The following is a 57,671-nucleotide window of genomic DNA, read 5'->3' as shown; positions in this document are numbered from 1 at the left end:
TTATCAGCGGCCATTGAACGTTCACCTTGCAAAACGTGAATATCAACAGCTGGCTGGTTGTCTTCTGCAGTTGAGAAGACTTGCGACTTTGAAGTTGGAATGGTCGTGTTACGATCAATCAACTTCGTGAAGACGCCGCCCATGGTTTCAATACCAAGTGACAAAGGCGTAACATCCAACAAAACAACGTCCTTAACATCCCCAGTAATCACACCACCTTGAACAGCAGCACCCAAGGCAACGGCTTCATCAGGATTGATTGAGTGGTTTGGTTCCTTACCAGTCATCTTCTTCACTGATTCTTGGACAGCAGGGATACGAGTTGAACCACCATTCAAGATTACTTCATCAATGTCATTAAATGACAAGCCAGCATCCTTCAAGGCGTTCATTACGGGTGCTTCGGCCTTCTTAACCAAATCAGCTGTCAATTCGTTGAACTTTGCTCGAGTCAAAGAAGTTTGCAAGTGCAAAGGTCCTTGGTCGCCAGAAGCGATAAATGGCAAATCGATTTGTGCTTCAGTTGCTGAAGACAAAGTCTTCTTAGCACTTTCAGCGGCATCCTTCAAACGTTGCAAAGCCAACTTATCTTGCTTCAAGTCGATGCCGTTTTCCTTCTTGAATTCATCAGCCAAGTAGTCGATAATCTTAGCATCGAAGTCATCACCGCCAAGGTGTGTGTCACCATTTGTTGACAAAACTTCAAAGACACCATCACCTAATTCAAGGACAGAAACATCAAATGTTCCTCCACCAAGGTCATAAACCAAAATCTTTTCATCCTTGTCCAACTTGTCCATTCCATAAGCCAAAGCAGCAGCCGTTGGTTCGTTGATGATTCGTTCGACTTCCAAACCGGCAATCTTACCGGCATCCTTGGTAGCTTGACGTTGAGCATCGTTAAAGTATGCAGGAACCGTGATAACGGCCTTGTCTACCTTTTCACCCAAGTAGTCTTCTGCATAGCCCTTGATGTACTGCAAAACCATGGCTGAGATTTCTTGTGGTGTGTAATCTTTACCATCAACGGTTACCTTGTAACCTGCTTCACCCATGTGAGACTTGATTGATGAAATCGTGTCTGGGTTTGTGATTGCTTGACGCTTAGCAACGTCACCAACCTGGGTCTCCCCATTCTTAAATGACACAACTGAAGGTGTCGTACGACCACCATCAGGGTTTGTAATAATCTTTGGCTTACCACCTTCCAAAACGGCAACAGCTGAGTTAGTAGTTCCTAAATCAATTCCGATAATCTTTGACATAGTATATCGACCCTTCCTATTTTTTAAATCATATTCTTAAGCTTTTTAAGGTGTGGTGCCAAAGGGCTGAGTCACCAAATATTTGCTATTTCGCAAATGTTATTTTGCCACTGCGACCATCGCTGGACGAATGACGCGATCTTGAAGGACATAACCCTTTTGCAAGACCGTCGCCACTTGATCGGCCTTAATTTTGCCTTCTGCCGGCACAGATTGAACACCTTGCATGGTATTTGGATCAAAGGCATCACCAACTTGGCCGACTTCTTGAATACCATTGGTTGTCAACGCCTGCTTCAAAGTCTTCAACGTGATTTCAACACCCTTATGAATTTGAGCCACCTTGTCGTCATCCCCCACTTCAACTGCAAGGGCGCGTTCCAAGTTATCAACCACCGGTAAAATGGCTTCGGCTAATTTCTGGCCATCATACTTGCGAATATTTTGAATCTCACGAGCATTACGGCTTTGGATGTTTTGAATTTCAGCCTGAGCACGAAGTAATTCATCATCCTTCTTCTCAAGCGCTGCTTGCAAATCAGCTATTGGATCCACTGCTGGCTCCTCTATTGATTCTGCTTGCGTTTCTTCTGATTTGTCTTTTGCTTCTTCTTGAGTTTGGTCCGCATCAGCAAATTCCTTTGCCTCTGTTTCTTCCTCAATATCAGCTTGCTTCAAATCTTTTTCATCTTCAGACTTCGCCACGGGCGTTCCTCCTTTTGGTTAAACATATTCGAATAATTTTGTATCTAGTGCTTTGGCAAAGGTTGATAGCAACCTAGCAATCTTGGCATATGGCATCCGAATGGGACCCACTAATGCGATCACACCGCCATCATCACCACCGACCGAAAACGGTGCAGCAAGAATGGCGTAATCCTGCAAAAGCGGCGTTGGTAACTCCTGACCCAAGCGAATCATCACCGACTGTTTTTGTGTCACAGCCAATTGGCGAACCGCCTCAGGCGAGTCAAACAATTCCAAGACTGACCGTGCTTCCTTCAGGTTTAAGTAAGCGTCGTCAGCCACTTCTAAGAGGTTGAGGCGGCCACCAATGTGGACCTGTTCTTCAACCGACCGAGCCAAGACCTCCCCAAAGAGCTGCAGGAAAGCTGCCGGGCTTTCAACATTGCGTGAAAGCGTGACGGGCAACTCTTCTGAGTTCATCAGTGAAAGGACTTCTTGAACCGGTCTGCCAACCATCTGTGCATTGATATAGGCCACCATGTCCGTTAAGGACGAGACGGTCATTTCCTTTGGCAGACGGAAAGTTTGCGAAGTTACTTTGCCATCAGACGTTGCTAAGACAGCCAAAACCTGTTGCCGTTCCAGCTGAATCAGTTGGAAAGACGAGATTTTTAGGTTAACGGCTTTTGGCTTCAACACCAAGGCCGTTAATCCCGTCATGTCTGCCAATTGCCGGGCTGTTTGGCCAAGCAAATCATCCAATTCATGGAAGTTACCACGAATTTGTTGGGCAATCAGCGCAACATCTTGGTCAGAAACCTGGTCAGCCACCATTAAATGGTCAAGGTAGTAGCGGTAACCAGTTTTTGAAGGAATTCGACCAGCGGAGGTATGGAGCTTTTTAATCAGCTCAGCTTCCTCCAAGAAACTCATCTCATTGCGAATCGTTGCCGGTGAAAATTCCAAATTCAACTGATCATGTAAGGTCTTTGACCCGACCGCTCGGGCAGTCTGGGTATATTCATAAATAATCGCCGCCAAAATTAATTGCTGTCGATCAGTTAGCATCAACCCAAACCCCCTTTAATTTTGTTTAGCACTCAAAACTCTTAACTGCTAACAACTATATTATACAAAAGATTCAGAAAAATGCAAACTATTTTTAGCACTCTTTATAAACGAGTGCTAATTTTATGAAAAAATACCCATCTATCAACCTTAATAGCGATTATGTCATGGCAAAGAAAAAAGCAGATTAAAATTAATCTACTTTTTCTTGAAAGTATTCACGTGTTTTTTGTTGGTCAATCAGCAACTGGTCAACCAAGGCTTCTGCGGAATCAAACTTCACTTCATTGCGCAACTTCGCATACCACTGGACTTTCACCGGTTCCCCATAAACTTCATCGGCGAAATCAAAAAGGTTAATTTCAACTGTCACCGGTCGGTTCGCTTCAAAAGTCACATTGCGACCAATCGAGGCCATGCCATCGACCCAGCGGCCATCAACATAGGCGCTCACAGCGTAAACACCGATACCAGGCAGGAACTCAACTTCCGGCGTCCAAATATTAATCGTTGGGAAACCCAACGTCCGGCCCCGAGCATCCCCATGGACAATCAGACCGGTGGTCTCGTGAACGCGACCAAGGCTCTCTGTTACGGCAGCCAAGTTACCAGCGGCTAGGTCTTGACGGATCTGCCTTGAAGCCACCTTGACAGCTGATTTACCAAGGGCCTTCTTAGCAACCGTCAGGACATCAAAGCGACCAGCAGCATATTCAGGCAGGTGAGCCATGTCAGCTTGGTACTCCTTCTTGCCGTAACGGTGGTCAAAGCCCGCAACAACGGTATGAACCTGGAGAGGCAAAAGAATTTCCTTAATAAATTCTTCCGGATGCAAGGCCGAAAGGTGTGACGTCAATTGAAGGCAGTACACCCGATCAACGCCCAGCTTCCCTAGCAGCTGAACCTTCTGGTCCAGGGGTGTTAAATCATGCCAGGGTTGAGGCAGCTTTTTAAATACTAGGCCCGGGTAAGGGTTATAAGTCAAAACGGCCAGCGGCAATCCATTTTCGTGCGCCACCCGCGCCGCTTCCTGGATTACCTTCTGATGGCCCAAATGGACCCCGTCAAAAAAGCCCATTGCCAGCACTTGCTTACTAGTCAATTGGGGCAATTCTTTTAATGGATAATGCAAAGATATTAATTCAGTCATGGGCATATTATAGCAGAGTTTTTACTCATTCAATCACTTAGCTTGTTTCAATTTTGGGCAAAGAAATACCGCGACCGCCAGAGATCCTGGTCGGCATCAAAGGCGTAGACTGCCAGCAACCGGTCTCGGTCATACACTTGGTAGTAACCGGCATCATTTTGTGGCCAGGTACTAACTGGAATCTTTTGCCCGTTCTTGACCGCAAAGACCTCATCTTGGGTTAAGACCTTCTTTGGCCAAGCCAACACGGACTCAATGGAATGCACGTGCGTTAAGATTTTGGGATAGTCCATCGTCAACAAGTCATCGAGTGGGACGGCTTGATCGATTGTAAAACCAGAGCCAGCTATTCGCTTCAAAGCCGTCATCGTCGCGGGTAGCCCTAATTTTTGGCCAAGATCGTAAGCCAGAGTCCGAATATAAGTTCCCTTGGAAACTTGGGCCAAGAAGTCCATTTGCTGGTAAGGTTGACCTTCAACCCAGGTTAATGGGCTGGTCTGGTCGAAACGATAAATAGTCGCCTCTCGCTTGGGGAGTTCAACCTCTTCCCCCGCTCGCGCATATTCATAGAGGCGCTTGCCGTTGACCTTAACGGCCGAATAGATTGGTGGAATCTGGATAATGTCACCGGTCAAATCAGCTCGAGCTGCGTCGAGCTGCTCCTGGTCAATGGCTGCTCTCAAAGGCTGTTCTTCAACAACCGCCCCATCAGCATCCTGACTTTCCGTTGCATAACCAAAGGTCACCGTCCCCGTGTAGGTTTTTGGCCGACTTTGCAAAAGGTCAATTAACTTAGTCGCCTTCCCCAAGGCGACAACCAAAACGCCCTCCACGTTTGGATCGAGCGTCCCTGCGTGGCCAATCTTCTTCTGTCCGGTTACCCGCCGTAGTCGCGCAACCACGCCAAATGAAGTCATTTCCTTAGGCTTATTTACGACCAGCAGGCCGGATAGTTCGGGGTGCTTTTTTGTTGCCATCATTGGCCTCCATCTGTGCAATTAAAAAAACCGACCAAAGTGCGAAATGATTTCAGCCCCAAAATTTGTCCAAATTTCAGGGTTGATAGTCAAAAGCGTCTTTTTGGTCGGTTCTTATTTTACCGATTTGCACGGGCCTTTTCAATGTAGTCCCGCAATTTTGCAAAGCCGATTTCTAATTGATCTTGAGCGGTTGCATAAGAAATGCGGATATAAGCGTTCGCCTCTTTAAAGTGGGAGAAAGCTGCCCCAGGAATGACTGCAACCTTGCCCTCTTCTGCTAATTTCTCAGCAAAAGTCCAGCCATCCGTGCCAAAATCAGCCGGAATCTTGGCAAAGAGGTAAAAGGCCCCTTCGGGATCAACAACGTCAAAGCCAAGGTCTTCTAAGGCCTGCTTAGCAAAGTCTCGTCGATCTTGGTAGCTTTCCTTCATGTAGTCCAGCTCTGCTCGCGTCATCTGCAAGGCCGTCTCTGCCCCGTCTTCGATAAAGGTTGGGACGGAGTAAGTCAAAGAGCCGTGAACCTTTTGAATGTACTGCATCACACTTGCTGGGCCCAAGATAAAGCCAAGGCGGTAACCCGTCATGGCATGAGACTTTGAAAGACCATTAACAACCAATGTCTGTTCTGGCAACAACTTGCCAATTGAATAGTGGTCATGGGCATAAGTCAATTCGGAATAAATTTCATCTGAGATGACCCAAATTTGGTGTTTCTTAAAGCAAGCAGCCAGTTCTTCCAACTCCTCCTTTGAGTAAGTCACCCCTGTTGGGTTATTTGGATAGTTCAAGAGAATGGCGCGAACCGGTACCGTTGCTTGGGCCAAAGCTTCGTCAACGAGTGCCGGGGTCAACTTAAATTTATTCTTCGCCGTATCGATTGGCACCGCAACGCCATCGGCCAAGCTCAGTGAAGCAAAGTAAGAACCATAAGCAGGCTCTGGGATCAAAAGTCCCTCACCCTTCGCAATCAAGGTCTTAAAGATTGACTGCATAGCTTCCGTCACACCAACGGTCACGACAACGTTATCAATACTTGGATAATCAAGGTCGTAACGGTCCTTCATATAACCCAAAATGGCCTTACGGACGCCCGGCTCTCCCTGGGAATTTCCATAATGAGAGCGGTTGTTGTTAATGGCAGCAATCGTCGCCTCCTTGACAACGGCTGGCGTATCAAAGCCCGGCTCCCCAAAGGTCAAAAAGGTTAAGTCCTCAATTCCTGAAACTTGTCGTTGGAAGCCCAACAACTTGTCGGGGGCGATTGAAACAACCGCCTGGTTAACTGGTAAAAGTGGTTCTGTCATTTTCCTGGTTCCTTTCGTCTTGCTGGTGAAAGCAGCCATTCTCATGGCATCCATCGCACAATCCAGTCTACACGAAAATGAACTTTTTTAAAAGGATTTATGGCATTTTTATGAGATTTGCCCTCATTTATTTTTTATCTTTTGCAAATCAGCGCAAAAAAAGAACCCGCTCAATGACATGTCCCAATTTAGGGGGGCATATCGCAAATGGATTCCTTTTGTTGTACGTCGTCATGGTCGCTGTAGCCACCCATGGCAAGGCTGATTTTTTAATGAAAGCCAAGAACTAGTCAGCCAAGGCTGTCATATCTTCTGACAGTGCCTCAGCAGTCTCTTGGGCTGCACGTTGTTCGTCTACGTATGTTTTCAAGCGCTTCAGACCTTCTTGCAATTGTGCCATATCGGCTGCATAAGAAATCCTGATAAACTTCTTTGCTTCATCAAAGAAGGAGAAGCCGGCCCCGGGAATCACCGACACCTTGGCCTGCTGAGCCAAGGCTGTGGCAAATGCCCAGCCATCTTCGCCTAAATCAGCTGGTAACTTGGCAAAGAGGTAAAAGGCCCCCTTTGGCGAAACCAGTTCAAAGCCCAAGTCTGCCAAAAACTTCTTAGCATAATCACGCCTCTTTTGGTACTCAACCCTCATAAAGGCTAAGTCTTCCTTTGGAATCTTCAAAGCAGCGACTGCCCCATCTTGGATAAAGGTTGGCACCGCAAAGACCAAGGGACCATGCACCTTTTGAATTTGCTGGATCAATGCGGTTGGTCCAAGGATAAAGCCGAGGCGGTAGCCCGTCATGGCGTGCGACTTTGACAAACCGTTGACCACCACCGTTTGGTCAGGCAAGAGCTTACCCATTGAATAGTGGTTGCCCTCATAAGTCAATTCAGAATAAATTTCGTCTGAAATCACCCAAAGGTCATGACGCTTAAAGGTCTCTGCTAATTCTTCAAGCTCTTCCTTCGTGTAAGTAACACCAGTTGGGTTATTGGGATAGTTAAAGAGAATGGCATGCACGTCTTCTGTCGTTTCGGCTATCGTCTCGTCAATCAAGGCGGGCGTCAGCTTATAAGCTGTCTTGCCCGTATCAATTGGAACAGCCGTGCCTCCAGCCAAACTCAAAGCTGAGAAATAAGAACCATAGGCTGGGTCTGGGATTAAGAGGCCCTGACCAGGTGCGAGCAAGGTCTTAAAAATTGATTGCATTGCTTCTGTGACCCCAACAGTTACAATAACGTTATCAATACTTGGATACTGAAGGTCATAACGGTCGGCCATATAGTCTAAGATGGCTGAGCGGAGCTTTGGTTCTCCTTGAGAGTCACCATAGTGGGACCGATCTTCCTCGATTGCTTGAATCGTCGCTTTTTTCACCGGCGCGGGCGTCGCAAAACCAGGTTCTCCAAAGGTCAATGAAACCAGCCCTTCAATGTTGGCAACGGAGTGTTGGAAGTCTAATAGCTTGTCAGGTGTCAAGCTGACAACTGCACTGTTTAATGGTTTTGACATGATGAAATCCTTTCGACTGATTCGGTCTGTAAGTGGACCAACAACGGCCCTTCTTCTTAGTTTCTTAGTCTACACAAAGTGTTTGGCTTTTCATAGGTGATAAACATGAAACTATTGTAAGTTATCATGATTTTTAATCACTTTACTACCATCAATCATAACAAAATGGGATAAAAGGAAAATAAAAGCGACGCTATTCGATTGCAATCAACATTGTGGCGGTGCCTGGATGCCTTGTTGAAGCTGATTTTTCAAGGGAAACAAAAAGGGACCTGCTCATCGCAAGTCCCTTTTTCAGTTAAGTTTTCTTAACCTTAATCCTTCTTGTGCAAACCGCGGATCAATTCTTCAATATGGTCACCATACTGAATTGAATTATCCAAGACGAAATGCAATTCCGGAATCTTATAAACAGTTAACCGTGCCCCTAATTCACGACGAATCAAGCCTGAAGCGGCTTCTAGGCCGGCTTGAGCCTTCTTCCGATCAGAAGCATAGTCTGACAAAATCGAGTAGTAAATCGTAGCGATTTGCAGGTCACCAGAAACTTCCACAGAAGTCACCGTAACGTCCTGAACTCGCGGATCATTTACTCGCTTTAAAATCAGGTCAGTCACGTCTTTTTGAATTTCCTGGGCCAAACGCCCAGCGCGTTGTGCATTTGCCATCAAGACCTCCCATCAGTAAAACTTACTTAGGCTTTACTTCTTCCATGATGTAAGCTTCGACTGCATCACCTGGTTGAATATCGTTGAACTTGTTAACAGTGAAACCAAACTCGTAACCAAACTTCACTTCGTTAACCGCATCCTTACCACGTTGCAAGGAAGCTAATTGACCATCATAAATGACCGTACCATTGCGGATAATACGAACCTTTGAATCCTTGGTAATCTTACCTTCTTCAACGCTGGCACCAGCAATGGTTCCAACCTTAGAGAACTTGAAGAGTTCCTTAACAACGATTTGGCCAATAACCTTTTCTTCATAGACAGGTTCAAGTTGCCCCTTCATTGCGGCTGTCACATCATCAATCGCGTCATAGATGACTGAGTAGAAGCGCATGTCAATCTTGTCGTTATTAGCTTGTGACTTGGCAAATGGTGTTGGGCGAACGTTGAAGCCTAAGATAATCGCACCAGAAGCTTCCGCCAAAGAAACATCCGATTCGTTAATGGCACCAACAGCAGAGTGAACAACATCTACTCGAACACCATCAACTTCAATCTTCTTCAATGAACCAGTCAGGGCTTCAACAGACCCCTGAACATCGGCCTTGACAATAACTGGCACTGTCTTCATGGCCTTTTCAGCCATTGTGTTGAACAAAGTATCCAATGTCACAACAGAACCGGCGTTACGAACTTCTTCACGAGCACGCTTTGCACGCTCTTCGCCAGCTGCACGAGCAGTCTTTTCGTCTGCCATGACGATAAAGCGATCACCAGCCAAAGGCACTTCGTTCAAACCAGTGATTTGAACAGGTGTAGCTGGCTTAGCTGCAGCGATATCTTGTCCCTTTTCGTTGGTCATCGTCCGGACACGACCATAAGTGTTTCCAACAACGATTGGATCACCAACATGGAGCGTTCCCTGTTGAATCAAAACAGTTGAGACAGGACCGCGGCCCTTATCCAAACGAGCTTCGATAACAGAACCACGAGCAGGTTGTGTTGGATCAGCCTTCAATTCCAAAACATCAGCTTCCAACAAAATCATTTCCAGCAATTGGTCAACGTTTTGGCCAAACTTAGCTGAAATCTGAACGAAGATGGTATCACCACCATACTCTTCAGGAACCAAATCATAGGCCATCAACTCGTTCATGACTTGTTCAGGGTTAGCCCCTTCCTTATCAATCTTGTTAACAGCAACGATGACTGGCGTACCAGCGGCTTTAGCATGGTTAATCGCTTCGATTGTCTGTGGTTGCACACCATCATCGGCAGCAACAACCAAAACCGTGATATCCGTCACGTTGGCACCACGGGCACGCATTTCCGTAAAGGCCGCGTGACCAGGAGTATCCAAGAAAGTAATCAACTTATCGTTCAAACGTGCTTGATAGGCACCAATATGCTGTGTGATTCCACCAGCTTCGCCAGCGGTCACGTTCGTCTTACGCAAGTAATCCAACAGCGTCGTCTTACCGTGGTCGACGTGTCCCATGATAGTCACAACAGGGGCACGTGGTTCCAAGGCCTCTTCGTTAATCGTTTCATCATCGAAGAAGCGGTCGATATCGGCCACATCTTCTTCTTCTTTTTGCTTTGCTTCAATGCCGTAATCAGCTGCCAAAACTTCAATGGTATCTTCATCCAATGATTGGTTTTGGTTCGTTACAACACCAAGTAAGAACAACTTCTTAATGATTTCGGTGGCATCACGGTGCAAAAGTTTAGCCAAGTCCTGCACGTTCATGCCGACCTTGTATTCCAAAACTTCTGGCAATGGCTGTTCCTTACGGACTGTCACTGGCTTCTTTGGTGCTTGCTTAGCTGCAATGCGACGAGCCTTCTTTGAGCCGTGTGGCTTATCGTTACGGCGTGGTGTTTGCTGACCAGTACCGTTGGTATTGCGCTTACGAGTGTTATTCCGAGCAGAATTGTTACCTGAAGCAAGGGAACCACCAAAGCGGCCTTGACCTGAATTAGCTTCCGTCTTGGCCCCCGAAGCAGCTGGCTTAGCAGCTGGCTTCTTAGCAGCTGGCTTCTTCTTTGCCTGTTGCTTTGCTTCTTGGGCCTTCTTGTTTTCAGAAACGTATTCCTTCAAACTGTCATCTTTTTGAGCAGAGTAGTTAATCTGCCCTTCCCGTGGCTTTGTTGACCATGACTTCTTTTCGCGAATCATTGGTCGACCGGCATTGTTACTCCGGTTGTTGTTATTGTTGCGACGGTTCCTGCCTTGACCCTGTTGGCCATTACCTGGGCGGTTGTTATTGTTGCTGCGGCGATTTTGTTGACCACCTTCTTGTGTCTTTGGACGAGGCCGGCTTGAATTTTGTGGCTTGGCTTCATCTGATAATTTAGCGGCGTGTCGACGCTGAGAAGCAGGCAATTCTTTTCGTTCTGGTACTGCCTGCTTGCGGGTTGGCCGGTTGGAACCTGAAAACTTTTTTTCTTCTGCCATTAATTCCGCTCCTTTTCTTCGAGTAATTGTTTAATTTTTTTCGCAAAGCCATTATTGGTGATGGCCATAATCGACCGGTTTAAGCCAATTGCTTGACTTAATTCATCCTTGGTAAAATCTTCAACCAAGGTCACCTGATAAAAGCTGGTTTTGTCCCGAAATTTCTTTTGCTGGCTGGCACCACCATCTTTTGGGAAAAAGGCAACTTTCGCCTTTTGGCCTTGAATAGCAGTTAACGTGTCGTTAGTCCCGTAAACGAGGCTTCTAGACATGCGCGCCAAACCAAGTAAGTGTAAGATTTGTTCTTCTTCACTTTTCATTTTCAAATAACTCTTTTCGGGCTTGCTGATGGTCAACATAAGCAAAGAGTTCTTCATAAAAAGCCGGATCAATTGGCATTGAAAAGGCCTTTTCAAAGACGCGCTTTTCCTTTGCTTCCTTAGCAACCTCACGGTTTAAGGAAATATAGGCACCGCGACCGTTTTGTTTACCAGAGGGATCTAAGAAGACCTCCCCTTCCTTATTTTTAACGACCCGGACCAGGTCCTTTTTGGCAAACATTTCGCCAGTCACGATATCTTTTCTTAAGGGAACCTTCCGTGTTTTCATGAAAGAACCTCCTCTAATACTTAGTCTTCTTGGTCTGTTGCTGCTTGGTTGTCATCTGCTGGTTCAACAGGTGCCTGAGTTTCCTCAACCACTACTTGGTCAGCAGTATCAGCCGTTTCGTTTGCTTCAGCCTTTTCAACCGCTAAGTCGCGGGCTTCGCTTTCGGCCTTGATATCAATCTTAAAGCCGGTCAAACGAGCTGCCAAACGGGCGTTTTGCCCCTTCTTACCAATTGCCAATGACAATTGGTCGTCCGGTACAATCACAGTGACAGATTGCTCGTTATTGGCATCAAAAATCACGTCCGTTACTTCGGCTGGGTTCAATGCATTGGCGATATACTGGGCCTCATCTTCCACCCATTCCACGATATCCATATGCTCGCCACCCAATTCCGTCACAACAGCTTGAACACGGGCACCACGTTGTCCAACTAAGGCACCAACGGGGTCCAAATCAGCATCGTGCGTGTAAACCGCAATCTTTGACCGGTCACCAGCTTCACGGGCAATGGAAACAATTTCCACTGTACCATCATAAACTTCTGGCACTTCTTGTTCAAACAAACGCTTGACCAAATCAGGAGCCGTACGTGAAACAAAGATTTGTGGTCCCTTCAAGGAATTGTCAACCTTGTTCACCAAAACCTTGATGCGATCGCGCATGCGATAGGTTTCATTTGGCATTTGGTCGCCCTGTGTCATCACGGCTTCCTGCTTGCCTGGCAACATCACGTACAAGAAGCGGTTATCCTGTCGCTCAACCTCACCAGTGATGATTTCATCTTGGTAATCCTGGTACTTGTCATAAATTGCTTGACGAGTTGCTTCGCGCATCTTCTGCACAATCACCTGCTTAGCTGCCTGCGCAGCCATCCGACCGAAGTCCTTTGGTGTGACATCGAAACGAATTTCGTCACCTGGTTCGTAGGCCTTGTTAATTTCCAAGGCTTCCGTCAAAGGAATTTCCGTATCGGAGTCAACCAAGTCATCATCCAAAACAACCAACTTGACCTGCTTAATGGTCATTTGACCCTTCTTATCATCAAAAGTTGCTTCAACATTTTGAGCCGCGTTGTACTGCTTCTTATAAGCGGCCTTCAAAGCATTTTCCAAAGCTTCTACAACAACTTCGCGGTCGATTCCACGTTCTTGCTCTAAGGCATCTAAGGCTTGTACTAATTCTTTACTCATTTGCTTTCTCCACTTTCAATTAGTTTAAAATTGAACGGCCACAATGGCTTTGGCAATTTCATCAAAGGTAACATCCAACTTCTTTTGATCACTTTGTAGTGACAAACCGTTTTCATTTAAGTCAGTGATTTGACCGGTCCACTGCTTTTGACCGTCCTTGGCCGCAAATAAAGCAATGGTCACTGCCAAATCGCCTTCCTTCGCCCAGGCAAAGTGCCAAGGTTCGGCCAGGCTGCGATCCATCCCAGGAGAAGCAATGTCTAACATATACTCACCTGGAACCGGATCAACTGCTGCATCATCCAAGGCCTCATTGACCAACTGAGTAAACTCAGTAATCTGCGCCATGGAAATGTTTTGGTGGTCTGGTAAATCAACTAACACTTCGACTGTTTTTTGTCCACCAACCTTCTTGATGTTTAAATCCCAGAGCAAGAGCCCCTGTTTTTCAATGATCGGATTTAAAATTTCAAGCAAGGCTTGATTCTTTGCCTGTGCCATCCAAACTCCTTTTTGGTTTTCTGCCATAAAAAATGAGCCGGTCAAATCCCCCTGACCCGCTCATTTACAACCTCTATGTAAATTAACTTACTTTTATCATAGCTGATTTTACCAGAAAAAGCAAGGCAGGCACAAAAAAACCACAGCAAGGCTGTGGTTTAAAGGGTATTAAATTCTTACCAAGAAGCCTTACGAACACCAGGAATCTGGCCCTTGTGTGCTAATTGACGGAAGTTCAAACGTGACATACCAAATTCACGCATATAACCGTGTGGGCGACCATCGATTTGGTCACGGTTGTGAAGACGAACAGGTGATGAATCCTTTGGCAAAGCTGCCAATCCGATGTAATCACCAGCAGCCTTCAAAGCGGCACGCTTGTCAGCGTACTTCGCTACCAAAGCTTCACGTTGCTTTGCCTTTGCAATCTTTGATTTCTTAGCCATTACTTGATCTCCTTGAATGTTACCACTTTACGAAGTTTTGGTGAGTACTTCTTCAACTCCAAACGGTCAGGCGTATTACGACGGTTTTTTGACGTCAAGTAAATACGCTCTCCAGTTTCATCATTGCCTAATACGACATGAATACGCATATTCCCTGCTCCTCGAATGTTAGATTTTTTTATAAAAATTATTTGCTTGTCAATACAAAATAATATTATACATAGATTTTAGATGGCTGTAAAGCCCATTTCTCAGATTTATCGAAATAATTCTGAGCTTAGAATTGACCCTGCAATGGTGGGACAACTTGCTTTTTCCGGGAAACAACCCCTGGCAAGTCAATCACATCATTTTCAAGCTTGGCACCAAAGGCAGCTTCGATTGCTTCTGGGGCGTCCCCAATATAAAGACCCTTTGAGTTTGAATTCAAGATGTCTGTAATCACAAACAAGAAGTCCTCATAACCAGCGGCCTTGATTGCCTTTTCCAAGCCTTCCTTACGAGCCAAAACATCATCAATATCAACCGTGTTCACTTGGCCAATCCGGAATTCGTGTGAACCCATGGTAAAGGACTTAGCATCCCCTTCCAACAATTCTTCATCTGTTCGCGTTGACAAATCAGTCCCGGCCTTCAACATGGCCAAACCATAGCCATCCAAGTCTTCGATACCAGCAATCTTAGCTAGTTCAGGCAAGGCCTTACGATCAACATCCGTTGTCGTTGGGCTCTTCAACAACAAAGTATCTGAAATCAAACCAGAAGCCAACATTCCTGCAACCTTAGCAGGAATTGTCAAACCAGCTTGCAAGTATTCATAGTACAAAATTGTTGAGACAGAACCCCATGGCTTAGCCGTGATATACAAAGGGGTTGCATTTTCAAAAGCAAACTTGTGGTGATCGTAGATGCCATAAACCTGAACATCAGCCAAATTATCAACTGACTGTGCGGCTTCGTTGTGGTCAACCAAAACAACTTCTGCTGTCTCGGCCTTGTCAATAATTGGCAAGGCTTCCAAGCCAAAGTGATTCAACGCAAATTGCGTTTCGGCGTTTGGCTTTCCTTGCGCAACGGCTTGGGTTTCCAAACCTTGTTGTGCCAACAAATCAGCGGCACCCATTGCAGAAGCAACAGTGTCAGTATCTGGGTTCTTGTGTCCAAAAACTTGAATCTTTGCCATGTCTTTTCACTCCTCTAGTGCCAATTTTTTGGCAACTGTCAATACTTAGATTGTAACCCGAATGGGTCTACTTTGCCTAGTCATTTCCCGTTAAATTTAAAGGGAAAATGGCCGTTGCCTGCCCATCACTCTTCACATCCAATAGTGCCTGGCCGTTGCTGGTTCGGCTCGCTAATGAATGATCCGCCAACTGGATATCAAAGTCCTTTAAGTGGTCCGTTTCAATCCGCAAAGCACCCTGATTAGGGTCAACGGCTGTCGCGGCAGCAATCTCATAAGAAACGGTCTTTCGTGGGCTAAGGACTTGCAAGCCCTTGTTGGCTCGGTGACCAAGTGTAATGTCCTCTAACAAGCTGTACTTAAAGGATCCTTGGTTGGTCACCAAGGCCAAGAACTTAGCACTTGGTGCCAAAGCTAATGCCGCAACCACGGTATCGCCTTCAGTCAGCTTAATGGCCTTCACCCCGGCAGTCCGCGCACCAACAACTGGCACATCCGCCAATTCGAAGCGCAAGGCCAAACCTGTCTTCGCCAAAACCAAGACTTCTTCTTGCTTGGCGACAAGTGTTGCCGTGACAACCCGTGACTCTTCTGTCTTGAGCTTCATCACAATCGCTGATTTCTTCTTGTACGACTTTGGCACAATATCCTTCAGCAAACTTTGTTTGATAAAGCCATCATTGGAAGCGAGCAAGAAGGCCTGGTTGCTGTCGGTTTCGGCAACCACATAAGCCTGGATAATACTTTCTTGGCTATCCCAGTTCGAGAGCGCCTGCGAGAAATGTTCCCCTGGTTCCTTCCACTTGTACTCTGCCAGCTCATAAATTGGCCGATAAATCAGGTTTCCCATGTTTGTAAACATCAGCAAATGCTGAGTCGTATTCGCCGTTTGGTTCAAGACAACGGCATCATCCTCAGCTAAGCCGTTTTCAGCAGCAGAGGCTTTGTAAGAACGCAATGATGACCGCTTGGCATAACCATTCTTTGAAACCAAGATACGGACATCTTCGTCTGGCACCGTCACTGCTGTGTCGATTACCAACGACTGGATTTCCTCTTCGATTTCCGTCAAGCGTGGACTAGCATATTCCTTCGTGATGGCCTTTAATTCGGTCCGAATCACATCATGAAGCGCTTCCTCTTCATTCAGAATTTTCTCGAGCATCGCAATCTTTTCGGCTAGTGCCTTGTGCTCCTCTTCCAGCTGCGTCACATCGGTATTTGTCAACCGATACAACTGCAAAGCCACGATGGCTTCGGCCTGTTCCTTGGTGAATTGATATTCCTTTACCAAGTTTTCCGTTGCATCCTTGCGGTTCTTTGAAGAACGAATTGTTGCCACGACTTCATCAAGAATGGACAACATCCGAATCAGCCCCTCAACGATGTGTTGGCGGGCTTTCGCCTTCTTTAAGTCGTAAGCTGACCGCTTGCGAACAACTTCCTTACGGAAATCCAAGAAGGCGGTCAAACCGTCTTTCAAAGTCACCAAGACGGGACGCTGGTCGTGAATGGCAACCATGTTGAAGTTATATGAAATCTGTAAGTCCGTCTTCTTAAAGAGGTAAGTCAAAATCCCATCGGCCGAGGCATCCTTGGCCAATTCAATCACAATCGACATTCCCTCACGGTCGGATTCATCACGAACTTCAATGATGCCGGCAACTTCTTTGTTGGCCCGAATTGCATCAATTTTAGCAACCAAGTTTGATTTCACGACTTCGTATGGTAACTCCGTCACTTCAATCTTTTTCTTGCCGCCCTTCAGATCAGAAACCGTCGTTTTCGCACGGACAACCACCCGGCCCCGGCCGGTCTTGTAGGCCTGCTTAATGCCGCCGATTCCCTGAATAATGCCACCCGTTGGAAAATCAGGTCCCTTGACGTACCTCATCAAAGCTGACAACGGTGCATCGGGATGGTCAAGCAAGTAAACCAGCGCTTGGTTAATTTCCTTTAAGTTATGGGGTGGAATATCAGTGGCATAACCAGCTGAAATCCCGGTTGCCCCGTTAACAAAGAGGTTTGGTACTCGAGATGGGAGCACTGTTGGCTCGTAGGTCGTATCATCGAAATTCAAGACCATTTCAACCGTATCCTGGGCTAAGTCCTTTAAGATTTCCCCAGATAACTTTGTCAACCGTGACTCGGTATACCGCATCGCAGCGGCCGGGTCATTATCAATTGACCCGTTGTTCCCGTTCATATCAATTAATGGTTCGCGGACCTTCCAATCCTGGGACAAGCGAACCATGGCCTCATAAATTGAGGAATCCCCGTGGGGGTGGAAGTTTCCCATCACGTTTCCGACTGATTTAGCCGACTTACGATATGGATGGTCATAGGTATTTGAATCCTGGTCCATGGCGTACAAAATCCGCCGCTGAACCGGCTTGAGACCATCACGGATATCCGGAAGGGCACGTTCTTGGATGATATATTTTGAATATCGGCCAAAGCGCTCACCCATCACGGCTTCCAATGAAAGCTCAGTAATGCGGTCTGCCATACTGACAATCCCCACCTTTCTAAATTAATTATTAAAACAAGTCTAAGTTCTCAACGTGGTCTGAAGCTTTGCCTGCTGGGTCATCCGCCTTTTGCTTAACTGATTTCCCCTTAGCAACAATCACCTGAGCATCTTGGTCGTCGTCGGCATTGTGACCAGCCATCGCCTGTTCAAAGACCTGGGCATTGGCTTCGTCACCACCGGCAACGTTATCCAAAATTGAACCGTCTTCCTCCAGGGTAAACTGAACATTGTTTTCAATCCATTGGCGACGAGGATCAACCTTATCACCCATCAACGTTGTCACCCGTTTTTCGGCCAGAACGGCGTCATCAATCTTGACCCGAATCAACGTCCGAGATTCAGGGTCCATCGTCGTTTCCCAGAGAAGCGGCGCATTCATTTCACCCAAGCCCTTGAAACGCGTTAATTCGTACTTCACCTTGGCCGTTGACGTAATCGTCGCTAGTTCATCATTGGTCCACGCAAAAGAATCTTCCTTCTTGCCACGGTACTTCACTCGGTAAAGTGGTGGTAAGGCAATGTAGACACGACCAGCTTCAATCAATGGTCGCATGTACTTATAAAAGAAAGTCAATAACAGGGTTTGAATATGGGCCCCATCATCATCGGCATCGGTCATGATAATGATCTTATCAAAGGCCGCATTTTTAATATTAAAATCAGGACCGACTCCGCCACCAATAGCGTAAATCAGCGTCGAAAGCTCCTCATTTTTTAGGATGTCCGCTAATTTTGCCTTTTGGGTATTTAAGACCTTCCCACGCAACGGCAAAATTGCCTGGAACTTCCGGTCTCGGCCCTGCTTAGCGGAACCGCCGGCTGAATCACCCTCGACCAAGAACAATTCATTCTTATCGGCGTTCTTCGACTGGGCTGGCGCTAACTTTCCAGACAACAAGCGGTCACGCTTACCCTTTGACTTGCCAGTCCGGGATTCCTCACGGGCCTTACGGGCAGCCTCACGGGCTTCACGAGCGCGAAGTGCCTTACGGACAATCTTTTGACCAAAGTCACCGTTTTCTAGCAAGAAGCGAGACAAAGTTTCATTAACAACCCCATCCACAGCCGCACGGGCCTCGGTCGTTCCTAATTTATCCTTTGTCTGTCCTTCGAATTGCAAAATTTCTTCTGGGACACGCAAAGAAATGACGGCCGACAATCCTTCTCGAACGTCTGACCCTTCAAGGTTCTTATCCTTTTCCTTTAAGAGGTTCACCCGGCGGGCGTATTCATTAAAGGCCTTTGTCCATGCCGAGCGGAAACCAACTTCGTGAGTACCACCATCTTGTGTCCGGACGTTGTTAACAAAGGACAGCAAGGTCTCGGAGTAGCCGTCGTTGTATTGGGCGGCAACGTCAACCAAAATGTCGTCGGCCATTCCCTCAAAGGTCATCACTGGGCCCAAGCCCTCTTTTTCCTCATTCAAGAATTGAACAAAGGATTGTAGACCGTGGTCATAGTGGTAAACTTCTTCACGAACGGGGGTAACCCGCTTATCCGTCAAGGTAAACTTGACCCCTGACATCAAAAAGGCCGACTCGCGTAAGCGTTCAGCCAAAGTATCAAACTTAAAGACAGTGGTTGAAAAAATGCTTGCATCCGGTTTAAACGTGACCGTTGTCCCGGTATGGTCCTTGGTTGGACCTAAATCAATCAGAGTGCCAACTGGGTGGCCCCCATTTTCGAAAGTCTCTTCAAAGCGGTGACCATCGCGAACGATTGTCACCTTCAGGTGTTCCGACAAGGCGTTGACAACGGATGAACCAACACCGTGCAGACCACCAGAAGTGGCATAACCACCCTGGCCAAACTTCCCACCGGCATGGAGGACCGTCAAAATGACTTCAGGCGTTGGTTTTCCAGAAGAGTGCATCCCCACCGGCATACCACGACCAAAATCGCGAACAGTAATGGCATTATTTTCTTCAATTGTTACCGCAATATCATTCCCGAAGTCTCCTAAGGCTTCATCAACGGCATTGTCGACAATTTCATAAACTAAATGGTGGAGCCCACGTCCATCAGTCGATCCGATATACATACCGGGGCGTTTTCGGACCGCCTCCAATCCTTCTAAAATTTTAATTGAATCTGAGTCGTAGTGTGTTTGCTTTGCCACGGTCTTCTTCCTTCTCGTCATTTCGTCTAGGATAACGCGCTCTTGTTAGTTAAAACAAGTGGTGCTACTATCTTAGACAATCAATAATTATCATAGATTAAAATTTACAAACTGACAATAGGGAAAAAGAAAAGTTCTAAGTCGTCAAATCAGTTAGCGGCCAATCCGCCCTCTTTCATCAGGGCTTCTCAGAAAAATTTAACCAGGGAAAATAAAATCCTATGGTAAAATGTACCGTGCTGTTTCTTTTTAGAAAAAAGGAGTTTTAAAAACTATGTTAAAAATCGCTTTCATCCTGGGCTTGGCCTATCTCTTAGGGTCAATGGTCCCAGGATACTGGTTAGGTAAGGTCTTTTATCATAAGGACATCCGGACCGAGGGCTCTGGTAACATTGGGACCACCAATGCCTTTCGCATTTTGGGCCCTGTTCCGGGAACGATTGTTCTTTGCTTGGATATTCTCAAGGGCTCTTTGGCCGCCTCTTTGCCAGCACTCTTCGGTTGGCACCATGTCAACGTGATGCTCGTCGGCCTCTTTGCTATTTTGGGACACACCTTCTCAATTTGGATTGGCTTCAAGGGGGGCAAGGCCGTGGCAGTTTCGGCCGGTGTCTTATCCGTCTATAATACCCCACTCTTTTTGATGGTTTGTGCCACCTTTATTCTATGCCTGATTCTCTTCTCCATGGTTTCGGTGGCCTCAATGGTTGGCTTTACTTTCGCCACTTGCATGTCAGTCTTTTACTATCACGACTGGATTTTATCGATTGTTGCCATTACCTTGACGATTTTTGTCTTTTACCGGCACCGTAAAAATATCGGTCGCATCTTTACGGGAACCGAATCAACGATTCCCTTCGGCCTTGTCTACTGGTTGAAGGCCCATTAAAAAATCAGCTTGACCAAAGCAACTAAAAAGGACGCCCTGCCCAGTGCACCAACACTGACAGGACGTCCTTTTAACGTCTCATTATCTGATTTGTAAATAGCTGACTTGCAGGCATGGTTAACCGAGAACAAGGGGTCTGGCCAACCAGCCATGACAATCAGCAGCACTTCAATGAATTGTCCGCTTTACATCATAAACCGAGTGATCCGCCAACAAAGCATCAATAATGCCATTCAATTGGGCTAAGTTAGCTACCCCAATTGAAGCTTGAACCTGGACCATACCACCTTTGGTGACATGGCCGTTAATTTCCTTGATAAAGCGAGTCTTAGCGTTTAATGACCGCAAAATAGCATTCAAAATACCTGGTTCATTTTCGGCATGGATGGTTAAATCAGCGGTGTAATCTGGCCGTTGACCGTTGACATCCGCCCAAATCACATCCACCAATCGCTGGCCCTTTTGTTGGGCTGCGTGGATGTTTGGGCAATCAAAACGGTGAACAGCAATGCCTCGTCCTTGAGAAATATAGCCCATCACGGGATCACCCGGCACAGGGGTACAACAACCAGACAAACGAACCAACAAGTTATCAACTCCAGCAATCACAACGTCAGACTGCTTATCGCGGTCACGGCTTTTTTGCTTCGGTACCTGAGGCTCCTTCTTAATGGCCTGGCCATCTTCCAGCAAGCTTTTTTGCAACTCTTCGGCATCCGCCGCCTCACGCTCTTCCCGAACCTGGCGGGTTAATTCCTTGGCAACCGCTAATCTTGAAATATCACCATAGCCAACAGCGGCTAACAAATCCTCGCGAGTGCCGGCCTGCATGGCTTCCGCCACGGCAGTAATTTGTTCATCCGTGAGGAATTCAACCGGGTTAAAATGCATTTCAAAGAGTGCACGCGAGATAGCTTCCAGACCGTTTTCGATGTTATCGGCCCGGTCTTGAGACTTCAAGAAATGCTTAATCTTGTGTCGAGCCTTACGCGTTGAAACCAAATCCAACCAGTCTCTTGAGGGACTCGCATTGGGGCCGGTCAAAATTTCCATAATGTCGCCATTTTGAATCTTATAATCCAGTGGCACAATCCGGCCGTTGGCCTTGGCCCCAGTCGTTTTGGTTCCCAAATTAGAATGGATGGCAAAGGCCATATCCAAAGGACCAGCTCCCTTTGGCAATTCATAAACATCGCCTGCTGGTGAAAAGGCGTAAACCCGGTCAACGAACAGGTCAGCTTGGACCGAATCCATAAAGTCCTGGGCATCCGTTGCCGATTCCTGCAATTCCAAAATTCCCTGAATCACGTTCAAAGCGCGTTCACTTTGATCCTTGACGTCGGCTGATTGGTTAGACGTGCCACCATGTTGCTTATAGGCCCAGTGGGCCGCAACCCCGAATTCAGCGACTTGGTGCATCGCATGGGTTCTGATTTGCACTTCCAAAGGTCTGCCAGAAGGACCGATCACCGTTGTATGCAACGATTGATAGCCGTTTGGCTTTGGTAAGGCAATATAATCCTTAAATCGTCCTGGAATTGGTGTCCAGTGTGCATGAATGGCACCCAAAACGGCGTAGGTATCGGGAATCGAATTCGTTAAGACTCGAATAGCCGAAAGGTCATAAATTTCACCAAAAGACTTATGCTTATCAACTAACTTGCGATAAATGGAATAAATGTGCTTTGGTCGCCCATAAACGACAACATTTTTCAAGCCAAGGTCATGAATACTGTCTTCAATCTTATCAACAGCAATTTGGATAGCCTTTAGCCGTTCCTCACGCTTCATGTCCATTTGACCAGCAATTTGGTGGTAGGCATCTGGTTCCAAAACTGCCAAGGAAAGGTCTTCTAATTCCCACTTAATGGCCGAAATTCCAAGTCGATCCGCCAAGGGCGCATAAATTGAAAGGGTTTCATGGGCAATCCGGCGTTGCTTATCAGGGCGCAAAGCATCAAGCGTGCGCATATTGTGCAACCGGTCGGCTAATTTGACGATAATAACCCGAATATCCTTGGCCATCGCCAAAAGCAACTTGCGGTGGTTTTCGGCAAGTTGCACCTTGGAATCCTGGTACTTAATTTTCGAGATTTTGGTCACACCGTCAACAATCCGACCGACAACGGGGTCAAAATGTTCCGTCACGTCTTCCAGACTGACTGGGGTGTCTTCCACAATATCATGCAAAAAGCCAGCAACAATCGTTGCTTCATCCATCTTTAATTCAGCCAAAATGCCAGCAACTTGAATCGGATGAACAATGTAAGGCTCACCCGAATGGCGCCTTTGTTGGGCATGCAAATTCTTAGCCCAATCATAGGCCGCTTGCACTTGGACAACCTGGTCATCAGGCATGTAGGCCTTGACCATTTCCATTACATCATTGGCAGTGTATTCCTTGTACTTGGTCATTGAAAAAGACCTTCCTTTAAATGAAGATTACCCAGCAGCGGCCTGAGTTAGCTAAATGAAAAAAAGAACAATAGCTGTCCTTCTTTTTTTGGAAACGTGTTTAGGTATTTCCTATTATAAAATACTTTAACCTGGCAAACAAGCCTTTTAAAAATCAGGAATCCAAACAGTTAGCCCAATTACTATCACCAATTAAAATCAGCAGCATCATGATTGCAGATAAAGCCCATGAAGACAGTTATTGTCCCTATTCAGTGACCATCACTTCACTGATTTTTTAAAAATTATCTATCAGTTTGTTTGCATTTTTCACGCAATCGTCATCTTCCTTTCGTGCAAGTCCTTTTAAAAAGGAGTAAACTACTAGATTAGCAGATTATCAATTTTCGCAGTCAAGGAGGTAATTTATGACTGAACCTGATCGAGAAACACCTGATCGAGCGATTAACTGGCAACGAAACGTTTGGATTGTTTGGCTCGCCGTCTTTATGACTGGTGTCGCCTTTTCTGAAATCTTGCCATTTATGCCCCTGTACATCGATACGTTGGGCCGCTTTTCCAAATCGGAATTAACCTTTTATTCCGGTGTGGCTTTCGCCATCAACTTTTTAGTGACCGCTGTCGTCTCACCCATTTGGGGAAAGGTGGCTGATAAAAAAGGTCGCAAATTAATGATGATGCGCGCCGCCCTTGGGTTGGCAATTTCCCTCTTTTTGATGGGCTTTGCCCAAAACGTCTTTGAACTACTGGCCTTACGGGCTTTACAAGGTGCCTTAGGTGGCTTCGTTTCCAATGCCAATGCCCTCATTGCCACCCAGACGCCCAAGGAAAAAGTGGGTCGCTCATTGGGCATTATCGTAACCGGCTTTACAGGTGGCCAGTTAATCGGCCCACTCTTCGGTGGCGCCATGGCTGCAGTCGTTTCTTACCAAACACTCTTCCATATTACTGGTTTAATCCTTCTAATCGTCTTCTTCTTTATTTGGTTCTTGGTCGAGGAACGACCAGTTGCTGCGGGTAAGGAAGAAAATCCTGTCGCTAAGGTGACTTGGAAGACACTGCCAAAGAAATCACTGCTGGTCTCACTCTTCTTGACCACCATGTTGATTCAAACCGTCAATATGTCGATTAACCCAATCGTCTCCCTTTTCGTCCGCGAAGTCTTGCACAACCATGGTAGCGTGACCTTCATTGCTGGGATTGTGGCCGCCATGCCTGGTTTGGCAACGGTGATTTTTGCGCCAGTCTTTGGTCGCTTGGGTGATAAAATTGGTACCAAGTACCTGATTCAAGCTGGATTCGTCATGGCCGTCTTTGCCTTTGTCCCAACAGCTTTTGTTACTTCCGTCGTCACATTGATTCTCTTACGTTTTGCGGTTGGAATTTCGGATTCGACCATGTTGCCAGCTATTCAAACCCTGTTAACCAAGAACTCACCGGCCGGCATGGTTTCTCGGGTCTTCTCCTATAATCAATCCTTCCAAGCGGTCGGATCCGTGATGGGCCCCATGTTAGGAGCTGCTATCGCCAATGTCTTTGACTATCGTGCTATCTTTATTGTTTCAGCCGGCATCATCGCAATTAACGGCTTGCTCTTCTTCTTTAACGTCAATCGTAAATACGACTTAAATTAAATTTTTCAACCAGCAAAAAAGGCTGCCGAATCGTTTTTGATTCAGCAGCCTTTTGATTGTTCTTCATTTTATTCTTGAAAATCAGCTGGAACAACCATCGTCTCACTAGTAAACCGCCCCATCGGCTGATAGTGGTGGCGGTTCTTAAAGGGTAACGGTGCCGTTTTGATTAACACGACCTTCTGATTTTGTTCGGTCAAAAAGATTTGTCCAGGACCAACAACCTTGCCCTTGGTGTGTTTACCAATTCGCCAGGGGTGCAGCTTTTGGCCGTCCTTGACCTGATAGTCGCCGGACTTCCCTTCACTGACCATTACCCCATATAAAATTTCAGTTGGATATTGATTACTCTTGCCCATCGCTATTCTCGCTTTCGTACGGTACCACCTTGGCCCCCATTTCAAAGCGAGTCAAATCAATGGCTTTATCAGGCTGCAAGTGTAAATCAAAGTCTGTATTTTTCGCTACCATCGCTAATTTAGCCGTTTCGTGCTGACCTTTAATAGCGGCTAGGTATTGGCGGTCAGCCTCATTTAGCTGACCAACCCAAGCTCGCACAATCATCCGGCCCAACGGAATGTCCAAAACCTTAGTTAGGTAAGCAATGTGTCCATATGGCATTGGCCGCAGCCAAGTATCCACGCGTAAATCAGGCAAAGGAATCTTACTGACCCAGGCGTCCAAATCGACACGCCAGATAATTTGATACAGGCCTGGACTGGCCAACGTCAAATCATCCAAAAGAGCTGGGTCGATTGCTTGGTCGAGAATACGAACTTCACCAGGGCGGTGCTGGGTGACGACCAGTGGGTGCTTCTCTTCGCCATCATAGAAGAAGTTCAAGCTAAACTCTGATTGATGTTTTTCGGGTCCGCTCGGATGGTGCTTTTCTTTTGGGAAAACAATCACGTGTTGACCCATTTCCTGCAACGCTTCAATCAATTTCTTACGGTTGCCCGGAACCAAAATAGCATGTGGTTGTTCTTTATCGACCACCGACATCACATCCGAAACTTCAAGGGGCTCCAAATACTGTTTATCTGACAGATGTGGCAATAAGGTCGGTTCCGCCGCATTGTTGTTCATAATAATCGTTTGATAATCGAGTCGATGCAGTTCGGACAGTGTTACGCTCGTCATATAACCAGCTGAAGCCCCGTCCCCCATGCGAAAGGCCCCTGGACCAATAATCAAAACGGACTGGGCACAAATTGGTTCCGACTCATTTTCTTCTTCAAAGGTTGCAAAGAATTGCCGAGCATGCTCGGGAAATTCACCAGCCGACGGTTCTAAGGCCTTATAAGTCGGTTGGATATTATTCTGCCGAGCTAAGGTACGAATTACTTGAAAATTAGTTTGCCAAAAGCGGGCAATCAGACCATCCGAAAGACCAAACTTCTTCGCCTGTCGCAGTGCATCTGCATCAATGTTATCTCGGTCAACCGACTGTTCAATTTCAATTAGCCGATTCAGTTGATAAAAGTAAAATTCATCGATATTGGTTAACTCGGCCAGCTCATCGACTTCATAACCACGGCGCAGGGCCTCAATTAAGAGCAAAACTCGGTTATCTTGCGGATGAATCAACTGTTGAATCAGCTCGTCATCTGAAACATCAGCCATATACTTGGGTGAGAACGACCGGTTATTGAAGTGGGCTGAACGAATAGCCTTTTCCATGGCTTCCACAAACGTTCGACCAAATCCCAAAGCGGAACCAACTGATTTTTGCACGGAATTCAACTGGCGATTAACTTTAATACCCATTGCTTCCAAGTCGCCGAAAGAGAAAACGGGCAACTTGACGACAATGTGGTCCATCACCGGTTCCATAATCGCCGTTTTTTCATGAAAGGCATTTGGCAAGTAAACTTCGGTAATTTTCTTACCCATTGCTAACTGCGCAGCCACCAACATTACTGGATACCCGGTCATCACAGCCATTCGATTAGCTAGATGATCAAGATATGGTGAAACCTTGATCACGTAAATCTCACCTGTCTTTTCATCAAAGGCAAATTGAACGTGCAAAACACCACGGAGGCCAATCAAATCAGCAATCGCAAAGGCCTGAATCCGCATCTGCTGCAAAATTTGATCAGAAACCGTCAAAACCGGCGCCACTGACAGCGAGTCAGCCGTATGGATGCCAATTGGATCCATATCTTCAGAAGCTCCGACCTGCAGGCAGTTGCCATCACGGTCACGAACAACCAAAACAGAGACTTCCTTCAAGCCATTAATCGCCTTGGCAATCAACACCTCGTTGGTTAATGATTGGCCCATGACCCGATTAACAACATGGTCAAAATCATCCAAGCGATCAACAATTTGCCTCGTCGTTCCCTGAACTGGGTTGTGAGCCCGAATGACCAAAGGCAATTCCAAATCGCGCAACATTTCGTTCGCTTCTTCTTGGTTGTGCACCACGGCCGAGGCGGTGACACTTAGGCCAATCTCCTCAATTCGGTCAAAAAGTAAAGTCCCATCATTAACCTCGTGCAGCTCACTAGCCGATAAACCAAGTGTTTGTGGCAAAACGCCATCCGCTTCACGCCACTCCGAAATAACCTGATCCCATAAACGCAACGCCCGCACGCCACCAAAAAGTGGCATCACGCCGTCAACTTTTTGAGACTTAATAATTTTTTTGACGTTTTGAACAGTCAGAGTCCGCAAAAATCCGGTGGCTGCCGGTGATTCCAGGGCCAACGAATAGGGATTATCATCCAAAACTGTCACTGTATAACCAAGACCATTTAAAATTGGCAAAACTTGGTAAATTGCGGCATCACTTTCGCCCTGGAGGCCAAAATCTGTTTCGCCACCACCGATAAAGAGTACTTTTTTAACCGGCGTTTCAACTATTTTTTTGTACATAATCTGCTACCGTTTCAAAAAAGTCCGCAAAGATTCCGTTTGCTTCAAGAGGACCGGGGGCCCCATCCGGAAAGAATTGTACCGAAAAGGCTGGGTTGTCTCGCAAACGAATTCCTTGGATTGAGCCATCAACCAAGTCGCGGTGGGTTACAAAGAGTTTTTTGCCATCTAGTGAATCCTCATCAATCACATAGCCACGCCCCTGCCGGGCATAAAAAAGCTGTTGCGAGATGATTTCTTGGATTGGATGGTTCATACCATGGTACTCAGCCGGCAGGGCTTGAATTTCAGCCCCATTGGCCAAAGCCAATAGCTCGTGCCCAAGGCCAAGGCCTAACAATGGCATCTTCGTCTGCAACACCCGAATCAAGGTCAAAACCGAATCGGGCAAGTCCTCAGGGTTACCGGGACCAGTCGATAAAATAATGCCATCGGGGTCCAGGGTCAACACCTCATCCACCGTTGTTGTATACGGCAGAACCGTCACGTTGGCATCATAGTCACCAAGGACTCGCAGAATCCCGTGCTTTAAACCAAAATCAATCACGATAATATGAAAACCATGACCAGGGTTAGCATAGGCCTTCGGAGTGGCCGTGTTTTGAACCTGTTTATTCGTCAACACGGTGGCCACCAATTGGTCAACTGCGTGATCGTCGACAACATCAACGATTGTCGCCTTTTGAGGACCCGTTTCACGAAGGTGGCGAATTAACTTGCGCGTATCCACCTCGTATAGACCCGGAATATTATGATGCTGCAAAAAGCGGTCCAGGTTCATCCGCCGCTGCCGGTTAGTGGAAACTTCCGCTAAATCGTGAACAACCACACCACGAATTTTTGGTGTAGTCGACTCATAGGCCTCCGCATGGATGCCATCAGCGCCAACAACAGGCATCGCAAAGACAATCATCTGCCCATCATAAATTGGATTTGTAATTGTTTCTTGATAGCCGGAGGTAGCGGTGTCAAAAATAATCTCGCCAAAGGTTGTCGCTGGTGCGCCAAATCCCTGACCAGAAAAAACCGTGCCATCCTCTAAAATTAGGTGCCGTTCCATACTTTTTTCTCTCATTATCTACTATTTTCGGAAAAAATCGGATTCCCTCCAGTCCTGATTTTTCCAGGGTAAGACTGATTAACTTGTCCTAGTGGACAATTTCAACCGAGTCTTCCCCGTCAAATTCCTTGACTTTGACCTTAATTTTTTCATTTTGAGCCGTTGGAATGTTCTTTCCAACAAAATCTGCTCGAATTGGTAATTCACGGTGACCACGATCAACCAAGACGGCCAAAGCAATCGCCTGAGGCCGACCAATTTGAATCAAAGCATCCAAGGCGGCCCGGGTCGTCCGACCGGTAAACAACACGTCATCAACCAAGACAATGTTTTGGTTGGCAATGTTGAGCTTTTCAGCTGGGTCCAAGCCCAAATCATCACCGCTGTCCAGATGATCGTCACGATAGTTCGTCACATCAATCGCCATCACTGGAATTTGAACCTGTTCGAGTTGTTCCAAACGGTCAGCAATCCGGTGGGCCAAATACTCACCGCGGGTCTTAATTCCTACCAAAATGAGGTTTTGGCCACCCTTATTCCGTTCCAAAATTTCATAAGTGATTCGAGTCAATGCTCGTTGCATCGAATCTTGGTCTAACACTACTTTATTTGCCATGTTTCGTCCTTTCTGTCGGGCCTGTTGACATTACTAACTGATTTCCACCAATTATGAACCCTGGTTTTCACGTAATTCCTGCAATACCTGTTCAAACAGAGGTGGTAATGCTGAATCAAAGCGAAGTTCTTCTTGTGTCTTTGGTTGGGTCAGCACAAGCGTTTTTGCGTGAAGAAGCTGACCTGGCAATTTGATATTAAAAATCTTGTCCTGATGACCATAAACGCTATCACCAACGACCGGGTGACCGATATAAGCCAAATGCACCCGAATTTGATGCGTCCGACCGGTTTCTAATGCTAATTCTAACAATGTATAACCGGCAAAACGTTCAACCACCTTGAAATGAGTCACGGCCTCACGGCCGTCCTCAGCCACCGCCTGTTTCTTGCGGTCCTTAGGATGACGACCGATTGGTGCATCGATGGTCCCCTCATTTTCCTCAAAGTTGCCCTTTACCAATGCATAGTAAATTCTTTGCGTTTTATGAGCCTTTAATTCGGCTGCTAAAGCATGATGGGCTTGGTCATTTTTGGCCACCATCAACAAACCGGAAGTATCCCGGTCAATCCGATGGACAATTCCAGGACGGAATTCGCCATTAATCGTTGATAGAGGAGCATGATAAAGCAAAGCGTTGACTAATGTGCCACCTGAATGGCCCGGCGCAGGATGGACAACCATCCCCTGCGGTTTATTCACAACCAATAAATCATCATCTTCATACACAACATCAAGGGGAATATTTTCAGCCTCGAGTGCCGTTTCTTTCACTGCTGGTGGATTAATACTAACAATATCACCCTTTTTGACCATATAAGACCGTTTCACTGCTTGGTCATTGACTAACACTAATCCTTCTTTAATCCAGTTAGCCAGTGTTGACCGCGAATAAGGTAATTTTGCCTGTCCTAGAACGGCATCTAACCGCCCCTGTTCTTGGTCAATTGTCATTGTGACCAGTGTTGTTTCAGCCATTTAGGCCATTCCTTTCAGCGCTTGCGCCATTTTCTTCGAAAGGTGGTAGGCTCGCGGCCGACCGCCAATGACAATAATGAGTGCCTTTTGGTCAAAAAACCAATTAACTGCTGAGTCATTCAAGTCAATCACTTGCTTCTTCATCATCCAGGCACTACTAATCGTTAAAGTTTGATTTTCAAGCATGATTTTCCGGCCAAAGAAAGTCCACAGACCAATCAAAATCATACAAATGGTATAGGTTGTCCACCACCAATTAATATTATAGAAAAGCTCACTAGCCCAAATAGGACTAATGATTAAAACGGATAACCACATAATCCAAGCAATATTGGACCAGTCCGCCTTCGGTTGGTACAAACCGTGAATAACACGCATGAAACGTTCTCCTTGTTCCGTATCTAAACATCTATTATTTTACCATTTACTGGTGCATTCTGGTATTGTTAGAACTGAAGAAAAGTCCAAGAAAGGATAAAAATGTGATTCGTTTAGCAATCGATGCGGCTTTCCAAAAGGATAGCCACCATGCCAGTGCCGGTCTTGTTCTCGTTCAAGAGGGTCAGCAATACCAAAAAAAAGTTCGCTTGGCGGACTGTGAGGATAACCACAAAGCCGAATTTTTAGCTTTGCTTTGGGCGATTAAATCAGAATTAGCAATCCTAAAAACCAGCCAACTCGTCGAGATTGTCTCAGATTCCAAAATCTTAGTCAGCTCCATGCAAAAAGGCTATGCCAAGCACTACCAAAGGGAAGTTGATTTAATTTTAGCCCTCTTACCTAATCCTGATTTAACCTTTTACACTTGGGTATCCGATCGAAAAAATCAGGGTCCCCACCATCTAGCCATGCAGGCCTTACAAGATTAGGGACACTATTAGTTTAAAAAAGTGAATTTAAGCCAAGATTATAGCTCAGAAAAAACCGCCAATCAATTGATTGGCGGTTTCTTCTTTAATCATTAATAATTAGTTGGTAGGCAAAACGCTTGGTTGAGATATGGTCCGCTTCGAGCATATCAACTGAACCACGCTTTTCAAAACCATTATTGGCAATCACCTTTTGCATGGGCATGTTCCCTGGATGGGTATCGATTCGAAAATCGCGTGCACCCCGTGCATAGAAAAATGAAATTAACGCCGTAAAGAAACGTGGCGTTAGCCGCTGGCCGCGGAACTTGTCCGACATCGCTACCCGATGGAGTGAGGCATAGTCATGTGGGTGACCACTATCAGCCCAACTACCGTCTTTGATGTCCGTGTAGAGTGGGTCTTCCCCTTCAAAGGCAGCAGCGTATCCCGCCACCTCGTCACCAACAACTAAGACAAAACCCTGTTGCGCATCCAAATCAGCTTGGACTGTCGCTTCATTTGGGTAATCGGATTGCCACTGGTCAATCCCCTGCTCCTTTAAATAACCTTTGGCGGTCTGCAAAATCGCAACGATTTCAGAGACATCACGAGCCTGTGCTCGTCGCATAAATACTGCTGGCATATGCGTAATATCGCGCACTAATATCAGTACGCTACTCCTTTCCAAATGTCATCAAGCACCAATTATAGCACAACGAATTTGGAAATAAAGTCTCTAAAAACACATTTTTTCAAGAATTTTTGCATGAACATTTCCAAACAAAAAAGCCCGATTAATCTGTGACTAATCAAGCTTTTCTGCCAGGCTGTTAAAGAATTTTTTTTATTCAAAAACAACAACCGCAACCTAACTTCGTGATTTTTTTAATTTTATTAAGAACAGTTAAAATCAATTAATATCATCATACTTTTTCTTAATCAAACCCAGTCCTGTCAGAACCACTAACCAAGCTGTCAAGAGAGTCGTTTTCACTGATGTTTGATTCTTTGTATGACCATAATCCGTCTTTGGCAGAGCACTAATTGAATTGGCTTGATTTGAATTGTCACCATTTTGATGGTGCTGACCAGTGCCATTTTGATTAATCGTTGTTTCCTGTTTTTGCTGAATTTGACTATCCTTTGCTGTCGCGGAACTATTTCCCGACAAATGGGTTAATAACTCTTGTGCTCCTACATTTGACTTCGTTATTTCAGCTTGCCGGACTACAAGTTGCGCCAGCTTGTTATCACTAATTTTCACTGATGTGGCCACTTGCTTGTCATCGATGTGTAATGCTTTGGCTTGATTGACTGGTACCGCTGTCTCCTTCTTATCCGCCTTCGGTTCAACAGCTGGAGTAGCTGGGACCGCCGTTTCCTTCCTATCTGTCCCCGGTGCAACAGCTGGAGTAACTGGTGTTACTGCTTTCTCCTTATCTGTATTTGATTGCGTAGATGAATTTGCTGGCACGGCTGTTTTCTCTTCCACCTCTAAATTACTAGTAGATGATTGAACACCAGACTTAGTATTTGAATCAGTAGGAATAACAGCTGACTTGTCATCAGTACCAGACTTAGTAGCTGAATTAACAGGCAAAGTAGCTGAATTACTTGGAGTAACAATTGGTTCAGCAATCGCTTCGATTGTCTTCAACGCTGTCTTGACATCCCCATCAAGAATTTGCAAAGTCTTTGCATGACTAATTGCATGATGAGCCTGTTCAAAAGCCTTTTGCAAACGATCAATAGCCGTTTCATAAGACTGCTTGTCAGCATTTCTTACGGCCTCTATCGCTGTTCGCTTCTTTTCGACAGCCTGATTTACCTGTTGGTTAGCTGTCTGAATTTCAGCATAGCTAGGCTGAGCTTGGTTAGCGACCGGTACTGTTAGAGTGTTAATGGTCTTCAAGAATTTTGTTAATTGATTCGTTAAGTCTTGACTGGTCTTTGCTTGAGAAACTGCTTGGTGCGCTTGGAGCATTGCACCTCGTAATTGATTCATAGTAGCCTGATATGCTGATACATCAGGATTTAGTACTTGCTCGATTTCTGCCTGCTTTTTAGCACCGGCCCAGTCAATTTGCTGCTGAGCCGCCTGAATAACTTCTTGGTTAGGCTGTTCTTGGTTCGCTTCTGGCAACGTAATAGTATTAATCGCCTTCACAAATTTTGTTAATTGCTCTGTTAGATCTTGACCAGTTTTTGCTTGGTCAACTGCTTGGTGCGCTTGGTCCATTGCTTCTCGTAATTGATTAATAGTCGCTTGATAGATTGACAAATCAGGATTTGATACCTGATCAATTTCCGCTTGTTTCTTAGCACCAGCCCAGTCGATTGCCCGATGTGCTTGTGTCCGTTCTTCGCGCTTAGGCGTCAAAGTACTTGGTTCTGGAACCATGGCAAAATCATCCAAAGTCTCTGCTTGAACCTGGTCAACATCGGCATTCGTATTGGCATCATTAATCCGTTTATTTGCAGCTGCCATTAACTGATCAATCCGTTCCACTTGTTGGTGGAGGCTAACTGGGTCAACATTTTCAAGCGCATTAAACCGTTGCTTCAGTTCATCCCCTGCGGTTTGAATCACACCCTTAGCACGGTTAGCTTCATCAATATCAACTGGCTGGAAAGAACGCATCATATCTGGCTGACCAACCGCTTCGATGGCATCTATTGCTTCTTGTTTAATGGTTAATAGGCTGGCATTCACTGTGGCTTCGTCAAGTTTTTGATAGGCCCGCTGAACAATTTGATCAATAGCAGCTTCTTGCTTTGCTAGTGATTCAGTATCAACCCCTGGTTCTTTTTCGAAAATTTCCTTTTGTTCAATCGCCTTTTGTTGAACTTCCCCCTTGGCTTTTTGCCGATCCGCATCAGTCGGTTGTCGGAAAATCCATTGAATTTGCGGTGATTGAAGCGCCTGAATGGCTTCCCTAATTTTAATAACCGCAGTCTTTAATTGGCCATGGTTCTTGACCAAACTAATCGTAACCAGCCCTTCCTTGACGACTTTATTCACAGCTTGCTGTTGCTGTGCCAGCTCATCAGGGTCAACTCCGGTAATTTTTCCAAAGTCTTGGATTCGATTTTGACCCGCTGACGTCACATCCTGGATAGCAGCTTGCATTTCTTCTTTGTTAACCACTTGATCCTGCCAATTTTGTTTTGGCTGTGCAACTTGGTTAATGTCTTGCAGGCCCTTATTGACAAGCTCATGCACATCATGAATAGTTTCTGCCTGATCAATCAAAGCAAAATAGTGCTTCACAACACCTGTCAACAGTGTCTTCTGTTCCAACAGACTTGCTTGATTGACACCATCAAGGGCTTCAAAACGTCCTATCTTTTCTTTAGCAACCACCGATAACGTCTGCTGACCATCTACCTTCTGGTCGGCTGTCGCTTGGCGATATTCTGGCGCTAGACTTGGCTTCGCCACTGCCTGTACATCAGCTAAGCTTTGCTTAATTGCTGAATCAAGTTCATGGTGAACCGTTGCTTTTTTAATTGAATGATGGCCGGTTTGCAAAACATATGCCAACTGGGCCAACTGATTTTCCAAACTAGCCTGATCCACATGATTAATGACCAAGAAAGTCGCCTTCTTTGCCTGGCCGGCGGTACTAAGTTGTTGTTCTGCTTGTGTTTTCTCTTGGTCGGTAACTGCTTGATAAGCAAAAATCAGAACCGGATCAGCCACTAAGTCAATCTGGGCCACTGCCTGCTTTTGGACAGCAGTTAAATCTTGATTCAACTTTACTTGAACAAGCGCCTCCTGAGCTTGTTTCAGAATCCAATCAATTTGTTGCTGTTGCTGTTTGAGGCTCTCCAAGTCAACATGAGTCATCTTAGAAAATTGCTCTTGCTTTGCATGACCATACTGAGTCAACATCGTTTCGATGCCGATTTTATCAGCGAGAGTCACTGGTCGATAAGCCAACTGTACTTCTGGGTCGGTCACTTGGTTCAAGCCACTTAGTCCTGCTTGCAAGGCAGTTTGCAACTGTCCTTGATTTTCAGCAGCTGAAAGAATCGCGATTGCTGTTTTTCGAGCAGCCTTCAGGGCAGCAACTTGCGTCTTTAGACTTTGATCATCCACATGTTTAATGTCGGAAAAATGCTCTTGCTTTTTCAAAAAGGCCTGGTTAAGAATTTCCAGCGCCTGGTTGCGGTCATCCTGGGTAACTGAACGGAATTGCGTTTGAACGACCGGTTCGACAACATCCTGAATAGTCTGCAAGCCAGCTACTAATGCCTGGTTCAAATCCTGCTTTGTTTTGGCATTGGCAATTAAATCGTGTGCCTGTGTCAACGCTTGATTAACGGCCTGTTTTTGTTGGCTGAGGCTCTCTGGGTCAGCATGAGTAACTGCATCAAAGTGACCTTTTTTCAGATTAGCCTGCCGTGCCAATAGATCATCGACAGCTGATTTTTCATCCTGACTGACCAGCCGGAAAAGAGGCAATATGCTTGGCTGACTAATACTAGTGACCGCCTGCTCAGCCTGTGTGACAGATTGGTTCAAATCCCCTTTAGTTGCCGTTCGGTCAATGGCTTCTTGTCCCTGCGCCAGAGCTTGGTTCAATAACTGTAATTGCTGAGCCAAACTAGCCTGATCCACATGACTGATTTGCCGGAAAGATTCCTCACGTTTTGCAACGACCTGACTAAGACGATCCTTAGCTACTTTCTTATCAGCTATCGTTGCTGGCTTCAGTTCTTCCAAAATAACAGGTGCTGCAATTTGACGAATCGCTGTCAGGCCCTGTTGACAAGCAGTGACTAGCTCCCCGTCTGTTTGTGCCTGGTCAACAGCCTGACTTGCAGTATCTGCTGCTTGGTCAACTAAAAGCTGTTGCTTGGCCAAGCTTTCGGGATCAACACCTACCAAAGACGCGAACTTTTGTTTTTGAGCCTCACTGGCTGCCTTCAACTGCTCCTTGGCATCTGCTTGATTGTTCGACTCGACTTGACGATAACCAATTTCCTTGATTGGATCAGCCACCTGGTCAATTTGCGTTAATGCATCCGCCAAACTTTGGCGAAGGTCTTTCTTGATTTTGGCAGCCAATAGCAGCTGCTGTCCATTCACTCGGGTTTTCTCAATCAAACCTGACTGTAAGGACAGACTAACCGAATCAACATGATCAATGGTGGCAAAAGTGGCTTTTTTATCATTTGCTGCTTGATTCAAGGTCACAAGTGCCTGATTTTGATCAGCCTTGGTGATTGGTTGGTAATCGACTTCCAGTGTTGGTCCGACAATTTTAGCAATCGAATCAAAGCCAGCTTGAACAGCCCGCTTTAATTCACCTTGAACTGCTGCTTGGGCAACACCCTGCTGTGCCTGTGTAATCGCTTGCTGAACCGCTTTAACTTGCTGCTGGATGCTCTTTTTCTCGCCATGTTCGACAGCAAGAATGGCTTGCTTTTTGGCCTCACCAGCATGGTTAATTGCCTGCCGTGCTAAGTAACGGTCCATATCGGTTACCGGCTGATAATCCTTTTGAATTGAAGGCGCTTCGATTCGTTGAATACGATCAAGGTTGTCGGCCACAGCATTGCGAAAGGCACCAGCAGCTTTTGCTTTTTGCAATTCCTGCAATCCGGTTGCTAGGACTGAGTCAACAACTGATTGCTGAGCCCGTAAACTTTCTTGATCGACATGACTAACAGCTGCAAAATCAGCTTTTTTTGCCTCACCGGCATTTCGCAAGGTGTGTTCACCCAGGTGGCGTTCCTCTGCCGTGACCGGTTGGTATTCGCTTAAAATTTTTGGCGCTGCTACCAAATTGATAGCCTGAACTCCTTTGTCGTAAGCTACCTGAATATCTTTTTGAATCATCGATTGATTCAGTTCGATAGTCGTGGATTTTTTAATCAAGTCTAAAAGTTGGAGTTGCTTCGACAAACTAATTGGATCAACGTGCAAGATTGCTGCAAACTGCTTACGCTTGGCCGAAAGAATATCTAAAAGATTGCCGTAGGCCACATTGACATCATGAACGGTCGCTTCTTGGTAAGCAAATTCTACTACTGGCTTCGCTACTGCCCTGATTTTTATTAGCGCCTGGTCGCTGACCTTGGCTAGTTCTCCCTTCGTCTTTGCCTGGTTAATTGCTTTTGTTCCTGCTTTGAGAGCTTTTTCTAAGATTGATAGTTGCTGCGCCAAGCTCTGTTGGTCGGCATGTGCAACCTTTTGAAAAAGGTCTCGTTGGTCTTGGGCAGCTTGTTCTAAGAACTTAATCGACAGGGTCTTTTCATCTACCGTTGGCTCCTTCAACATTTCTTGAATTGTTGGATTTTCAACAGCACGAATAGCTTGGGACGTCTTTTGGAAGCTTTTCTCAAATTCACGGTTCGTTTCCGCTCGATTTAATTTCTCGATACCATTAGAAATTATCAGATTCAATTTGGCTTGCTGATTAGCCAAGCTCATCGGATCGACACCGATAATTTGATTGAAGGAATCACTTTTTTCTTGCCCAATTTGCTTCAAAATCGCCACTGCACGATCAATATCATGTTGACTAACTGGCTGATAAGCAATCAACTGGGTTGGATTAGCAACCGCATTGATATCTTTAACCACCTTTACCAGCGAACTGTTTAAATCGCCGTTGGTTTTGGCCTGCTGAAGAACCGTAGTTGCTTTTTGAACTAGCTGATTTACAAGGCCTTCTTGCTGGTTGAGACTATCAGGCTCAACATGTTCGACTTGCTTGAATTGCTGTTTTTTTTGTTCACCGGCAGCCATTACTCTATCAATCGCCTGTTTGCGATCAGTTGCCGAAACTGGTTGAAATTCTTTAATGAGCTGTGGCTTAGCAACGCCTTCGACCAACGCAAATGCTCGGTCAAGTGCCTGCCTGAGGTCTTGCTTTGTTTTGGCACTCCGAATAGCCGCTACTCCTTGCTTGACCGCCCCCGTTCTTCAAAGGCAGCAACCGCAGCCTTTATTTCATCAAGCTTAACTGGCTGATAATTGGTTTGTAAATCAGGATTGGCCACGTCATTGATTGCATGTAAGCCATCAGCTAGTACCCGGGCCAACTTAACCACCGTTTTGCTTTGCTTGATTCGTTTCTGATAAAAGACAACCTCATGGTCCACTGCTTTTTCTTGTTTGTGTAAGCTTTCTTGGTCAACATGGGCAATTTTAGCAAATTTCTGCTTCTTTTCTTGCCCAGCCTGTGCCACAGCTACCTGGGCCTCGTCCTTCTCAACCTTACCTAAGAAAGTTGTTCGCAGACCCTCGATAACTCGACCTAAGACACGACGAGCTGATTCTACCTCTGTTGCCAGGCCAACATCGTTCTTCCCAGTCTGAGCAGTTGCCTCCACTTGGTCGAGTAATGTTTGCTTTTGTTCCTTGCTTAGCTCCGCAGCATTATTAATCGCGACCTTGGTCCTAAGCGCCTCTCGGTCGATTTGTTGGTAAGCTAAATCGCGATTTGCGTTTAATATTGCTGGTGCTAGTTGGTGATTTTTCGTTGCCTGGTTCTGAATGGCCAGCAATTGGTCAAGTTGTTCCTTTTGCACCAAACGAATACCATTCGTTGTTTGACTAGCCTCCAACTTCCGATTTGATTCACTAACCACCGCTTGAATTTGTTGGCCATAATTGGTAATCATTTGATCCAATAATTTTGGCTGCAAATGCCTAATCAAGCTAAAGAGGTACTCCCCCTGCTTTTCGATGGTTGCAAAGGCTGAGTGCCGCTGGCTATCCAATGGTGATTGCAAGGTCTGGTTTTCCTGGAAGACCGTTAGCTTTGTTGGCCGCAGTGGCACAACCTGACCATTTGCTAACGTCATTTCACCATTATAGTAAACCGTAAATGGCCGATTATAGATGGCAAAGTCCTCACGGCTATTCTTTTGTCCAGCCGGATCAACAGAACGTTCCAAGCGGAGGGATCGCACATTTTGACTTGGGTGAAAACCCTGTCCATCAAGCAATACTTGGTGGTCAAAGTAGTCAATTACTCGGTCAAAGCGCGATGCTTGATCATAAAAATTCTGCCCATTAGCTAATTTCACAATACGGTGGTCCAGATCTTGACCAGGCAGTACTCTGTCTTGGTGGTCAACTTCGGCCCATTCTTCAGAATGGCCAGCCACTTCCTTAGTATTCAAGACTTTTTCTTGGTCAAAGAGCGAAATGTAAGCCCGCCACGTTGGCACTTTTGATACTGGTAATGGGTGGACTGTCTTTTGGTCCGCCCTCTTAAGCACAACGTCACGACCCAAATCTCCATTTTCACCATAATCATGGCTCGACCGCGACAACATATCATTGCTATCCATCAGGTTCAAAGACAAGAAGGCCTGACCGTATTGCTGCGGTGGCAACTGGTACCGAGTCAAAACCTTGTATGGGCTATCATCAGCGTAAACCTTCAAATCTGCCAGACGTTCTGGATGCTGACCATCGGCATTGTAATACTTTTGCATTTCTTGGCTACTCATATTGCCTTGGTATCGGCTTAAATCAAAGTTCAAGTAGCCATAAGCACCACCCTTGATGTTCCCGCCCCAAGACAGCGCCTCCATAAAGAACTTCGTCAGTATAATCTTAGCCTCTGTCACTACACCGCTATAGCGGTTTAACTCATCTCCACGAACCAGCAAGTACAACGCAGCTGGGTCATCCTGATTGTTAACCTTAGTTGCTTTTGGATAAATCGTGATTGGGTAAAACGGACTGTCTGAATTTTTGAAAGATAAATTAGTGCCATACTTTTGGTTTAACTGATCAACCACCCTACCTAAGACGGCATCGACAAGAGAACCAACATTACCACTAATTGGCAGGCCCAGTCCCTGCGACAAAATTTGACTCAAGCCTGGTACCGCTTCGATTAGTCGGTCAATACCAAGTGTGACATTAAAGTTCATTTCTGCTGCAAAACGAGTACTATCTAAGTTAAGCGTCTTAACAAATTCATTTGGGTCAACTCCGTGCGGTACGGCGACACGGAGATAAATTCCGTATTGACCTTGGTCATAATTGTTCGTTAGCTTATCATTAACCATCCCGATGCTCAACACATTAGCAACGGAACTCAGTGTTGCCTGGAACATCTTATAATAACTTTCTGGATTTAATGGAGCATTATTCGAGGAATAAATACCTGCTGTTAAGGGCATTCCCCCGCCCAAAACGAGAGTATTTTGACTTGGGAAGTAACTTGTTTTTGTTCCTTTCTGATTTTCACCAAGAATCCCTTTAAATTGGTCCATTATTTTTTGAGTGAATGATTCATCAACCATTAAGCGCATTTGAGAAACGTTGGAATAATCATTTTTAGTGCCGATTAAGCCAAGCAACGGCTTATCTGGCTCACCAAAAATCATCTGTCCAGGTTTAGCGATATGGCGCTGATCACTGTCTAACACAGCGTCCCCACTGCCATTTACATTCGGTTCACTGATCTGCAAGGACTTGACTAATTTTTCATAAGCATCAGTCGTTTGCTCATACAACGAAGGCAATGGCTGCCTGGCTAAATCAGTTTCTCCCGGATTTTTTGACTGGCCACCCTTGTCAGCCGGCTTTTGCTCTTGCTTTGGCTGCGAACCCTCTTTATCCGGTCCCTTTTGCTTATCTCCACTGTCCTTTGGATTTTCTGGTACGACCACAACCGTTCCAAGTCCCTGATGACGGCGCTCAGGGCGCGGACTATCAACAGTGAAATCGTCATCCGCCTCATTTTCCCTCTTGTCGTTATCCTCGATGTCGACATCAATACCAAAATCAGCCTGGTCGAGGTTCATCCTGGCAGACAATTGGCCGTCATTAGCTCGAACATTTTCTGTCCTCTGAACTTGAGCAGCATGACCACTAATCTGTTGATCACCATCCACTAAAGTCAAACCACCTGAAACTAAGACGCTCGATGCAACCAGCCAAGCGCGGCGTGATTGGTAAATCGTATACTTTTTCCTGATATTTGTATCCATTATTTTTACATTCCTTTATTTTATTTTCGTTTATTTTAATTTTATTATAAAGGCATCTTTATAAAAAGACAAATTTAAAAAGAAAACGGTTTCTTTTATTATTTTAAAATAATCACTTTTGTAACGATAATGCTTTCAATCTTCTTCAAGAAAAAATCCCTCTCACTTTTTAATTTTTATTAATTTTAAGAAAATAAATTGAAAATAAACACAAAAAAAGATTGTCAAATGACAATCTTTTTTTGCTGCTTTTTATTATGATTTGGAATATTTTACTTTTTTTCGGCTTTTTTAGCCCAAAACTGGAAATAATCGACCCGTAACTGCCCGTTAAACAGTTTGCGCTTTTTCGTCGCTTTTTGACCAAAAACTTTTTCAAATGATAGGTCAGAAGTTAGGATATATTTCGACCAGTAAGGCAGACGACTATAAACCGCTCCCATCTGCTTATAAAGCCCTTCGGCTTCTTCAAGTTCACCGAGTCGTTGACCATATGGTGGGTTCGCCACTAAGACGCCACGCTCTTCTTCTGTTTGCCAATCACCAGCAGCCAGAGCCTCAAAGGTAATGTCTTGAGACAAACCCGCATGCTTAGCGTTTTCTTGGGCAATTTTGACCATTTTCGGATCAATATCATAACCGCGAATATTCAATGGCGTGTCGTAATCGGCTTGATCTTCGGCCTCATCACGAATCGTATCCGAAAGGCTGTGGTCAAACCAGTCCATCTTTTCAATATCAAAGTCACGGGTCAAACCTGGTGCTAAGTTGCGACCAATCAAAGCAGCTTCAATCGGAATCGTTCCAGAACCGCAGGTTGGATCGACAAAGGGTAAGTCCTTTTTCCAATTAGTTAACAGCACTAAGGCTGCCGCAAAGTTTTCTTTCAATGGCGCTGGCCCCTTTTCAACTCGGTAACCGCGCTTAAAGAGTGATGGCCCGGTTGTGTCCAAAGTCAACATGACTTCATCCTTGGCCACCATCACTTCTAATTGTGCAAAAAAGCCAGTTTCTGGTAAACGAGTCCGAACGTGAAAGGCTTCCTGCAAGCGGGAAACAATCGCTTTTTTCGTAATTGACTGGACATCTGGCACCGAGTGCAAAGCTGATTTTTGAGACCTTCCCGCCACCGGAAATTCTGAGTCATAATTGAGGTAATCTTCCATCGGCAAAGCCTTGATGCCCTCAAAAAGCTCATCAAAGGTTGTGGCATGAAAGGAACCAATCACGATTTTCACTCGATCAGCAGTCCGGAGCCACAAATTAGCCCGTAAAATATCGGCCTGAGTCCCTTCAAAGAAGACTCGGTAGTTTTCAACCTGAACATCAAAGCCCAGGTCCTTTAATTCTTGGCCTAAGACGGACTCCAAGCCCGCCGCAACTGTTGCCATTAAACGATATTTCTTTTCCATCATTTTCCTTTTATAATATAAATACTATGATACTCAGTGAATTCTTTGCCCTAACAACTTACCTACCAAATCAAACCGAAGTGTTTGGCCAAGTCAAAGACGACCGTGACCAAATCAGGCCCCTGGCGCAATTACGCTTTTTCAACCAACAAAGCGAAGTCGCCTTTGTCGCTGGCAAAAAGCCATTAACACTTGGCCAACTGCAAACGCGGCTCAGCCAGGTCAGTCCAAAAATAAAACTGGCTTGCCTGGTCGACCAGACTGGCCCCAAACCTCTACTAGGTTTTCACCAGGATAACCTCGGTCGCTTAATTTTACAATAAAATCAACCGCTTCTCAGCTTTTGACTACGTTTTCAATGTTTTTAGAGGTCATCTAACTTAAAAGTTGGCACAATTGGCTGCTTTTTTTCAGGCTGATTTTGCCCCTGATCATTGGCCGGCCTTGCTTGATAAACCACACCACGGCGCTTTTCTTTGGCGATTTGGACCGCCTGAGGCGAGGCCAAATTATCACGTTGCCAGTTCACCAGGATGGCCTCAATATAGCGCAGACTTCGAGCATTATTAGCGACTGCTTCTTGAATCGCCAAGACCATCATGTTTGGATCAAAGTGGTCTTGGTCAAACCACTGAGCCACCGTTTGCATTTCCAGAGGAGAAAGGTTGCGACCAAATTCTCCCTGCAAAATCCGGACAACTTCTTGACGGCTTTTTTCACCAGCCGAAACAACATTATTGGCCGGCCTAAGACCCTGGCCGTGTAGCAAGCGGTCGTAAAGTGGCAAAAAATCATAGATTTCACCCTGGCGTCCTTGACCGGCAACCTTCATTAACCCACGATCAACCATCGACATCAGTCGACTAACAACCGTTTTTTCTGTGACTTTCATTATCCGAGCAACAACCTTCGGGTCGGCTTGGTCGCCCTGGTCTTGGAGGCGTTTAACCTGCAAGAAAAGGACCAAATCATCATTGTCAAAACCCAAATCCTGGTAATGCACGAGTAAAGCGTTTTCCAGGCTAGTACTCCCGGCCTGCAAGAAGGCCTGTAATTTATCGTCCATCAAACCCTCCTTATCAATCGTTACAAAAGCGCCCAAGGTACCCTTGGGCGCTTTTTGTCTGCTTTATGGACGCAAGCGGTGCGTCATCCGTGGGAATGGAATAGCTTCGCGAATATGTTCTTCGCCAGTCACGAAAGTCACCATTCGTTCTAATCCAAGGCCAAAGCCTGAGTGTGGCACAGAACCATACTTACGCAAGTCCAAGTACCAACCGTACTCATCCATGTCCAAACCTTCTTTTTCAATCTGAGCTTTCAAATAGTCGTAATCCGTATCACGTTCGGATCCACCAATAATTTCACCGTAGCCTTCTGGTGCCAACAAATCAGCGGAAATAACGACATCATCACGGTCTGGATGGCGCTTCATGTAGAAGGCCTTGATTGCCTTCGGAAAGTTGACAATAAAGACAGGCTTGTGGAAATGGTTAGCCAAGAAAGTTTCTTCAGGTGAACCAAAATCAACACCCCATTCCACGTCAAAATCGTTTTCTTGCAACAACTTGATGGCATCATCATAAGAAACGCGTGGGAATGGTAACTGCGTGTAAGAGCGCAACAAATCCTTGTCACGGTTTAACAAGTCCAATTCCTGGTCATTTCTTTCCAAAACCTTTTCAATCAAGAAGGCAACATAGCGTTCCTGCAATTCCAAGGATTCCTCCTGGTGCATAAAAGCCATTTCAGGCTCAATCATCCAGAATTCTGTTAGGTGACGCCGTGTCTTTGACTTTTCGGCACGGAAGGCCGGTCCAAAAGTAAAGACCTTTGAAAAGGCCATAGCACCCGCTTCGGCGTACAATTGTCCGGTTTGTGACAAGTAAGCTGATTGACCAAAGTAATCGGTCTCAAACAAGTCGGTCGTTCCTTCAGGAGCCGAACCAGTCAACAAAGGAGCATCCAACTTGATGAAACCTTCCTGGTTGAAGAATTCGTAAGTGGCTGCAATCAAGGTGTTGCGAATCTTCAATGTGGCAAATGGCTTGATGTGACGCAAGTAGAGGTGGCGCTCATCAAACAAAAATTCCGTACCGTGTTCCTTGGGCGTGATTGGGTAATCATGACTTTCACCAATGACTTCTAAGCCGGTAATGCTGATTTCGTAGCCAAATGATGACCGATCATCTGCATGAATTTCGCCGGTCACATACAATGATGTTTCCTGCTTCAAATCCTTGGCCAAATTAAACAATTCCTCTGAAACGTCAGCCTTGGCGACCACGCCCTGGAAAAAAGCAGTTCCGTCACGCAATTGCAAGAAGGCCATCTTTCCGGACCCACGCTTTTGCCGTAACCAGGCACCAATTTTTACCGTTTGGCCGACGTACTTTGGTGCATCGACAATTTGGATTGTTGGAATCGTTGTTTCACTCATAAATTATTCGGGCTAATGCCCTACTCCTCACATTTTACTTATTAACTTTATTATGATAAAAATTTTGGCAGTCGTCAACTAGGACAAAAACTTACTGAACAAAAGCCAAAATACGGTTCAGAGCCTCATTAATCGTCTCTTGATCCTTAGCATATGATAGGCGCAAATAGCCCGGCATTCCAAAACCTTCACCGGCCGGAATGGCAACGTGAGCCTGCTCCAAGAGCGCAGTGGCAAAGTCAATCGTTGACTTTAGGCCCAGCTTGTCCAAAAGATCTTGATCAACCTTAAAGAAGAGGTAAAAGGCCCCTTCTGGCTTTTGTGCAACAGACAAGCCCGGAATAGCCGTTAACTTATCGTAGGTTGCATTCAACCGACTCTCAAAGGTAGTCCGCATATCTTCAACCATTTGTTGGTCGACCGTTAAGGCGGCCAAGGCAGCATACTGGCTAACGGCGGCCGGATTCGAAGTCATGTGGCCCAAAAGCTTATTCATTTCAGCAATGATTTTTTCATCGGCAATCGTCCAGCCAAGACGCCAACCGGTCATCGAATAGGATTTTGAAACCCCATCGACAATAATCAAGCGGGAGTCCTTGATTTCCTTCAAAGACAAAGCTGACGTAAACGTTTGCCCGTTATAAACCAATTGACCATAAATTTCATCAGACAAAAGGAAACTATCGTGGGCGTCGGCCCAGTCCAAAAGTGCCTGAACTTCATCTCGACTATAGACCTGGCCAGTTGGATTGGAAGGATTATTAAGAATAATCAACTTCACGGGTCCGGCAACCTCATCGAGGTCAGCTGGCGTCAACTTCATCGCTGCCGTCTTGGGCCTAGCAGTGGTGGCAACCCCACCCGCCAAGCGAACCTGTTCAACGTACGAAACCCAATAGGGTTCGGGCATTACAACTTGGTCACCGGGGTTTAAGAGTACCTGCATAATCGTGTACAAAGACAACTTGGCACCGGAAGTCACCGTCACCTGGTTAGGCGACAAAACCTGCCCCGTTTTCTCGGTCATTTGTTCAGCAATTGCTTCTCTTAATGGTAAAATCCCACCGACGGGCGTGTAAAAAGAGGTTTGACCGCCTTCGATGGCTTCAATAGCCGCTTCACTAATGGCCTTGGGCGTCGTAAAATCAGGTTCCCCAACGCCAAGGTTAATCACGTCGATTCCTTCGGCCGCCATCTGCTTGGCTTTTTTAGAAACTGCGAGTGTGGCTGAGGGTTGAACAGCCTGGGTCCGCTTTGAAAAATCACTTGCTTGCAACATCATCTTCTCCCTAAATTCCATTAATTGCCCGGTAAACGGCACCGGTCTTGTAATCCATTGTCAAATAGTTCATGTCGCCATTTTGGCTTTCATAGCTGATTTCCCAGACCAAAGTTTTTTGGTAGAGCGACAAATTGGCCGAGTAAACCTTCTTTGGATTGTATTTGGCTTTGATTTGCTTTAATAAATCAGCCCGTGACAGGCCATTGCCAAAGTCAAAGGTCGTGACAGTTCCGTGCTGTCCCTTGACCAAGGCTACTTTTTGCTGGCCATCACTATCCTTACCAAGCACGGCATAAATGGTGCCGTTGCGATCATCTTCTGTGACACCATGCAGGTTCGTCAAAGATGTTTTTTGACTAACCGTTTTTTGCACGTTAGATTCAGCTCTGGCCATCGGCTGTAATGCCATGTAGGCGTAGGCATAAATGGCACCAGCCACAATCAAGAAAATTGCCACCAAGACGATAAAAAATTTAACCCAAGAAAAACGTTTGGGCCGGGCCATTCTGACTCGTAAGTTGTCGTGAACTTCCATAAAAATTCTTTCTCCGATTTGTCATAACTATTGTTCATTATAGCAAAAAAATAGCCAAGAAATTGGATAATATCCAAGCTCATGGCTATTTAATCGTTATTCTGCTGTTGAAAGTTCAGTTGCTTCCTTAGCAGCCTCGGCGTAGGCAATCACTCGCTTCATGGCCTCTTCTAATTTTTCAGTCGAAGTGGCGTAAGAAATGCGAACGTGGCCTTCACCACCGGCCCCAAAGACAGAACCAGGAATTGTTCCTACCTTGGCCTTTTCACCTAATTCATAGACAAAGGCTTCATCGTCTTGTGGCAAGAAATCAGGAATCTTAGCAAAAATGTAAAAGGCACCCTTTGGTGTTGGAGCCGTAAAGCCCGCTTCCTTCAAGCCAGCTAGGACAATATCGCGGCGCTTTTGGTAGATATCACGCATTGCCTTTGGCGCTTCCCTGGCTTCTGTTAAGGCAGCTAGAGCACCGGCCATCATTGGTCCGGGCGCTGTCGTGACAACACCGGAATGGGCCAAGCCAACCATCTTCATCAAAGCTTTTGGACCGGCAATAAAGCCAACTCGGTAACCGGTCATTGCATGTGACTTTGACAAACCACTAATCAAGATGGTTTGTTCTGGAATATAGTTCGTAATCGACTTATGTGTTTGACCATAAGTCAATTCCGCATAAATTTCATCCGACAAAACTAAGATATCCGTCTTCTTAATGGCTACAGCCAAATCTTTAAGCTCTTGTTCATCATAGGTAACACCAGTTGGGTTACCAGGGAAGTTTAAAACCAAGCCCCTTGCTTCTGGGTGCTCTTGAATTGCCTTTTCAAACATTTCTGCCGTAAACAGATAAGATGGCGCCGTGTTAATTTCAACCACCTTCAAGCCAAGGCGCAAGGCCTCAGCTTGATAGAAACAAAATGTTGGTGTTGGCACCAAGATTGTTTCACCGCGGTTAAAGAGTGCAGACAATGAATCATAGATGGCTTCTGAAGCTCCGATTGTCACCGAAATTTCACTTTCTGAATCATAGACTGGACCAGACAAACGTTCATGAACATAGTCGGAAATAGCCTGACGCAAAGCCAAAGTTCCCTGTGAAGGCGCATAATGTGAGTCATTATCATCAACCGCTTTTTTAACGGCCTCCTTGACTACATCTGGAACCGCAAAATCAGGTTCACCAAGGGTGAGCTTGATGATATCCGGAACTGCGGACAACTTGATGTCAACTGCTCGGATGGCCGCTGGCGGCACGATCTCGAACAATTGGTTATACTGCTTCGACAAACTTTCTTTGACTTGAACCATGAAAACCACTCCTATTCTATTCTAAACAAATCCTTTTACATTGCTTTGCACCATTCTACCATATTATTAAAAATAAATTAGAGGATTTTATCTAATCCAATCTCTAATCCATCAATTTCATCGACTTTTCGAATTGAACGAGCGACTCCAGTCATGAAAGACGAACGATTATTTGTGGATTGTTTAATTGTTAACGTTTCTCCAGCAGAACCAAAGACAACTGTCTCCTCGGCTAAGATGCCTGGCAAACGCATGGCATGCACCGGTACTCCCTGACTTTGATCACCACGGGCCAAAGCGTCCGAATGTGGAATAGCAGGTTCTTCTTGACGAGCAGCAACAATCAAATCAGCGGTGGCCTTTGCCGTCCCAGATGGTGCATCGACCTTGTCCTCATGGTGGGCCTCGATGATTTCGGCTGCAGGCAAGTACTTAGCTGCTTGACCGGCAAACTGCATCAACAAAACCGCTGTAATTGAAAAGTTAGGAACAACCAAGGAAGATTGGTCATTTTCCAAGGCCAAGGCTCGCAATTTTTCAAAATCATCTGCTTGTAAGCCAGACGTCCCCATTACCAAGTCAAAACCATGAGTCAAGGCGTATTGGCCATTTTCAAAGGCAACAGCAGGATTAGTCACATCAACCCAAACATCAGCATTGACGTTAATGTCTGCTAAGTCGATAAAGGTTGGAACAGTGCCTTCTTGATAATCCGGCTGTTGGTCGAGCGCCCTTTTAGTCGTTAAGCGGCCAGCTAATGAAAAATCAGCTTGGTCCTCGATCAACTTTTCAATCGACTGGCCCATTTTCCCTTGGGCGCCTGCGAGAAAGACGGTTTTCATGCAACAACTCCTTGCCGGCCTAATACGGCCTCTACTTCTGCTGTTTGCTGCTCAGTCAATGGCAGCAATGGTAAACGTAACTGATTTTCAATCAAGCCTTGCTTAGCTAAGATGGCCTTTATGGGACTTGGCGATGGATGAGAGAACAAAACATTCATCCGTGGTGTTAAGAAGCGTTGGTACTGACCCGCCAAGGCTACATCACCTGCTTCAAGAGCGGCAAAGAGTGCCTGCATCTCACGACCATAGAGGTGTGATGCCACCGAAATCGTGCCCGCGCAGCCAATGGCCTTTGCCGCCAATGTTTGGCTATCTTCACCGGTGTAAACAGCAAAGCCTTCTGGCGCTTGATCAACCAAAACGGCCAAGTCATCAATTGAAGTCACTTGCTTAACCGCATTAATATTTGGATGGTGAGCCAAGAATAAGACAGAATCATTCGTCAATGAAACGCTTGATCGACCAGGAATGTTATACAACATCAATGGTACTTGGCTGGCATTGGCGATGGCCGTAAAGTGGGCAATCATGCCGTCCTGATCGGGCTTGTTGTAGTAAGGCGTAACAGCCAAAATGCCAGTCACACCCTCGATTTGGCTGGCTGTCTCAGCCAAGGCCACGGACTCTGCCGTGTTGTTTGTCCCAACGTTAGCAATAACAGGTCCCCGGCCGTTCACATACTGGGCAAAGTGACGGTACAAGGACAGGCGTTCCTCCTCCGTCAACGTAGGTGATTCACCGGTTGTACCACCGATGACAAAGCCCTGCGTTCCTTCACTCAATAACTTATCCGTTAAACGGTCCAAAGCCTCATAATCAATTTCGTCCTGACTGGTAAATGGGGTAATTAATGCGGTAATCAAATTTGCTGTCATCATCAAAAGCCATCCTCTTTCATCTTTAGCTATAGCGATTTCTTGTATTTCTTTCATCATTTTTAACCGGCAAGCTGAAAAATCAGTTTACCTGGGTGCTACTTATTGGGCCATTCGTTGTTTAAAATAGGCAACCATTGCCTGAACACCGGCGTTTAAGGCCTGCTCATCGGGGTTTAGCCGGGCATCATGGAGGCTGTGTTTGGGGTCACCAACCCCAAGCCAAAACATCGTGCCTGGGAACTTATTTAGTAGGAAGCCGAAGTCTTCGCCAGTCATTGCCGGCTGTGCTTCTGCAAAGTCAACTTCCGGATCTTCTTCCATAAAAGCCATAAAGGCTGCCGTTGTTTTTGGATCATTTTCAACCGGGTAATAACCACCCTGAATGAGCTCCAAGTTCATTTGAACACCAAAGGCAACGGCAATCCCATCCGCAATTGCGCGGACCCGTTTTTGCATCATCTCCAAGTCCGCTTGGGTAAAGGCCCGAATCGTCCCAGCTAATTTAGCTTCACCAGCAATGACGTTGCCAATCGTGCCGGCATGAAAGGATCCAATTGTCACGACCCCACCATGAATGGGGTCAACATTGCGGGAAACCACGGTTTGCACCTGGCTGACAAAGGCAGCAGCGGCAACCAAAGCGTCCTTAGCCTGCTGGGGATAGGCTGCGTGACCACCCTGGCCAACAATCTGAAGATGAATCTCCGTTGTCCCGGCAAAAAGTGTACCCTTTTTGGTTGCAATCTGACCGGCCGGCATGGCTGGCTGGTCATGCAAGGCATAAAGTTCATCTGGTTTAAAATCACCCGTGAGCGCGCCGGCTTCATACAAACGTTTACCCCCGGCCTCGGATTCTTCTGCCGGTTGAAAAATAAAAATCAGATTATCTTTAGGCTGATTTTTTGCAAAGTAAGCCAAAATTCCCAAGGCAACCGTCATATGAATATCGTGACCACAGGCATGCATCACACCGGGGTGTTTCGAAGCAAAAGGCAGGCCTGTTTCTTCCTCAATTGGTAAGGCGTCAATATCAGCCCGGTAGCCAATTGTTTTCTCCGAATTTGATCCCGCCAAGCGGACCAACAGGGCCGTTTCAACTTCTGGTACCTCTTTGATTGTTAAGAAATCACTCGCAAAGGCGGCAATTGTTTTTTTCAAATATTGTTGCGTTTGTACTTCATGCAAAGCCAACTCTGGAATGGCGTGTAAGTCGCGCCGAACCTGCGCTAAATTAATTGTTGAATCGGACATCAAAGCCTCCCTTTCATGGACCATGAAAACTTCTCTCTAATCAGCTAGGTTGCGCGGCCATCTTCCAGTCGTTTGCTAGCAAACTTTGTGTTTACAAATCGCGTAAGGCAGCAACCAAGGCCGTCTTTTGCTCTGTTTGAGCATCGATTTGCTTAATGACCTTAGCCGGTACACCAGCCACAACCGTTCTTTCAGGAACGTCTTCTGTCACGATGGCACCTGCGGCAACAACCGCTCCGGCACCAACTTGAACCCCTTCGATGACAACGGCGTTGGCGCCAACCAAAGCACCATCGCCAACACGGACAGGTTCTGCTGAAGCAGGTTCAATCACACCTGCCAAAACAGCACCGGCACCAATATGGCAGTTCTTTCCAACTTCAGCTCGGCCACCCAGAACAGCGCCCATGTCAATCATCGATCCAACACCAATTTTGGCACCAATGTTAATCACCGCCCCCATCATAACCACGACCTGGTCATCGATTTGAACTCGGTCACGAATCAAGGCCCCTGGTTCAATGCGGGCATTCAAGTGCTGGGTGTTCAACAATGGCACCCCGGAATTACGGGCAATTAGTTCAACGTGGTAGTCAGTAATGGCTGCCTGGTTGTCATCCAAAATTGGTTGGATAACCTGCATATCACCAAATACAGTCCCAGTTTTTTCTTCAATAAAGGCTTGCACATCATTTGGCCAAGTAATTTGAGCCAAATCACCTGCTAAGGTCACCTTTGCCGGTGTCTTCTTCTTAGAAGTTGCCAAGTAATTAATAATCGCCGCTGTATCCATTTCAGTCATGTTTTTGTTTTCCTTTTCGAGTTGTTTTCTTCTTATTTAAATCTAATTGTTTCTTTCAGTCGGGCAAGGTAGGTTAATGAAATCAACCAAACCTTGCCACTGCTGATTTTACCACTTGCCAGGTAACTGGTAAGCCCGGTCATGGCTGGTCAAATCAGCTAGGCTTTCGCCTTCTACCACCAGTTGTGAGAGGCCGTTTTCAACAAAAACCACGGCTGGCACAGGATTGCGGTTGTAGCGGGAAGCCATTGAGTACCCGTAAGCACCGGTATTCAAAACGGCGACCAAGTCGCCTGGCTCTGTTGCTGGCAATTCTTGATCTTGAATCAAGACATCCCCCGACTCACAATACTTACCCACTAAGCGGACATGTTCTGCCGGCGCTCCATGAACGTTGTTGGCCAAGACCGCCTGATAATCAGCCTGGTAAAGGGCTGGACGAATGTTATCACCCATTCCCCCATCAACGGCCAAGTAAGTCCGCACACCCGGGATATCCTTGCGAGAACCAACGGTGTACAAGCTGTAACCGGCTGGTCCTGCGATTGAACGCCCTGGCTCAATCCAAATATCCGGTTGGGTCATGCCCTTCTTAGCCGTTTGTTCCTGGACGCTCTTCAGTAAGGCCAAAACGAGGTCTTCTGGTAGGCGTGGCTTATCAGCATCCGTGTAGGCAATTCCAAAGCCACCGCCAAGGTCCAATACTTCTGGTTGGTAATCCCATGAAGCACACAGGTCAACTAATTTCTGGCCGGCTAATTCAAAGCCATCTTCCTCAAAAATTTGAGAACCGATGTGGGCTGACAAACCAAGCAGGTGCAAGCTTTCATCGCCTTCAGCGATTTCATAAGCTCGCTTAGCTTGACCAGATTCCAAATCAAAACCGAATTTGGAGTCGACTTGACCGGTTTGAATGTAATCATGAGTGTGGGCTGACACGCCAGGAACCACTCGCAAAATCACATTTTGTTGTCCCTCTCGGCCGGCCATAACCCGGTGCAAGAGGTCAAGTTCCAAGAAATTATCAACGATAATCGTACCAACCCCGGATTCAACGGCAAAGGTCAAATCAGCCAGTGACTTGTTGTTTCCGTTATAAGAAACATTGGCCATCGGGAAGCCGGCGGCCACCGCCGTGTAGATTTCACCGGCGGAAACAAGGTCCAAGTGCAAACCTTCTTCAGCAACTACCTGGTACATGGCCTGGCAAGCAAATGCTTTGGAAGCATAGGCAACGGCCCCTTTTTGACCGGATTGTTCAAAGGCCTGCTTGAAGGCGCGCATCTGCTCGCGCATGGTCAAAACATCATAAACGTACAGTGGCGTTTGGTATTCCTTGGCCAAATCAGTGGCTAACACGCCGCCAATCATGAGTTGGTCTTGGTCGTTTACTTGCAAGTGGTTTGACATAAGAATCTTTCCTTCTTCTCTCTTTTCAATCAAAATATTATTAGATGGGCTTAATCAACCAGGTATCGTGCTAAGCGGTCTTGGAAACGAATGGTGATTTCCCATGGATCGATTTCGCAATAGTGGGAAAAGTCAATCAGTGTGTTTTCCTTGTCCTGATTTTTACCAATGAAAGTCACCTTAGTTCCAACCTGAACTGGTTCTTCGAGAGCAATCATCAGTTGGTCCATGGCTAACTTGCCAACAATTGGGGCTTTCTGGCCGTTGACCAAAACCTCAAAGCCAACTGCTTCACGTGGTAGGCCATCCCCGTAGCCGATTGGCAAAGTCGCGATCCATTGGGGCTTGGTGGTTTGGTAAGTGGCACCATAGGAAACGGAGGCACCTGTTGGCAGTTGCTTAATCATGACCACCTCGGATTCGAGTGTCAAGACCGGTTCCAGGTAATTGTCAGGCTTTAATATCCCTTCGGATGGCTCAATACCATAGACCGAAGTTCCTGCTCGAATGACATCCATTGGCATCTGACCAACCCGGTATAAAGCTGCGGCCGAGTTAGCCAGGTGAACCATCGGTGGCATTGGCAAGCCATCGGTTAACTCATGCCAGGTTGCTAGCTGCCCTTCAAAGTATGTCGTGTCAACATCATCGGCCGTAGCAAAGTGAGTCATAATGCCTTGGTAAAGTAAGAAATCAGCATCTTGAACGTCATCAATAGCAGCGCTTAACTCTTCTCGGTTACGAAAACCAATCCGGCCCATGCCCGTGTCGACCGCCAAGTTAACCTGGAGCTTTGGACCGCCAAGACGCAAATTGGCTTCCGCCTGCTTCAAAGTTTCACGATCAGCAACCGTGGCAATGATTTGATAATCGGCCATTAGCTGGGCAAAATCAGGAGACGTGAGGCCCAAAACCAAGATTGGCTGACAAAAGCCGGCTTTCCGTAAGGCAATTGCCTCATCCATCACAGCAACGGCTAAGCCATCGGCACCACCTTCAACAGCAGCCTGACTCATTTCCAACAAACCAAAGCCATAAGCATTGGCCTTCACCGTCATGAAAATAAAGTTAGCGTGGCTACTCTCACGCATGACTTTTAAATTTTTGGCCACCGCTGCCTTTGAAATCAATAAACGACTTGGACGGTGATTAGCGACAACCATGTGAGCCTCCTTAGGCAATAAAAAAATCCAAACAACGGGGGTTTATCCCTGTCGTTTGGATTATTGTCTAAAAATAGTCACAAAAAAACAGTTGAATAGCTCCCCGCTGCATTTGCAGCGACAGTCCAATAGCTCTTAACTATTGGCCCAGCGAAATGGCTCTGACCCCATCAGCTTCGGCAACCGCCCCTTTCGCGAACAATGTTCGGTACTCTTGTTGGTTGCGACCTCTATTACTTATTAAGTTGCCATTAATATACATGAGATTTTTTCTCATGTCAACACTCCTGACAAAATAAATTATCTTTTTAACAAAAAAGGCAGCCGATATTGGCTGTCTTTTCTTAATTTTATGAAAGCTTTTTTTGATAAAAGTTCGCTTTTACCCGTTTGTACCGACTATTAACAGTTGCCAATCGATCCGAAAGCGCTTTAACTTGTCCCTGGTTAAAGGAAGCAAGTAAAACGGACTTTTCTTGTTTTTGAAGGGCAATCAATAGCGGTGTGAGCGTTGTCACATCAACCCAGCGGTGGGCCTGTGAAATGACGGCCACCTCCGGCACTTGTAGACTTTGCTGCCAAATCGCCGACAAGTATTCTGGTAGGACAATCAAAATTGACTGTTCTTCCTGGCTGCTTTGGCGGGCAGCCTTAATGAGGGGCGCTGAAATGTCCTGTGCATAGACAACGTAGTCATCACCATAGCGGTCCGATAACTTGTAGTACCAATGCTTCAAGGCGGCGTGGTCCTCCACAATCAGAACAAAGTGCTGAACCTTGGCCAAAACCAGCTGTTCAATCTGCTGGTCTTCATTACGGCTCGTGGTCAGTACCGTTGTCAACTGATTTTCCGTTGTCCCCTCAAATTCACTTTTCTCCGGCAACAAGGCCCCCGGAGTCTGGGCTAAAAATGTTGCTAAATCATCCGGTAAGTAAGACGAAACGACTAGGACTTTATCCACCTGCTTCAAAAAGTACTTTTGGTACAACAAATCAGCCTTGACCTCAAAAATTAGATTTTGGACGGCCAGCTCCTTTTGGATGTGCCAGGAGATGTTGGCTAAGTATTCCTGGTGCGCTGATAGCCACGAAAGCTTAGCTAATTTAGCCGTCAAATCCGCTTGCGTCAATTTGTGGTTAAAATCAGCCTTAGCAGCCAAATCAACTAAGTCCAACAAACGATTCAAAACCGCCTTGCCGGTCTTCACCAGACCGATATCTTCAGCTTGACCATCAATCTTATTGCTGGCCTCTTCCCAGTTGTGGAGTGCCACCTTCCACTGACCCTGTGTCTTCTTCGGCAAGCTAGCTGCCAAATCAGCCAAGCGGGCTACCTGGTCTTGGTAAAAGCTCAAAGGCAACGTCAGACCGAAGCCCTCTTGAATGGCAGTCAAAAGCGCAATGGGCTTTTCCAAAATGGCCACGGGCCGATCATGATACTTGCTTGCCTTTTCCAAATCCTCCGAAATGACAAAGAAGGCCGCGAAGGTCAAAAGAACCACATCCGCCTGAGCCGCCTTGTCAAAGGCTTGGATAAAGGCCGGACCCGTTTCATCAGAACGGACCGCTGCCAAGCCAGGCTGATTTTGCACACCTTTTGGCAAATCAATGAGGGCTAAATCAGGACTTTCGGCTAACCAAACCAGGACACGCGCTTGCCAAAAGGCACCACCTTGGCTTCTAGCTGCCGCCAGAACCTTTTGAAACTTCTTCTCATCCAGGTAATCGCGCGGCGCATAGAGTTTCGCCACCGATAAGTTAGTCCCGGGCAGTCGCTCCTGTAATTCCGCTAGGATAGCATCCTGATGGTTCAAGAGCGTAATGTCATGGGCCAGCAGGTATGTCGCCTGTTGGCGATTTTGATAAAAGAGTGGCAATAAATACGACAACGTCTTCTTAACTTCCGGCGGTGTCGTTAACTGCCAGACCGCTCTTTGCCGTTGTTGCAAAAAACGCTGCACCTGGTCCATCACCTGACCCTGGTCCTCTTCGACCAAGAAACCAGGACCTAAAGCGGCATCCTTATCAGCAAGCGTCTTCGGATAAGGCACGTCGGCGCCTTTTTTGTTCTGGTTTGAATCTTTGCTTCGGTTGGACGGTCGGCTTAACGTCTCTTCACGTTCGGCCAAAAATGCCGGAGCCGGGGACCGGTCTTTCATCGCCATCGCCAAGAAATCCTGGCTTTGACGCAACAGACTCCAATCCACACTCAAGAGTTCCTTCTTCGTCTTTTCAGGTAAGCTCTGGGCCTTGTGCCAAAGCGACAACATCAAATAGGCTGTTGCCTCCGCATCAGCGTTAGCCCGGTGAGCTTGAACCAGAGGCAAGTCGAGGTACTTTGTCAAATCAGACAAGCGGTAGCCTGGTGCCGTTGGGTAAAGAATCTGGGCCAGTTGAACGGTATCGATTGCCAAGAGGTCCAGCTCAGGCAAACCAACCCGGGCAAATTCGGCATTTAAATACGGGTAATCAAAGTTCACGTTATGGGCAACAAAAACCTGGTCCTTTAACAACCCGCGCAACGATGGGGCCAGTTCTTCAAAGAACGGCGCATCCCGCACATCTTTTTGGCTAATATGGGTTAATTGTTGAATTTTTTTATCGATTGTTTGCCCTGGATTCACGAATGAATCGAAGTGTTCCACAATCTTTTTATTTTTTACAAAGGTCATCCCGATTTGAATAATTCGCCCTCCCTTTTCAACGGAGGGGTTAGTAGTTTCCAAATCGACAATCACAAAGGCGGCTGATTTTTTCATCAGGACTCCTTTCTCATCATCGAGACCAAGACATATTTGGGCCAAAAACTGTCATTTTTAGACCTAAATTTCATTTTGCTCTCGTAGTTATTTTACACTACTTAGCCTAGTGCGGTACAATATTAGCAGTAATTGGAGTCTTTATATGGAAAAAAATCATGCTGGCTTTGGCCATTCGCACGCCAAAGCCATTCTTATCGGCGACCATGCCGTTGTTTACCAACAACCGGCCGTCGCCATCCCTCTTTTGAGCCTCAAAGTCACGGCAAGCGTTCAAGCGATTGCTAGTGGCCAAATGATTATTTTAGGTGAACAGGCCTTTGACCTGGCCAATCTTGGCGCTGATTTAGAAGGCTTACGCCAGTTAATCATCGCCCTGCTAGAAAACCTGGTTGAACCTGACCAACCATTCTTATTAGAGGTACAATCGCTCATCCCCCAAGAACGAGGCTTTGGCGCTTCAGCGGCCCTAGCAACAGCCATCACACGGGCCTTCTTTGACTGGACCAGACAAGACTTAAGTCAGGACCAACTGAATTTTTATACGAATTTGGCTGAAAGTATTTCCCACGGTTCACCTTCTGGCATCGATGCTGCCACGGTCTCGGCCGTTGAACCCGTCT

General features: G+C 46.1%; 47 protein-coding genes and 1 riboswitch (2 of these 48 running past the window's edge). Of the genes, 5 read left to right on the top strand and 42 right to left on the bottom strand.

Annotated elements, in window-relative coordinates:
- From dnaK to parE, 18 genes are all read right to left on the bottom strand, one after another.
- Nucleotides 1–1,265 carry the 5' portion of a molecular chaperone DnaK gene (gene dnaK / locus AABI20_RS03225; RefSeq protein WP_338345430.1) on the bottom strand. Its footprint begins 583 nt before the window's first position, so 1,265 of the gene's 1,848 nt are visible here — the first part of the coding sequence; it begins with the start codon at nucleotides 1,263–1,265; the stop codon falls past the left edge of the window.
- Between the two features lie 99 nt (nucleotides 1,266–1,364).
- Nucleotides 1,365–1,970, bottom strand: coding sequence for a nucleotide exchange factor GrpE (grpE, locus tag AABI20_RS03220; RefSeq protein ID WP_338345429.1), 606 nt, complete (start codon nucleotides 1,968–1,970; stop codon nucleotides 1,365–1,367).
- Between the two features lie 18 nt (nucleotides 1,971–1,988).
- Nucleotides 1,989–3,020: a heat-inducible transcriptional repressor HrcA gene (gene hrcA, locus AABI20_RS03215; protein ID WP_338346752.1), complete on the bottom strand. Its 1,032-nt coding sequence runs from the start codon at nucleotides 3,018–3,020 to the stop codon at nucleotides 1,989–1,991.
- Between the two features lie 193 nt (nucleotides 3,021–3,213).
- The gene (ribF, locus tag AABI20_RS03210; RefSeq protein WP_288846301.1) at nucleotides 3,214–4,170 is read right to left on the bottom strand and encodes a riboflavin biosynthesis protein RibF; all 957 of its coding nucleotides are present in this window, start codon (nucleotides 4,168–4,170) and stop codon (nucleotides 3,214–3,216) included.
- A gap of 47 nt (nucleotides 4,171–4,217) precedes the next feature.
- On the bottom strand, nucleotides 4,218–5,147 hold the full coding sequence (truB, locus tag AABI20_RS03205; RefSeq protein WP_421825116.1) for a tRNA pseudouridine(55) synthase TruB: 930 nt from the start codon (nucleotides 5,145–5,147) through the stop codon (nucleotides 4,218–4,220).
- Nucleotides 5,148–5,266: 119 nt separating this feature from the next.
- Complete coding sequence (locus AABI20_RS03200; RefSeq protein WP_338346748.1) at nucleotides 5,267–6,454, bottom strand: aminotransferase class I/II-fold pyridoxal phosphate-dependent enzyme; 1,188 nt, start codon at nucleotides 6,452–6,454, stop codon at nucleotides 5,267–5,269.
- Between the two features lie 286 nt (nucleotides 6,455–6,740).
- On the bottom strand, nucleotides 6,741–7,964 hold the full coding sequence (locus AABI20_RS03195; protein WP_338346747.1) for an aminotransferase class I/II-fold pyridoxal phosphate-dependent enzyme: 1,224 nt from the start codon (nucleotides 7,962–7,964) through the stop codon (nucleotides 6,741–6,743).
- A 314-nt stretch (nucleotides 7,965–8,278) separates the two neighbouring features.
- Nucleotides 8,279–8,632, bottom strand: coding sequence for a 30S ribosome-binding factor RbfA (gene rbfA / locus AABI20_RS03190; RefSeq protein ID WP_047974837.1), 354 nt, complete (start codon nucleotides 8,630–8,632; stop codon nucleotides 8,279–8,281).
- A 22-nt stretch (nucleotides 8,633–8,654) separates the two neighbouring features.
- The gene (gene infB, locus AABI20_RS03185; RefSeq protein WP_338346745.1) at nucleotides 8,655–11,093 is read right to left on the bottom strand and encodes a translation initiation factor IF-2; all 2,439 of its coding nucleotides are present in this window, start codon (nucleotides 11,091–11,093) and stop codon (nucleotides 8,655–8,657) included.
- Nucleotides 11,093–11,413 carry a L7Ae/L30e/S12e/Gadd45 family ribosomal protein gene (locus AABI20_RS03180; protein ID WP_248661216.1) on the bottom strand — a complete coding sequence of 107 codons (321 nt, stop codon included), beginning with the start codon at nucleotides 11,411–11,413 and terminating at the stop codon, nucleotides 11,093–11,095. The genes infB and AABI20_RS03180 overlap by 1 nt, the downstream gene beginning before the upstream one ends.
- Complete coding sequence (gene rnpM, locus AABI20_RS03175; RefSeq protein ID WP_047974834.1) at nucleotides 11,403–11,702, bottom strand: RNase P modulator RnpM; 300 nt, start codon at nucleotides 11,700–11,702, stop codon at nucleotides 11,403–11,405. Before rnpM ends, AABI20_RS03180 begins: the two co-directional genes overlap by 11 nt.
- Before the next feature lie 20 nt (nucleotides 11,703–11,722).
- Entirely contained in the window at nucleotides 11,723–12,895 is a 1,173-nt protein-coding gene (gene nusA / locus AABI20_RS03170) for a transcription termination factor NusA (protein ID WP_338346743.1), read from the bottom strand.
- Between the two features lie 24 nt (nucleotides 12,896–12,919).
- Nucleotides 12,920–13,396, bottom strand: coding sequence for a ribosome maturation factor RimP (locus tag AABI20_RS03165; RefSeq protein ID WP_288846309.1), 477 nt, complete (start codon nucleotides 13,394–13,396; stop codon nucleotides 12,920–12,922).
- Nucleotides 13,397–13,572: 176 nt separating this feature from the next.
- The gene (gene rpsN, locus AABI20_RS03160; protein WP_047974832.1) at nucleotides 13,573–13,842 is read right to left on the bottom strand and encodes a 30S ribosomal protein S14; all 270 of its coding nucleotides are present in this window, start codon (nucleotides 13,840–13,842) and stop codon (nucleotides 13,573–13,575) included.
- Nucleotides 13,842–13,991: a 50S ribosomal protein L33 gene (rpmG, locus tag AABI20_RS03155; RefSeq protein WP_002815032.1), complete on the bottom strand. Its 150-nt coding sequence runs from the start codon at nucleotides 13,989–13,991 to the stop codon at nucleotides 13,842–13,844. The genes rpsN and rpmG overlap by 1 nt, the downstream gene beginning before the upstream one ends.
- Before the next feature lie 128 nt (nucleotides 13,992–14,119).
- Complete coding sequence (locus AABI20_RS03150) at nucleotides 14,120–15,025, bottom strand: manganese-dependent inorganic pyrophosphatase (RefSeq protein WP_288846312.1); 906 nt, start codon at nucleotides 15,023–15,025, stop codon at nucleotides 14,120–14,122.
- A 76-nt stretch (nucleotides 15,026–15,101) separates the two neighbouring features.
- Nucleotides 15,102–17,534, bottom strand: coding sequence for a DNA topoisomerase IV subunit A (gene parC, locus AABI20_RS03145; RefSeq protein WP_338345421.1), 2,433 nt, complete (start codon nucleotides 17,532–17,534; stop codon nucleotides 15,102–15,104).
- 31 nt (nucleotides 17,535–17,565) lie between these two features.
- On the bottom strand, nucleotides 17,566–19,677 hold the full coding sequence (gene parE, locus AABI20_RS03140; protein WP_338346741.1) for a DNA topoisomerase IV subunit B: 2,112 nt from the start codon (nucleotides 19,675–19,677) through the stop codon (nucleotides 17,566–17,568).
- Between the two features lie 274 nt (nucleotides 19,678–19,951).
- On the opposite strand from parE, the gene plsY reads away from it, so the two are divergent.
- The gene (gene plsY / locus AABI20_RS03135) at nucleotides 19,952–20,566 is read left to right on the top strand and encodes a glycerol-3-phosphate 1-O-acyltransferase PlsY (protein WP_288846315.1); all 615 of its coding nucleotides are present in this window, start codon (nucleotides 19,952–19,954) and stop codon (nucleotides 20,564–20,566) included.
- On the opposite strand, the gene AABI20_RS03130 is transcribed toward plsY, so the two are convergent.
- A complete protein-coding gene (locus tag AABI20_RS03130) occupies nucleotides 20,563–20,718 on the bottom strand; it encodes a hypothetical protein (RefSeq protein ID WP_288846316.1) in 156 nt (51 codons plus the stop codon). The two genes, plsY and AABI20_RS03130, sit on opposite strands and share 4 nt — an antisense overlap.
- A 16-nt stretch (nucleotides 20,719–20,734) precedes the next feature.
- The gene (locus AABI20_RS03125) at nucleotides 20,735–22,981 is read right to left on the bottom strand and encodes a RelA/SpoT family protein (protein WP_047974828.1); all 2,247 of its coding nucleotides are present in this window, start codon (nucleotides 22,979–22,981) and stop codon (nucleotides 20,735–20,737) included.
- 407 nt (nucleotides 22,982–23,388) lie between these two features.
- On the opposite strand from AABI20_RS03125, the gene AABI20_RS03120 reads away from it, so the two are divergent.
- A complete protein-coding gene (locus AABI20_RS03120) occupies nucleotides 23,389–24,615 on the top strand; it encodes an MFS transporter (RefSeq protein WP_288846318.1) in 1,227 nt (408 codons plus the stop codon).
- A 68-nt stretch (nucleotides 24,616–24,683) separates the two neighbouring features.
- On the opposite strand, the gene AABI20_RS03115 is transcribed toward AABI20_RS03120, so the two are convergent.
- The 6 genes from AABI20_RS03115 to AABI20_RS03090 form a co-directional block, all read right to left on the bottom strand.
- Nucleotides 24,684–24,974: a DUF7671 family protein gene (locus AABI20_RS03115; RefSeq protein ID WP_288846320.1), complete on the bottom strand. Its 291-nt coding sequence runs from the start codon at nucleotides 24,972–24,974 to the stop codon at nucleotides 24,684–24,686.
- Complete coding sequence (locus AABI20_RS03110) at nucleotides 24,961–27,495, bottom strand: ATP-binding protein (RefSeq protein WP_338346740.1); 2,535 nt, start codon at nucleotides 27,493–27,495, stop codon at nucleotides 24,961–24,963. The genes AABI20_RS03115 and AABI20_RS03110 overlap by 14 nt, the downstream gene beginning before the upstream one ends.
- Complete coding sequence (locus AABI20_RS03105; RefSeq protein WP_047974824.1) at nucleotides 27,476–28,555, bottom strand: carbamoyl phosphate synthase small subunit; 1,080 nt, start codon at nucleotides 28,553–28,555, stop codon at nucleotides 27,476–27,478. The genes AABI20_RS03110 and AABI20_RS03105 overlap by 20 nt, the downstream gene beginning before the upstream one ends.
- Before the next feature lie 88 nt (nucleotides 28,556–28,643).
- Nucleotides 28,644–29,171, bottom strand: coding sequence for a bifunctional pyr operon transcriptional regulator/uracil phosphoribosyltransferase PyrR (gene pyrR, locus AABI20_RS03100; RefSeq protein ID WP_047974823.1), 528 nt, complete (start codon nucleotides 29,169–29,171; stop codon nucleotides 28,644–28,646).
- Between the two features lie 51 nt (nucleotides 29,172–29,222).
- The gene (locus tag AABI20_RS03095; protein ID WP_338345411.1) at nucleotides 29,223–30,149 is read right to left on the bottom strand and encodes an RluA family pseudouridine synthase; all 927 of its coding nucleotides are present in this window, start codon (nucleotides 30,147–30,149) and stop codon (nucleotides 29,223–29,225) included.
- Nucleotides 30,150–30,527, bottom strand: coding sequence for an EbsA family protein (locus tag AABI20_RS03090; protein ID WP_288846324.1), 378 nt, complete (start codon nucleotides 30,525–30,527; stop codon nucleotides 30,150–30,152).
- Nucleotides 30,528–30,631: 104 nt separating this feature from the next.
- Here AABI20_RS03090 and AABI20_RS03085 point away from each other — a divergent pair, with 104 nt between their 5' ends.
- On the top strand, nucleotides 30,632–31,018 hold the full coding sequence (locus AABI20_RS03085; RefSeq protein WP_288846325.1) for a ribonuclease HI family protein: 387 nt from the start codon (nucleotides 30,632–30,634) through the stop codon (nucleotides 31,016–31,018).
- Nucleotides 31,019–31,103: 85 nt separating this feature from the next.
- On the opposite strand, the gene AABI20_RS03080 is transcribed toward AABI20_RS03085, so the two are convergent.
- The 4 genes from AABI20_RS03080 to AABI20_RS03065 all read right to left on the bottom strand — a co-directional run bounded on the left by AABI20_RS03080 (nucleotide 31,104) and on the right by AABI20_RS03065 (nucleotide 42,381).
- On the bottom strand, nucleotides 31,104–31,628 hold the full coding sequence (locus AABI20_RS03080; protein WP_181014001.1) for a GNAT family N-acetyltransferase: 525 nt from the start codon (nucleotides 31,626–31,628) through the stop codon (nucleotides 31,104–31,106).
- A 282-nt stretch (nucleotides 31,629–31,910) separates the two neighbouring features.
- Nucleotides 31,911–37,847: a DUF1542 domain-containing protein gene (locus tag AABI20_RS03075; protein ID WP_338346739.1), complete on the bottom strand. Its 5,937-nt coding sequence runs from the start codon at nucleotides 37,845–37,847 to the stop codon at nucleotides 31,911–31,913.
- 62 nt (nucleotides 37,848–37,909) lie between these two features.
- On the bottom strand, nucleotides 37,910–40,969 hold the full coding sequence (locus tag AABI20_RS03070; protein ID WP_338346738.1) for a PspA/IM30 family protein: 3,060 nt from the start codon (nucleotides 40,967–40,969) through the stop codon (nucleotides 37,910–37,912).
- 272 nt (nucleotides 40,970–41,241) lie between these two features.
- Nucleotides 41,242–42,381, bottom strand: coding sequence for a THUMP domain-containing class I SAM-dependent RNA methyltransferase (locus AABI20_RS03065; protein WP_047974951.1), 1,140 nt, complete (start codon nucleotides 42,379–42,381; stop codon nucleotides 41,242–41,244).
- A 26-nt stretch (nucleotides 42,382–42,407) separates the two neighbouring features.
- Between AABI20_RS03065 and AABI20_RS03060 the strand changes: the two genes are divergently transcribed.
- Nucleotides 42,408–42,704, top strand: a complete 297-nt coding sequence (locus AABI20_RS03060; protein WP_047974952.1) for a hypothetical protein — start codon at nucleotides 42,408–42,410, stop codon at nucleotides 42,702–42,704.
- 41 nt (nucleotides 42,705–42,745) lie between these two features.
- Here AABI20_RS03060 and AABI20_RS03055 read toward each other — a convergent pair whose 3' ends face one another.
- The 12 genes from AABI20_RS03055 to AABI20_RS03000 all read right to left on the bottom strand — a co-directional run bounded on the left by AABI20_RS03055 (nucleotide 42,746) and on the right by AABI20_RS03000 (nucleotide 57,048).
- A complete protein-coding gene (locus tag AABI20_RS03055; protein ID WP_338346737.1) occupies nucleotides 42,746–43,447 on the bottom strand; it encodes a DnaD domain-containing protein in 702 nt (233 codons plus the stop codon).
- Nucleotides 43,448–43,510: 63 nt separating this feature from the next.
- Complete coding sequence (gene asnS, locus AABI20_RS03050; RefSeq protein WP_288846329.1) at nucleotides 43,511–44,821, bottom strand: asparagine--tRNA ligase; 1,311 nt, start codon at nucleotides 44,819–44,821, stop codon at nucleotides 43,511–43,513.
- 91 nt (nucleotides 44,822–44,912) lie between these two features.
- Nucleotides 44,913–46,100: a pyridoxal phosphate-dependent aminotransferase gene (locus tag AABI20_RS03045; RefSeq protein WP_338346736.1), complete on the bottom strand. Its 1,188-nt coding sequence runs from the start codon at nucleotides 46,098–46,100 to the stop codon at nucleotides 44,913–44,915.
- Between the two features lie 10 nt (nucleotides 46,101–46,110).
- On the bottom strand, nucleotides 46,111–46,638 hold the full coding sequence (locus AABI20_RS03040) for a hypothetical protein (RefSeq protein ID WP_047974955.1): 528 nt from the start codon (nucleotides 46,636–46,638) through the stop codon (nucleotides 46,111–46,113).
- 96 nt (nucleotides 46,639–46,734) lie between these two features.
- Nucleotides 46,735–47,943, bottom strand: a complete 1,209-nt coding sequence (locus tag AABI20_RS03035) for an aminotransferase class I/II-fold pyridoxal phosphate-dependent enzyme (RefSeq protein WP_288846333.1) — start codon at nucleotides 47,941–47,943, stop codon at nucleotides 46,735–46,737.
- A 77-nt stretch (nucleotides 47,944–48,020) separates the two neighbouring features.
- On the bottom strand, nucleotides 48,021–48,785 hold the full coding sequence (gene dapB / locus AABI20_RS03030) for a 4-hydroxy-tetrahydrodipicolinate reductase (RefSeq protein WP_338346735.1): 765 nt from the start codon (nucleotides 48,783–48,785) through the stop codon (nucleotides 48,021–48,023).
- Entirely contained in the window at nucleotides 48,782–49,663 is an 882-nt protein-coding gene (gene dapA, locus AABI20_RS03025) for a 4-hydroxy-tetrahydrodipicolinate synthase (protein WP_288846337.1), read from the bottom strand. The genes dapB and dapA overlap by 4 nt, the downstream gene beginning before the upstream one ends.
- A 99-nt stretch (nucleotides 49,664–49,762) precedes the next feature.
- Nucleotides 49,763–50,917, bottom strand: coding sequence for an N-acetyldiaminopimelate deacetylase (locus tag AABI20_RS03020; RefSeq protein ID WP_288846490.1), 1,155 nt, complete (start codon nucleotides 50,915–50,917; stop codon nucleotides 49,763–49,765).
- Between the two features lie 88 nt (nucleotides 50,918–51,005).
- Nucleotides 51,006–51,716 (bottom strand): 2,3,4,5-tetrahydropyridine-2,6-dicarboxylate N-acetyltransferase, encoded by a 711-nt coding sequence (dapD, locus tag AABI20_RS03015; protein ID WP_338346734.1) that lies wholly within the window; start codon nucleotides 51,714–51,716, stop codon nucleotides 51,006–51,008.
- A 108-nt stretch (nucleotides 51,717–51,824) separates the two neighbouring features.
- Nucleotides 51,825–53,126, bottom strand: a complete 1,302-nt coding sequence (gene lysA / locus AABI20_RS03010; protein WP_047974961.1) for a diaminopimelate decarboxylase — start codon at nucleotides 53,124–53,126, stop codon at nucleotides 51,825–51,827.
- Between the two features lie 50 nt (nucleotides 53,127–53,176).
- Nucleotides 53,177–54,289 (bottom strand): alanine racemase, encoded by a 1,113-nt coding sequence (alr, locus tag AABI20_RS03005; protein WP_047974962.1) that lies wholly within the window; start codon nucleotides 54,287–54,289, stop codon nucleotides 53,177–53,179.
- 88 nt (nucleotides 54,290–54,377) lie between these two features.
- Nucleotides 54,378–54,530: riboswitch (Lysine riboswitch) on the bottom strand.
- Nucleotides 54,531–54,639: 109 nt separating this feature from the next.
- The gene (locus AABI20_RS03000) at nucleotides 54,640–57,048 is read right to left on the bottom strand and encodes an exonuclease domain-containing protein (protein ID WP_338346732.1); all 2,409 of its coding nucleotides are present in this window, start codon (nucleotides 57,046–57,048) and stop codon (nucleotides 54,640–54,642) included.
- Nucleotides 57,049–57,193: 145 nt separating this feature from the next.
- Here AABI20_RS03000 and mvk point away from each other — a divergent pair, with 145 nt between their 5' ends.
- On the top strand, nucleotides 57,194–57,671 hold the 5' portion of the coding sequence (mvk, locus tag AABI20_RS02995; RefSeq protein ID WP_047974964.1) for a mevalonate kinase. The gene runs 464 nt beyond the window's last position; the window shows 478 of its 942 coding nt (coding positions 1–478); the start codon lies at nucleotides 57,194–57,196; its stop codon lies off the right edge, out of view.

This window comes from Fructobacillus cardui (genome assembly GCF_963580785.1).
Taxonomy (GTDB): domain Bacteria; phylum Bacillota; class Bacilli; order Lactobacillales; family Lactobacillaceae; genus Fructobacillus; species Fructobacillus cardui.
Note: the sequence above shows the minus strand (reverse complement) of the source record. Positions and strands in the feature narration are given on the sequence as shown.

What these genes read in the sequence shown, in the direction of transcription:
- hrcA (WP_338346752.1), bottom strand. Translation starts at nt 3,020, where the DNA reads ATGCTAACTGATCGACAGCAATTAATTTTGGCGGCGATTATTTATGAA.
- ribF (WP_288846301.1), bottom strand. Translation starts at nt 4,170, where the DNA reads ATGACTGAATTAATATCTTTGCATTATCCATTAAAAGAATTGCCCCAA.
- truB (WP_421825116.1), bottom strand. Translation starts at nt 5,147, where the DNA reads ATGGCAACAAAAAAGCACCCCGAACTATCCGGCCTGCTGGTCGTAAAT.
- AABI20_RS03200 (WP_338346748.1), bottom strand. Translation starts at nt 6,454, where the DNA reads ATGACAGAACCACTTTTACCAGTTAACCAGGCGGTTGTTTCAATCGCC.
- AABI20_RS03195 (WP_338346747.1), bottom strand. Translation starts at nt 7,964, where the DNA reads ATGTCAAAACCATTAAACAGTGCAGTTGTCAGCTTGACACCTGACAAG.
- rbfA (WP_047974837.1), bottom strand. Translation starts at nt 8,632, where the DNA reads ATGGCAAATGCACAACGCGCTGGGCGTTTGGCCCAGGAAATTCAAAAA.
- infB (WP_338346745.1), bottom strand. Translation starts at nt 11,093, where the DNA reads ATGGCAGAAGAAAAAAAGTTTTCAGGTTCCAACCGGCCAACCCGCAAG.
- AABI20_RS03180 (WP_248661216.1), bottom strand. Translation starts at nt 11,413, where the DNA reads ATGAAAAGTGAAGAAGAACAAATCTTACACTTACTTGGTTTGGCGCGC.
- rnpM (WP_047974834.1), bottom strand. Translation starts at nt 11,702, where the DNA reads ATGAAAACACGGAAGGTTCCCTTAAGAAAAGATATCGTGACTGGCGAA.
- nusA (WP_338346743.1), bottom strand. Translation starts at nt 12,895, where the DNA reads ATGAGTAAAGAATTAGTACAAGCCTTAGATGCCTTAGAGCAAGAACGT.
- AABI20_RS03165 (WP_288846309.1), bottom strand. Translation starts at nt 13,396, where the DNA reads ATGGCACAGGCAAAGAATCAAGCCTTGCTTGAAATTTTAAATCCGATC.
- rpsN (WP_047974832.1), bottom strand. Translation starts at nt 13,842, where the DNA reads ATGGCTAAGAAATCAAAGATTGCAAAGGCAAAGCAACGTGAAGCTTTG.
- rpmG (WP_002815032.1), bottom strand. Translation starts at nt 13,991, where the DNA reads ATGCGTATTCATGTCGTATTAGGCAATGATGAAACTGGAGAGCGTATT.
- AABI20_RS03150 (WP_288846312.1), bottom strand. Translation starts at nt 15,025, where the DNA reads ATGGCAAAGATTCAAGTTTTTGGACACAAGAACCCAGATACTGACACT.
- parC (WP_338345421.1), bottom strand. Translation starts at nt 17,534, where the DNA reads ATGGCAGACCGCATTACTGAGCTTTCATTGGAAGCCGTGATGGGTGAG.
- plsY (WP_288846315.1), top strand. Translation starts at nt 19,952, where the DNA reads ATGTTAAAAATCGCTTTCATCCTGGGCTTGGCCTATCTCTTAGGGTCA.
- AABI20_RS03130 (WP_288846316.1), bottom strand. Translation starts at nt 20,718, where the DNA reads ATGGCTGGTTGGCCAGACCCCTTGTTCTCGGTTAACCATGCCTGCAAG.
- AABI20_RS03125 (WP_047974828.1), bottom strand. Translation starts at nt 22,981, where the DNA reads ATGACCAAGTACAAGGAATACACTGCCAATGATGTAATGGAAATGGTC.
- AABI20_RS03120 (WP_288846318.1), top strand. Translation starts at nt 23,389, where the DNA reads ATGACTGAACCTGATCGAGAAACACCTGATCGAGCGATTAACTGGCAA.
- AABI20_RS03115 (WP_288846320.1), bottom strand. Translation starts at nt 24,974, where the DNA reads ATGGGCAAGAGTAATCAATATCCAACTGAAATTTTATATGGGGTAATG.
- AABI20_RS03110 (WP_338346740.1), bottom strand. Translation starts at nt 27,495, where the DNA reads ATGTACAAAAAAATAGTTGAAACGCCGGTTAAAAAAGTACTCTTTATC.
- AABI20_RS03105 (WP_047974824.1), bottom strand. Translation starts at nt 28,555, where the DNA reads ATGGAACGGCACCTAATTTTAGAGGATGGCACGGTTTTTTCTGGTCAG.
- pyrR (WP_047974823.1), bottom strand. Translation starts at nt 29,171, where the DNA reads ATGGCAAATAAAGTAGTGTTAGACCAAGATTCGATGCAACGAGCATTG.
- AABI20_RS03095 (WP_338345411.1), bottom strand. Translation starts at nt 30,149, where the DNA reads ATGGCTGAAACAACACTGGTCACAATGACAATTGACCAAGAACAGGGG.
- AABI20_RS03090 (WP_288846324.1), bottom strand. Translation starts at nt 30,527, where the DNA reads ATGCGTGTTATTCACGGTTTGTACCAACCGAAGGCGGACTGGTCCAAT.
- AABI20_RS03080 (WP_181014001.1), bottom strand. Translation starts at nt 31,628, where the DNA reads ATGCGACGAGCACAGGCTCGTGATGTCTCTGAAATCGTTGCGATTTTG.
- AABI20_RS03070 (WP_338346738.1), bottom strand. Translation starts at nt 40,969, where the DNA reads ATGGATACAAATATCAGGAAAAAGTATACGATTTACCAATCACGCCGC.
- AABI20_RS03065 (WP_047974951.1), bottom strand. Translation starts at nt 42,381, where the DNA reads ATGGAAAAGAAATATCGTTTAATGGCAACAGTTGCGGCGGGCTTGGAG.
- AABI20_RS03060 (WP_047974952.1), top strand. Translation starts at nt 42,408, where the DNA reads ATGATACTCAGTGAATTCTTTGCCCTAACAACTTACCTACCAAATCAA.
- AABI20_RS03055 (WP_338346737.1), bottom strand. Translation starts at nt 43,447, where the DNA reads ATGGACGATAAATTACAGGCCTTCTTGCAGGCCGGGAGTACTAGCCTG.
- asnS (WP_288846329.1), bottom strand. Translation starts at nt 44,821, where the DNA reads ATGAGTGAAACAACGATTCCAACAATCCAAATTGTCGATGCACCAAAG.
- AABI20_RS03045 (WP_338346736.1), bottom strand. Translation starts at nt 46,100, where the DNA reads ATGTTGCAAGCAAGTGATTTTTCAAAGCGGACCCAGGCTGTTCAACCC.
- AABI20_RS03040 (WP_047974955.1), bottom strand. Translation starts at nt 46,638, where the DNA reads ATGGAAGTTCACGACAACTTACGAGTCAGAATGGCCCGGCCCAAACGT.
- AABI20_RS03035 (WP_288846333.1), bottom strand. Translation starts at nt 47,943, where the DNA reads ATGGTTCAAGTCAAAGAAAGTTTGTCGAAGCAGTATAACCAATTGTTC.
- dapB (WP_338346735.1), bottom strand. Translation starts at nt 48,785, where the DNA reads ATGAAAACCGTCTTTCTCGCAGGCGCCCAAGGGAAAATGGGCCAGTCG.
- dapA (WP_288846337.1), bottom strand. Translation starts at nt 49,663, where the DNA reads ATGATGACAGCAAATTTGATTACCGCATTAATTACCCCATTTACCAGT.
- dapD (WP_338346734.1), bottom strand. Translation starts at nt 51,716, where the DNA reads ATGACTGAAATGGATACAGCGGCGATTATTAATTACTTGGCAACTTCT.
- lysA (WP_047974961.1), bottom strand. Translation starts at nt 53,126, where the DNA reads ATGTCAAACCACTTGCAAGTAAACGACCAAGACCAACTCATGATTGGC.
- alr (WP_047974962.1), bottom strand. Translation starts at nt 54,289, where the DNA reads ATGGTTGTCGCTAATCACCGTCCAAGTCGTTTATTGATTTCAAAGGCA.
- AABI20_RS03000 (WP_338346732.1), bottom strand. Translation starts at nt 57,048, where the DNA reads ATGAAAAAATCAGCCGCCTTTGTGATTGTCGATTTGGAAACTACTAAC.